Genomic DNA, 54355 nt, shown 5'->3' on the forward strand with positions numbered 1-54355 from the left:
GTCACACGTACATCGTCTTCTGGGCGGTGTGCGGGCTCACGCTGACCGCGCTGCTGCCGCTGTACTCGCCCGACGGGCGGCTGCCCTCGCCGCGCTGGCGCTGGGCGCTCGCGCTGAGCGCGGTCTCGCTCGGCACCGAGATGCTGCGCAACATCACCCGCCCGGACCCGTCGCCGATCGGCTACCGGTTCCCCGAGGTCGTCCCGAACCCGCTGCAGATCCGCGCGCTCGCCCCGTACCAGGAGATCATCTCGGAGACCGCCTGGGCCGGCATCTACCTCTCGCTGGCGCTGGCCGCGCTGTCGATGGCGCTGCGGCTGCGCCGGGCCGACCCGGTGGGCCGGCGGCAGATCGGGTGGCCGCTCTTCGCGTTCACCGGATACATCGTCTTCCTGGTCGTCGGGACGGCCGTGCCCGGCCTGGTGTGGGTGGCGGTGCTGTGGTCCGCGCTCATCCCGGTCGCGGTCGCGTTCTCTGTCATGCGCTACCGGCTGTACGGGATCGACACCGTCATCAGCCGCACCTTCGTGGCCGCTGGGCTGCTCGTCGTCATCAGCGCGGTCTACTTCGGCGCCGGCGCCGTGGCCAGCCTGGGCGTCTCCGGGTACGACAGGGTCGCCGGGCTGGCGTCCGCCCTGTTCGCCGGGGCGTTCTTCCAGCCGCTGCGGCGCGTGCTGCAGCGGGCCGTCGACCAGATGCTCTACGGCAAGGTCGGCGACCCCCGGCTGCTGGCCGCCCGGCTCACCCAGGCGATCCGGCGCGGGGACCCGGCCGAGGCGCTGACCGCGGTCGTCGGCGTGCTGCGCGACGGGCTCGCGGTCGAGGGGGTGGCCGTGGAGGTGGCCGACGGCGAGCCCCGGTACGTGGAGAACGGCCGGGTCGGCGACCGGCCGCGCGAGGTGCCGCTGGTCTGGCACGGCGAGCGGGTCGGCCGCCTGCTGGTGGGCGCTCCCGGGCCGCGCCGCTTCCCGGCCGCGCACAACGAGCGGGTGCTCGCCACCCTCACCCCGTACGCGGCCGACGTCGCGCACGCCGTGCGCATGGCGGCGGACTTGCAACGTTCCAGGGAACGCATCCTGACCACGCGCGAGGAGGAACGGCGCCGGCTCCGCCGCGACCTGCACGACGGGCTGGGACAGAGCCTGGCGGGCATGGCCATGCTCATCAACATCGCCCGCGGCCGCCTGAAGGAGGCGCCGGACTCGGCCGACGCCCTGCTGCGCGAGCTGCGTACCGGGATGGACGCCGTCGCCGGCGACATCCGCGAACTGGTGTACGGGCTGCGCCCGCCGGCCCTGGACGACCTGGGGCTGGCGCGGGCGGTGCGCGAGCTGGCCGAGCAGGCCTCGCCGGAGATCGAGATCGAGGTGTCGGCCGAGGGCGACCTGTCGGAGCTCCCTGCGGCCGTGGAGGTGGCCGTCTACCGCATCGTCCAGGAGGCCCTGACCAACGTCCGGCGGCACGCGCGCGCCGAGCGGGCGCGCATCCACCTCCAGCGGGAACGCGAGGTGCTGCGGGTGACCGTCGCCGACGACGGCCGCGGCCTGCCGGAGAGCCGCCGGGCGGGGGTCGGCCTCAGCTCGATGCGCGAGCGCGCGGCCGAGCTGGGCGGGATCTGCGTGATCAGCGGCGGGCCCGGCGAGGGCACCCGGGTGGAGGTCATGCTCCCTCTCCTGCCCCAGCCGGCCCCGTCACAGAACAGCGTCTCCTGACGCGGGCGCCTGGCGACTCCGGGCCGCGAGGCCGCTGCGGCAACGGCGCTCAGCGCCTCCGGCCCCGCGCCGACCGCCTCCGGCCGAGCGGACTCCGCCTCCGCTCCTGCTCTTCCTTGCGTCTGCTGCGTCGCCGTCCGAGGAACCAGCCGGCGCCCAGGATGGCGAGTCCGATGGGGGTACGCGCGAGCCACCGCGCCAGCGCGACTTTGAAAAGACCCTTCATGACGGGACCCCCTGCCCCACAGGAGCCGTGCCACACGACGGCTTTCAGCGAGCTGAAACCGGAGTGTCAGCGGGGCTGCCTAAGATCCGCATCATGACATCCAGCGAGGGGACTCCCGGCAACGGCCGGCAGGGCACCGCGCACTTCGTCCATGTCGATCTCCACGTCCACTATCGCCAGGCCTACCTCGTCGACGACGAGGCGACGGGGCCCCACGGCCTGCCGGCGGACGACCCGGCCCATCCGGTCGGCATCATCAGGGTCGAGGAGGGAGCCGCGTTCCTGATCACCGGGGTCGACACCGGGACGGTCGGGTTCACGGTGGCGGTGGCCGACCGCGATCCCGGGCCCGAGCTGGAGGAGTTCGAAGACATCGTGGAGGTGGGGTTCAGGTCCGCGGTGGGGCGGGTGGCGCTGCACGAATGGGGCGGCCCCGCTTATGAGCTGCCGCCGCTGCCCGCCGGGCCCGGGTGGTACCGGTTGCGTTACCACGCCCGGGGGATGGACGGCCCGGTCGACGACGACTACCTGCTGCAGATCTGGCCCCAGGAGTCGGCCGAGCCCCGCGTCGTCAAGAGCAGCAGCGCCACGCTGCAGTACTGGCTGCACCCCGGCTGACACGCCCGCAGGGGTGGGAGTCCGCGGCAGGCCGAACGCAGCCGGACTCGCGCCGGGCGGGACCGGACGGTCGACGTGAACATGCGCGGCCTGCCGCACGGCATCCCCGCCGCGCTGCCGCATTTCCGGCAACGCGGCGGCGGGCTCACACCATGGCTCATGACGCGCGACCCACCGCGTCCGCTCCACCTCGTCCGCCGCCGTCGCGTACACGATCGGCCGGCCCCCGGACGCCGACGTCCTCCCGTCCACCCGGCCCTACGGAACCGACCCTCCCGATCAGAACGGCCGGCCCGCCCTGGCGGGGGCTGAGTTGGGAGCCAGCCCGCCCTCCCCGAGCGGGCGGCTCCGTCCTGGTGGGGCTGAGCTGGAAACCGGCCCGCTCTCCCTGGATGGCCGGGGCGGTTGTCAGAGCCAGCTGGCGCGGACGCTGGGGCCGGCTTCGGCGGGGGCGGTGCCGAGGTCGCCCGCGCGTACGGCGGCGAGGGTGCGTTCGACGCAGGCGATGATCTCGGGGGCGCGCTCGCGGAGGGCGAGGGCGTCCTGGGGGTACGACTCCTCCACGTTCCCCTGCTTGAGCACCACGTCCAGGTCGCCCAGCCGGTCGGCCAGCCAGCCGAGCGGGTCGGCCGACAGTTCCCTGGCGAAGACCCGGGGGCCCGGGTCCCAGCCGGTGAAGATCGGGTGGTGGTGGGTCCGGTCGAAGCTGCCCGGCCGCCCGTCGACGGACTCCAGCAGGTCCACTCGCCAGATCGGCCGGCCGAGGCTGATCGGGCGGGCCGAGTAGACCGTGCCCCGCAGCTCGCCCTCGTCGAGCATCCGCACTTCGAGCCGGACGCCGTGCTCGGCGCCCTCCTGGCCCTTGTTGGGTTGCGGGTCGACGAAGTAGATGTCGCTGACGGCCACGCCGATCCGCTCGAAGCCGAAGACGTACAGCACGAGGTACCCCTCTCCGTTCGGTTCCTCCTCCTCGGAGTATGAGCAGTGCTCGCCCAGGAGAAAAGCGTTGGGAAACTGTCGGTGGCGGCTGGTAGAAAACAGGGTCGAAACGTCGACGGGGTCAGGGGGCCGTTCCCGTGAGCAGCAGTTCGGAGTTCTCTGTTTCCGGGCCGGTCTACGACCGGCGCGGCCCGCTGCGCTGGCTCTGGTCCCATGTGCGCCGCCATCCGCTCCACCTGACCGGGTTCCTCGGCGGGTCGCTGGTCATGGTGGTGCTCAACGCCATGGTCCCGCAGCTCACCGGCTCGGCCTTCGACGCGGTGCTGGGCGACGGGTCCGCGCTCGGCGCGATCGTGCTGGTCATGCTGGCGGTCGTGGTGGCCCGCGGCATCATCGACCTGGTGGCGCGGCTGTCGTCCGAGGTGCTGGCCAAGCGGCTGGAGCGCGACGCCCGCGACGAGCTCTACGTGAGCCTGCTCGGCAAGAGCCAGACCTTCCACAACCGCCAGCGGGTCGGCGATCTGATGGCCAGGGCCGCCAACGACATCCGGCAGCTCTCCATCATGATCTCCCCGGGCTTCGACCTGATCGTCGACTCCGGGCTGTCCGGCCTGGTGCCGCTGTTCTTCATCGCCACCATCGACCCGCGGCTGCTGCTCGTGCCCGGCGTGTTCGCGGTCGTCTTCGTGATCGCGCTCTGGCACTACATGCGCCAGCTCAACCCGGTCGCGACCCGGATGCGCGAGCAGTTCGGCGATCTCAACGCCGGGCTCAACGAGGCCGTGCGCGGCATCGAGGTCATCAAGGTGACCGCCCAGGAGGCGCAGGAGCGCCGCCGGTTCCGCGCCCGCGCCCGGCTCTACCGCGACTCCTTCGTGCGCAACGGCCTGGTGCAGGCCCGCTACCTGCCCACGCTGCTCTTCGCGGCCGCGATGGCGGGCGCGCTCTGGCACGCGCTCGCGCTGCAGGCGGCGGGCCAGATCACGATCGGCGACGTGGTGGCCTTCATGGGGCTCATGGGTATGCTCGGCTTCCCCACCCAGATGTCGATCTTCACGTTCTCGCTGGTCCAGCTCGGCGTCGTGGCCTCCCGCCGGATCCTCGCCATCGTCAACGCCGAGACCGAGCTCGACCAGCCGGCCGACGGCCATGCCGCCGCCGTCACCGGCGAGATCGTCTTCGACGACGTGACGTTCGGCTACGAGGGCGGCGACCCGGTGCTGCGCGGCGTGTCCTTCACCGTGCGGCCGGGCGAGACGGTCGCCGTCGTCGGCGAGACCGGCTCGGGCAAGAGCACGCTGACCAAGCTCGTGCCGCGCATCTACGACGTCACCTCCGGCCGCGTCCTCGTCGACGGCGTCGACGTGCGCGCCTGGGACCTCGACTCGCTGCGCTCCCAGATCTCCACCATCGAGCAGGACATCGTGCTGTTCTCCCGCTCCGTCGCGGAGAACATCGCCTTCGGCCTGGGCCAGAAGGCCGGCCGCGACGACGTGGTGCGGGCGGCCGAGGACGCGCAGGCGGCCGAGTTCATCGGCGAGCTCGACGACGGCTACGACACGGTCATCGGCGAGCGCGGCATCACTCTCTCCGGCGGCCAGCGGCAGCGGCTGGCCATCGCGCGGGCCCTGCTGACCGACCCGGCGATCCTCGTGCTCGACGACTCGACCAGCGCCGTCGACTCGGCCACCGAAGACCTGATCCAGCAGGCGATCGGCCGCGTGCTCGAAGGCCGCACCACGCTGCTGATCACCCACCGGCTGTCCCAGATCCGGTGGGCCGACAAGGTGCTGCTGCTCAAACGGGGCGAGCTGGTCGACTTCGGCACCCACGACGAGCTGCTCGGGCGCAGCCGTCTCTACCGCCGCATCTTCGCCCACTACGACGAGGTCCTGCCGGCCGGGGGCGACGCGCCCGTGCTGGCCGGCGAGCAGGGAAGGGCCGGCTGATGGGCTTCCTGATGGACGGCCTGGAGGCCGAAGACTACGACCGCACCTACAGCGACCGCGAGCTGCTGCGCCGGATCCTGTCCTACTTCCGGCCCAAGCTCGGGGCGATGGTGCTGGTCGCCGCCATGATCGTGCTCGTTTCGCTGGGGCAGGCGGCGGTGCCGCTGCTGGTCAGCTGGGGCGTCGACGCGGTCCAGGCGGGCACGATCGGCGACGTCGCCTGGCCGCTGACCGGCGCGCTGCTGCTCACCGGCGTCCTCGGCTGGGTGTTCAACTTCTTCCGGCAGTGGTACAGCGCGCGGGTGACCGGCGACGTCGTGCTCCACCTGCGCGAAGACGCCTTCGACGCGGTGCTCCAGCGCGACCTGTCCTTCTACGACGAGACGCCGTCCGGCCGCATCGTCAGCCGGGTGACGTCCGACACCGACGACTTCGCCACCGTGTCCACGCTCACCATGGACCTGATCAGCCAGGTGCTGATGGTCGGGTTCGTCACCGTGCTGCTGTTCCTGCGCAGCGTCGAGCTGGCCCTGCTGACACTTCTGGTGGTGCCCGTCGTCGTGGGCCTGGCCCTGCTGTTCCGGCGGCTCGCCCGCGCCACCACCCGCAAGGCCCAGCGCTCGCTCAGCCGGGTCAACGCCAACCTGCAGGAGACCATGGGCGGCATCGCCGTGGCCAAGAGCTTCCGCCAGGAGCGGCAGGTCTACGACGAGTTCCTGCCGATCAACCGGCAGAGCTACCAAGTGACGCTGCGGCAGGGGTTCGTCTTCTCGGCGATCTTCCCGGTCCTGTTCCTGGTGGCCGGGCTCGCCACGGTCGCCCTGGTGCAGTTCGGCGGCACGGCCGTGCTCGGCGGGCGGCTGACGGCCGGTGACTGGTACCTGTTCCTCCAGGGTGTGGCGCTGTTCTGGTTCCCGCTGACGTCGATCGCCGCGTTCTGGTCGCAGTTCCAGCAGGGCCTGTCGGCGTCGGAGCGGGTCTTCGCGCTGATCGACGCGCCGCCGCGGGTGGTGCAGACCGGCGCGCAGCCGGTCGGCAGGCTGGCCGGGCGCATCGAGTTCCAGGGCGTCACCTTCGGCTACGACCCCGCGAGCCCGGTGCTGCGCGACTTCGACCTGCGCATCGAGGCCGGCGAGACGGTCGCGCTGGTCGGCCACACCGGTGCGGGCAAGTCCACGCTGAGCAAGCTGATCACCCGGTTCTACGAGTTCCAGGAAGGCCGGCTGCTCATCGACGGCCGCGACATCCGCGAGCTCGACCTGGGCGAGTACCGCCGCCAGATCGGCGCGGTGCCGCAGGCGCCGTTCCTGTTCAGCGGCACCGTCGCCGACAACATCCGCTACCCCAGGCCGGATGCGACCGACGACGAGGTGCGGGCCGCGGCCGAGGCGGTCGGCGGCGGCGACTGGATCGACGCCCTGCCCCACGGCCTCGACACCGACGTGGGCGAGCACGGCCGGGCCCTGTCGATGGGGCAGCGCCAGCTCGTCGCGCTGGCCCGCCTGCTCGTCCAGGACCCGGCGATCGTGGTGCTCGACGAGGCCACGGCCAGCGTCGATCCGCTCACCGAGGCGCAGATCCAGGAGGGTCTCGACGTGGTGCTGGCCGAGCGCACCTCGATCGTCATCGCCCACCGGCTGTCCACCATCGAGCACGTCGACCGCATCATCGTGCTCGACCACGGCCGCATCGTGGAGGAGGGCGACCACCCGACGCTGCTGGCGCGGGGCGGCCGCTACTGCCAGGTCTACAACACCTACTTCCGCCACCAGTCGCCCAACTACCGGGCGGGCAGCGGGTTCGTGCCCATCGGCTCGTCCTGACCGCAACATCCGAGCCGGGGTCACAGCGTGGTGAGGACCTCCTGCATCCTGGTCTTGCCCGTGCCGAACCGGCCGGCCTCCCGGCGGGGCTCGCCCTCGGCCGGGCGGCCTCGGAGCGCGTCCAGCTCGCGCTGCCGGGCGTCCTGGAACGCCGCACCCAGCTCGGCCAGCTCTTCGCCGCTCATGCCGCGGGCCAGCATCGGGAGGATCGTCGTCTCCTCGTCGCAGAAGTGCGCCATCACCGACACGACGAGCTGGTGCAGCGCCTCGGTGAGCTCGGGCGTCCCGGCGTCGGCCCGCCGCAGCGTGTCCAGGTGGACCTCGGCCTCCTTGTGCTGGGCGAAGCCGTGGTGGGCGTCCAGGAGCGGGTAGACCACGTCCTCCTCGGCGCGGGTGTGCGCGGTCAGCAGGGCGTGCAGCGCGCTGACGGCGGGCCCAGGGTCCTTCTGGTTCAGCAGCAGACGCTTGAACAGGACTTCGATCCGGCGATGGTCGGCCTGGACGAGGGCGATGACGTCGTTCCGCACGGTCATGGGATCGTGGCTACCCGGGCGGCGGGCCCCCAACCGTGCCGCCCGGTGCGGGCCCCTTCCCATGCCCGGCGCGCCGGAGTATGAACGAATCACCCGCACCCCCCGATCAGCCTGCCCGGAGGTGACGGCTGATGCGCCGTCCGAGCCTGGTTCTCTGCGCCCTCACCCTGGCCGCCGCGTTACTCGTGCCCGGCACGGGCGCCGCTGCGGACGCGCGCACCGTCGTGCCCGGTGACCAGCCGCTGCCCGGCTACACCGTCGACAACCCGCCGCTCCCGCCCGCGCTCGTGGACGGCAGGCCGGCCAGGGTGCTGCAGGGTGTGCACGAGCACGCGGCGTACGTGATCGAGGTGCCGCCGCGCTGGAACGGCGGCCTGGCGATGTGGGCCCACGGCTTCCGCGGCGCCACGCGGGTGCTCTCCGTGGACCCGCCGGGCTACGGGCTCCGGCAGCGGCTCCTGGACCAGGGGTACGCGTGGGCGGCGTCCTCGTACTACGCCAACGACTACGACGTGCGGGCCGGCGTGGTCAGCACCCGCGCGCTGGCCGGTCACTTCGCGCGGGTGGTCGGCAAGCCGAAGCGCACGTTCATCGCCGGGGTGTCGATGGGCGGGCACATCACGGCCCGCTCCATCGAGCAGTACCCGGGCTTCTACGACGCCGCGATGCCGATGTGCGGGGTGCTCGGCGACCACGAGCTGTTCGACTTCTTCCTCGACTTCCACCTCGTCGCCCAGGACCTGGCGGACGTGCCCGCGTACCCGTTCCCGGCCGACTACGCCACCTCGGCCGTACCGAAGATGCAGGAGCGGCTGGATCCGGGCAGCGCGGTCGGCGCGCAGTTCCGCGACATCGTGATCAACCAGGGCGGCGGCGAGCGGCCGGGCGCGGACGCCGCGTTCGCGTACTGGAAGGACTTCCTGTTCGGGCTGGCCGGGCCGGACGAAGGCGGCTCGCTGGCGCAGCAGCCCGGCCGGGTGGGCACGAACGTCGGCACCCGCTACACGCCCTCCTCGCCGGTGAACGTCAACGCGACCGTCCGGCGGGTGGCCCCCGAGGACCCGGTGGCCCGGTTCACCCGCGGGCTGACGGCCGTGGCGAGCGTGTCGGGCCGGATCGACGTGCCCGTGCTGTCGCTGCACGACCTGGGCGACAACTTCGTGCCGTTCTCGATGGAGCAGCACTACTTCAAGGACGTGGCCCGGCACGGCAGGACGAAGCACCTGGTGCAGCGGGCGATCAGGGCCGTGGGCCACTGCGAGTTCAGCGACGCCGAGGCCGGCGCCGCCTGGGACGACCTCGTCCGGTGGCAGCGCGGCGGCCCCCGGCCCGCGGGCGACGACGTGGTCACCCGCTCGGTGGTGGCCGACCCGCGCTACGGGTGCCGGTTCACCGACCCGTCGGTCTACTCGACCGGCACCCGCCCGCTGTTCCCCGCCTGCCCCTGACGGATCAGTCGGCGACCAGGCGGGCCCGCGGGCCTTCCTGCTCGCGCTGCCGGCGGATCACGTACGTGCCCGGAGCGCAGCCCGTCGCCCCGTGCTCCGGGTGCAGCAGGTAGGCCGGGGCGGTGGTCTCGAACACGCCGATGGCCAGCCGTTCGGAGTCGTGGAGCCGCCGCGTCCACCGGCACGTGTACGGTTCGGCGACGAGGGTGTGCGTGTTGCCGCCGGCCTCGCCGCGCAGCAGGTCGACGCCTTCCACCGGCACGTCGATCCACTCCCACGCCACGGCGGCCGGCGGGATCCGGACGGACGCGGCGATCATGGCCAGCGGGATGACGATCAGGTCGCCCTGGGCCTGGGGCCCGTCGACGACGGGGATGCGCACCGACCGCTCCAGGTGGTCGAGCGCGGTCAGTCCGGTCTGCTCTTCGAGGGTGGCGAGAGTCACTTTCATGGCATTCACCTCAGGTTCGGCGGAGAAGGCTCGCGTACTGGCCGGCGGACAGCCCGTAGGTCCAGCCGGCGGCGGCGATCGGGTCGTCGAAGTACCACGGCACGGTCAGCCCGTAGCGGCGGCGGCGCCCGTCGCGCTCGACGGACCCGTTGACGGCGAGCAGCACCCTGGTGCCCGCGCGCACGTCGTACAGCCGCAGCTCGAAGCCGGGATTGCCGGGGTCGGGGGCGGCGGCGACCAGCCGGAGGCCGGCCTGCTCGATGTAGGCGGCCCAGCCGAGGCGCTCGATCGCGCACCGCCTGACCTCGACGTTGCGCTCCCGCCCGATGCGCTCGGCGGACGGATCGGTGGTCACCCAGGACGGCACCCGGGTGCCGTGCCAGGCGTGCACGTCCCAGCCGTCGGCGAACCGCACGGCAGGGCCGCCGTCGTGGTGCAGCCGCACCTCGCCGTGCTCGCCGCACACCTCGGTGCGCAGCTCGGCCGGGCGTTCCGAGAGCACGCACACATCCCGGCGCGGCCACCACCAGCCGCACGAGCGGGCCACCACGGACCACAGGTGGGCCTGCCGTTTCTGCGCCCGGCTGAACACCTCGACGCCGCCCAGCCGGCGCAGCGCGTCGTGCCGCGCCTGCCACGCGACGGCCGTGACGTCCTCGTACCAGCTCGTGCGCCGGAGCGGGCGGTCGTGCGCGGCCTCCAGCACCGGGACGAGCCGGCGCGCCGTCCAGGAGAGCGGGTCGTGCACCTCGCGGCGGACCAGCTGGTCGAGCTCCAAGTGGGCGCCCCTGACCGCGGCGTCGACCCGCCCGCGCAGCTCGCCGGCCATGCGGGTCAGGCTCTTCACCACCGGCCAGTCCTGCACCCGCTCCGGGGGTTCGTCGGGGCGCGGCCGGACGCCGGGCGGCACGGTGGCGAGGGCGGTCACGGGCGAGGAGGCCCAGTGGAAACGCGGCGGGGCGAACCCGGCCAGGAGGTAGAGCTCCGAGATGGCGGCTTCGGCCGCCTGACGGTGACAGAGCCGCGTCGACAGCGCCAGGCCCAGCCATTCTTCGCGGATGGTCGCAGCTTCCCGCTGCGCGCGTGCGCTCACCGGCTCAGGGTGGCGCCGTCCTTCCTCACGATCATGTCTGCGATGGTGACATGTCGGAACCTCATCTGTCTACCGCCGACAGGGCCTGCCAGAAGGCGGCGGTCAAGCGTCCGGCAAGCACGGGGTCGTATCAAGGAAGCATCCGACCCCCAAGGAGCGCCGCGATGAACCGTCGCCTGTCCCTCACGCTCGTCGCGGCGCTCGCCGCCGCCGGAACGCTGACCACCGTGCCCGCGCACGCCGCGACCGGCACCGCGTGCAAGATCCAGCCGTACGGGCTCATCGGCGCCCGCTGGCAGCAGCTCGGCGGCGCGGACGGCAAGCTCGGCTGCCCCACCACGGGCGAGCGCGACATCCACCAGAACGGGGTCGGCTGGGCCGGCCGCCGTCAGACGTTCGAACGGGGCCAGCTGGCCTGGTCGCCCAAGCTGGGCGGGAACTTCGTGGTGGCGGCCTGGTCGGCCGGAGGGAACGCTTACGTCGACTGGCACCGGACGGCCAAGGAGTTCGACACCTTCCTCGTCCGCTACACCAGCGCCGCCGACCCGCACGGGGTGCAGAAGGACACCGCGGGCGGCTTCCGCGGCCGCTACATCGTCAGGGCGCGGACGAACGGCGGCTACCGGTGGAACATCAAGGGCTGCGACACCAACCTCATCGGCCCGTCCAGCTGCCAGAAGCACTGGTCCGTCTCGGTGACCGGCTGATCAGCGAACGATCGCCGCCCGCGCGGGGACGGGCCGTCGGACGCTGATCCCGGGAATGCGACGATCGGATACGTCGACCCTCCGAGCGATTGGCGCGAGCATGGCGAACCGTAAGGCACTGGTGGTGCGCGGCGGCTGGGAAGGACATGCCCCGGTGGCCGCCACCGACCTCTTCGTCCCCTTCCTCGAAGCGCACGGCTTCGAGGTGCACCTGGCCGGCTCCCCGGAGCCGTACGCGGACGCCGCGTTCATGGCCGGGGTCGACCTGGTCGTGCAGTGCTACACCATGGGGACGATCGAGCCCGGCGAGCTCGCGGGCCTGCGCGCCGCCATCGAGTCGGGCACCGGGATGGCGGGCTGGCACGGCGGCATCGCCGACTCCTTCCGCAACTCCTCCGACTACCTCCACCTGATCGGCGGGCAGTTCGCCTGCCACCCCGGCAAAGACCCGGCCGAGCCGCACGAGAGCGCCGAGGCGCACAACTTCGTGCCGTACACCGTGAACCTGCTCCCCGAGGCCGCCGCCCACCCCATCACCGAGGGCCTGACGGACTTCGACCTGGTGACCGAGCAGTACTGGGTGCTGACCGACGACTACATCGACGTGCTGGCCACGACCACCCAGAAGGTCCGCCCGTGGGACCCCTGGCACCGTGAGGTCACCTCGCCGGCCATCTGGACCCGGAGCTGGGGCGCCGGCCGCATCTTCGTCACCACCCCCGGTCACAGCCTCGACGTGCTGCGGAACGACACCGTACGCACGATCATCGAACGCGGCATGCTCTGGGCGGCCCGGTAGCCGGAAGACCCCTCGAACAGTCCCGTACCGCTCACCGTGACGGCGTTCCATGACCGCCGCGTCCAGGTGAGCTGAGGTCGAGGGCTGGATTTCCTGCGGAACAATGTTTCAAGTTGGAGCGAAAAACCCTTCCATCTCGGCTTGTGGCGTGGCTAGTATTCCGCTCACCGTAATGACAGTCCGCCACGCGAAACAGCGTCGAGCACAAAGGGGCCCGCGATGCTCCGGTACGTCGGGCGCAGGGTCGCCGGTCTCGCACTGGTCCTGCTGATCGTCCTGACGCTCGTCTTCTTCATGCTCAGGGCGGCTCCCGGCGGTCCCGCCGAGGCCTACCTCGGCATGAACCCCACCCCGGAGAAGGTCGCCGAGGTCGAGCGCAGGCTCGGCCTCGACCAGCCGATCTGGGTCCAGTACGGCACCTTCGTCGGCAACCTGCTGGCCGGCGACTTCGGCCGCTCACTGTTCAGCGACCGCCCGGTCATCGAGATCATCGCCGAGCGGCTCCCCGTCACCCTGGAGCTCAGCCTGATCGCGTTCGTGTTCTGGGTCGCCGCCGGCCTCCTGGCCGGAGCCGTGGCGGCCAGGAAGCGCGACTCGTTCCTGGACGGCTGCGTACGGGTGATCAGCGTGATCGCGCTGTCGATCCCGAGCTTCTGGCTCGGCCTGGTGCTCGTCGTGGTGTTCGGCCTCTACGTCCAGGGCGTGCTGCCCTCCAGCGGATGGGTGCGCTTCGGCGACGATCCGATGGAGAACCTGCGCGGCGTGATCCTGCCCGCGTTCGCCCTCGGCCTCGGCTCGGGCGCCATCATCGCCCGTACGCTGCGCGCCTCGATGATCGACACCGCGCAGGCCGACTACGTGTCGTTCGCCCGCGCGATGGGCATGCCCGAGCGGCGCATCCTGCGCCGGATCACCGCGCGTAACGCGATCATCCCGACAGCCACCGTGATCGGGCTCATGCTCGGCGTCTTCATCAGCGGCACCGTGCTGGTGGAGAACGTGTTCAACCTGCCGGGGATCGGCCAGACCATCGTCGCCGCCTTCAAGCAGCACGACTACCCGCTGGCCATCGCCTGCACCCTGATCACCGCCACCGTCTTCCTGGTCACGAACCTGATCGTGGACCTCCTCTACTTCGTGCTCAACCCCCGGATCCGCGCCGGGTTCCTGAACGGGACGGCCCGCTGACCATGAACCGAGTGCTTCCCCGGATGTCCGCGCTGACCTGGGCCGGGTTGGCCCTGCTCGGGCTGTTCCTGCTGCTGGCCGTGGCCGGGCCGCTGCTGGCCGGCTCGCCGGACGCGCGCACCGGCCTGACCCTGGCCGCCCCCGGCGCCGACCACCTGTTCGGCACCGACCACCTGCAGCGCGACCTGTTCGCCCGCACCGCCGAAGGCGCCCGCGTCTCGCTGCTCGTGGCGGCGGCCGGCGTCGCCTTCGGCCTGGTCGTCGCCGTGCCCGCCGGGCTGGTGGCCGGGTACTTCGGCGGACGCTGGCCCGACGACCTGATCATGCGCGTGCTGGAGGCGCTGCAGGCGCTGCCGCTCTTCGTCTTCGCGCTGTTCGTCATCGGCATCACCGGCACCGGCGACTCGCACTGGGGCCCGCTGACGGTGACCGCGACCACCAAGGTCGTGCTGCTGCTCGGCGTCGGCTTCATCCCGTACTTCGCCCGTGTGACCCGCTCGGCCACCCTGGTCGAGGTCCAGGAGGACTATGTCGACGCGCTCCGGGCGATCGGCGTGCCGCGCTGGCGCATCATCGGCGGCGAGGTGCTGGTCAACGTGCTGCCGCCGGTGCTCGTGCAGGCGTTCCTGTGGCTCGGCGTGGCGATCTTCGCCGAGAGCGCGCTCAGCTTCCTCGGCCTCGGCATCCAGCCGCCGCGGCCCAGCCTCGGCAACATCCTCGGCGACGCGACCAGCTACATGCTGCTCGGCGCGTGGTGGTACTCCATCATCCCCGGCCTGGTCATCCTCGTCGCCACCGTCGGATTCAACCTCGCGGGCGACGGCCTCGGCGACGCGCTCGACGCGCAGGGCCGGCGCTGAGCCTCACCACCCCCACCTCTGAAGGAAACATCGTGATGAATGAAGCGATCATCGGCCGCCGCCGCTTCCTGGCGATGGCCGGCCTGCTCACCGCGGGCTCGCTGGCCGTGACGGCATGCGGCACGTCCGGGACGCCGGCCCCGGCCGCCTCCCAGGGCCCGAAGCCGACCAAGCTGGCGTTCGGCGTCACCTCCATCTCCGACTACCTGAACCCGCTCTACACCACCTCCAGCCGGGTCCACTGGATCACCGACCCCGTGGTGGAGTCGCTCTACACCCACGACGCGTCGCTGAAGTCCGTGCCGCTGCTCGCCGACGGCGAGCCGGAGATCTCCGACGACGGCCTCACCTGGACCATCAAGCTCAAGGAGGGCGTGACCTTCGCCAACGGCGACCCGTTCACCGCGGCGGACGTCGTGGCCGCGCTGAAGTTCGTCTCCGACCCCAAGTCCACCAGCGACTGGACGGTCTTCTTCGCCGGCTACGTCAAGGACGCCGAGGCGGACGGCGACCACACCGTGAAGATCACCCTGACCGCCCGCTACGGCGTGCTCCGCGCCCACCTCACCAACCTGCCGATCATCCACAAGGACTTCGTCGCCAAGACCGACACCACCATGGGCACCGGCCCCTTCACGATCGAGAAGGTGACCCAGGGCCAGTCGGTCGAGCTGAGCCGCAACGACTCCTACCACGGCGAAAAGCCCGCGCTCGCGAGCGTCGTCTTCCAGGCGGTGCCCGACCCCGCCACCCGCCTGGTCAACCTGCGCGAAGGCAAGATCCACATCATGACCGACGTCACGCCCGAGAGCGTGGCCCTGCTCAAGCAGGACGCGCAGGTCAAGGTGCACGAGGTCGACGCGCCCAGCGACATCATCACCTACTTCACGGCCAACAAGGCACCCTTCGACGACGTCAAGGTGCGGCAGGCGCTCGCATACGCGATGGACCGCAAGGGCGTGCGCGACGTCGCGTACGCGGGCACCGCCACCATCGCGCAGGGCCCCATCGGCCCCGCCGTCGAGGGCCACGACCCGTCCCTGCAGATCTACGGCGAGGCCCCCGACCACGAGAAGGCCAAGGCGCTGCTGACCGAGGCCGGCGCGAGCGACCTGAAGTTCACCCTGACGATCACCAGCGACGCCATGATGAAGAACATCGGCCAGGTGCTCGTCGAAGGCTGGAAGCAGGCCGGCATCACCTGCACGCTGGAGACCCTCGACGTCGGCCCCTGGGTGCAGAAGTGGGCGTCGGGCAAGTTCGACCTGGTGATGAACAGCTTCGAGACCGGCTTCGGCGCCGGGCGCACCGCCTTCTCCCTCCTGAACGTGACCAACTCGGCGTATCCGCTGAACTTCGGTTACAAGAACGAGGAAGTGGACAAGCTGCTCGGCCAGGCCTGGGCCACCGACGACGAGGCGGAGCGGGCCGAGCTGTGCAAGCGGATCAACGGCCTGCTGGCGGCGGACGCGATCATCATCCCGCCCGTCTACCCGAAGATGCTCGTGGCGCAGCGCACCGACGTCTCGCCGCTCGACGAGCCGGGCATGAGCGTCAGCCGCATCAGCGTCCCCGCCGTGCAGTTCACCTGATGAGCGCGCTGCTGTCGGTCAGGGACCTGGGGGTTGCCTTCCGTACCAGGGAGGGCGACGTGCCCGCCGTGCGCGAGGTCTCCTTCGACCTCGCCCGCGGCGAGATCCTCGGGCTGGTCGGCGAGTCGGGGTCGGGCAAGAGCACGCTGCTCACCGCGCTGACGCGGATGCTGCCGCGCAACGCGCGCCTCGACGCCGGGCGCCTCGCCTTCGACGGCGCCGACCTCGTCAAGCTGCGCGAGGACGGCATGCGCAGGCTGCGGGGCGACCGCATCGGGCTGATCCCGCAACGGCCCATGACCTCGCTCTCGCCGGTCACGCCCGTCGGCCGGCAGCTGCGCTGGCACCTCGACGGGCTCGACGACGGGCGGCTCAAGGAGCTGCTCGCCGGCGTCGGGCTCGGCGCGGTGCTCGACCGGCTCGACGGCTACCCGCACGAGTTCTCCGGCGGACAGCTGCAACGCCTGCTCATCGCCGTGGCGGCCATCGGCAAGCGGCCCGACCTGCTGCTCGCCGACGAGCCCACCACCACGCTGGACGCCACCGTGCAGGCCCAGGTGCTGCGGCTGCTGCTGGACCTGCGCGACGAGATCGGCTGCTCGATGATCTTCGTCAGCCACGATCTCGGCGTGATCTCGCAGGTCAGCGACCGCATCGGGGTGATGTACGCGGGCCGCCTGGTCGAGCTGGCCCCCGCCGCCGAACTGTTCGCGACGCCGCGCCACCCGTACACGCGGGCCCTGCTGGACGCGATGCCGAGCCGGCACCGCAGGGGCGAGCCGCTGCGCACCATCCCCGGCACCGTCACCGGCGCCAACCGGCTCGCAGGGTGCCCGTTCGCGCCGCGCTGCGCGTCCGTCGCCGAGCGCTGCCACGAGGAGAACCCGGAGGTCCGTACGGTGGGAGAGTCGCTGGTGCGCTGCCACGTGGCGGAGGAGTCCGCATGATCGCGGTCCGCGCCGAAGGTCTCGTCAAGCACTACCGCACCGGCGGAGGCAGGACGCTGCGCGCCGTCGACGGCGTCACCTTCGAGGTGCCGCAGGGCCGGACGCTCGCCGTCATCGGCGAGTCCGGCTGCGGCAAGTCGACCATCGCCCGCATGCTCGTCCGGCTCGCCGAACCCACCGAAGGCCGCATCCAGGTGCAGGGCAGCGAGAAGGCCGACCGCCGCGCCATCCAGCTCGTGTCGCAGAACCCCTGGTCGGCGCTGAACCGGCGCAAGAGCATCGGGCACGCGCTGCGCCAGCCGCTCGCCGTGCACGGCCTGCACCCCGGCCGCGCGGCCCGCGACGCCCGCGTCCGCGAGCTGCTCGACCTGGTCGGCCTCACCGAGGAGTACCTCGGCCGCAGGCCCGGCGGCGTCAGCGGCGGCGAGCTGCAGCGCGTCACCGTCGCCCGCGCGCTCGCCGTCGAGCCGAAGGTCCTCGTGCTCGACGAGCCCACCGCCAGCCTCGACGTCAGCGTCAAGGCGCTGCTCGTGAACCTGCTCCAGGACCTGAGGCAACGCCTCGGGCTCAGCTACGTGCTCATCACCCACGAGATCGACATCGCCCGGCACCTCGCCGACGACGTCGCCGTCATGTATCTCGGCCGCTTCGTCGAGACCGGCACCGCCGACCAGGTCTTCGACGACCCCCGCCACCCCTACACCAGGGCGCTGCTCGCCGCCGTGCCCGACCCCGGCCGCCCACCGGCGGCGCCGCTCACGGGTGAGGTGCCCTCCGCGCTGGCCCCGCCGCCCGGCTGCCGCTTCCACACCCGCTGCCCGCTGGCCACCGCCGCCTGCGAGGCCACCGATCCCGCGCTCGGACCCGCGCCCGACGGCCGCCTGATCGCCTGCATCCACGAGGAGACCGCATGACCCAGCACACCGACGGCCTCTATCCCACCGCCGACCTGGCCAAGGACGTCTGGACCCTCGGCGTCGTCCAGTCGACCGTGAACCCGACGCCCGACCCGTCGGGCATGCGGGCCAACCTCGACCACATGCTCCACCTGATCGACAACTGCTTCCACACCCCCTTCGGCTACCGGCCCGACCTGCTGTTCTTCCACGAGTTCCCGATCAGCGGCTGGGACAACTGGACCAAGGCCGAAGCCGAGCGGCGCTGCATCGAGCTGCCCGGTCCCGAGTCGGAGGCCATCTCCGCCAAGGCCCGGGAGCACAACTGTTACATCGCCTTCGGCGCCTACGTCCGCGACCCCGACTGGCCCGGCCACGTGCTCAGCGTCACCACGCTCATCGGCCCCGACGGCGAGATCGTCGCCAAGCACTGGAAGGCCCGCAACGTCAAGGGCGTCTTCGGCGGCGTCGAACTGTTCACCACCACCGTCTACGACGTGCTGGACGAGTACATCGAGAAGTACGGCATCGACCAGGTCGTGCCCGTCGCCCGCACCCCGCTGGGCAACATCTCCATGTCGTCCACCCAGCTGGAGCCCGAGCTCTTCCGCGCCGCCGCCGTCAAGGGCGCCGAGGTCTTCCTCCGCACCGCCAGCGGCAGCTTCAACGAGATCGACGTGCGTGCCTCCGCCCTGCACAACCGCGTCTACACCGCGATCGTCAACAACTCGCTCCTGCCGCGCGACACCCCGTACTTCGAGGACACGGGCGCGGGCGGCTCGGCCGTCTACGGCCCGGACGGCAACGTCATCGCGGCGGCGGACAGCAAGTTCGAGAAGCTCGTCGTCGCCCAGATCCCCATCGCCGCCCACCGCGCCCGCCACCGCCAGCCGGACATCCACTGGGACATGTACCGGCACATCTTCGACGCGTACCGGAGCCGCTTCGCCCCCAACCTCTTCACCCCGTACCAGCCGGAGAGCCTGGAGGACGCCGGCCGCTACCTCGACGGCAAGTCCCGCTGGCGCTAGAGCTGGGCCAGGCCGACGCCCACCAGGGCGAGGCCGGCCAGGGACGCCGCGGCCCGGACCGTGTTCCAGGCGGTCCACCGCGGCGAGTACTCCTTCCACGGCATCGTGCCCGCGTCGACGGCGTTGTTCATCGGCACGTTGATCGCCACGGTGACCACGAAGGAGCCGACGAAGTTCACCCCGGCGGCGGCGAAGAACCAGACCGCGGCCGGCCCGTCGGCGAACAGCCCGGCGACCAGCGCCGCGACCGGCGCCCCGAGGAACGCGACGTAGAGCCAGGGGTTGAGGATCTTCTTGTTGACGCTCCGCATCACCGTCTCGGCCTGAGCGGGCTCGACGGCGTTGAGCGCCGGCATGACGGACATGGAGAAGGCGTAGAAGAGGCCCGCGAGGGCGCCGTGCAGCACGAGGGCGATGAGCGGCAGAACCAGCATGCCCTCATCGTGTGCGTACGGGCCGGGACCGTCCATGCACCGCCCTCTCAACCGCATACGCGAGCGTCTCTCTTGTGGTGGGATATGGCGAATGGAGCGAGCGGGCCAATTAATCGGCGACACGTTGATCTTCATCTTCCTGTTCGCCGTCGTCACCGGAGCCTTCCTGGCATACCACTTCACACCCGGTGACCACACGATCGTCTACGACGGCTCGTACGCGCCGTTGCAGGGCGTCCCCATGAGCGAGGCCTACAGCTCGTCCCTGCGGATCAGCTTCGACGTGCCCGGCGGGCTGCTCCTGCGGCAGGTGCACCTCCAGTCCTGGCCTGTCCTCGCCTTCGGCACCTTCGTCTGGCTCCTGGTCGCCCGGCACCGGTACGCGCTCGCGGCGTTCGGCCTGGCCATGGCCGCCACCCTGTCCGGCTACGCGACCGTCGACGACCTGCTCAGCAGGACCTTGCTGGGCGAGGTGTCCACCATCTGGTGGTACGGGGTGCACCTGGTGGTGGCGCTGGCCCTGATCGTCGTGCTGGTGATCTCCTCCCGCCGCGAAGCCGCCCGTCAGCCGAGAACCGTCCCCTTCATCGCCCTGGCCTTCGCCATCGCCCTGCTGGCGGTCTACTGGCTCTGACTTGCATCCCGTTCCCAGCCGGTTCCAAGAGCGTCACAAGAGCGGCCCGATGTAATCCTCACCATGACCGACAACAACAAGAACGGCGCCTTCGGGCGCGCGGTTCGCCGGATCGCCGCCGTGGCGGTGATCTCCGCGGCCGCACTGTCCCTCGCCGCCGGATCGGCCCAGGCCAGGCCGCCGGACATCTGGTACCCCTGCACCATCGACGGCAAGCCGATGTGGTGCATGGACGTCACCTGACGACGTCACATCCCAGCGGCCGGCGCAGTCACCGTCAGAAAACTTCGTTCCATGGGGGGAGCGTCACGGTGACGCCCCAGGCGCCGGGCTGACGAACGGGCACGACCCTTGCCAAGGGGGGTCGTGCCCGTTCTGTTTCCGGGGTCATCCGATGTGCAGCGCTTCCTTCACGAGCATGCGGTAAAGGTTCGGGGTGCCTTCGGTGGTGATGACCTCGACGACGGCGCGTGGGTTGCGGTCTTCGACGGCTTCCCGGATGAGCGCGTCCGCCAGGTCACGGCGGGAGGTGAACCGGCCGACCAACTGCGGGAGGCCGACGGTGTAATCGGTGACGCCGGTGCGGTCGAACAAGCCCGCGGGACGGATGACGGTCCAGTCGAGGTCGCTGCGCGCCACGATCTCCTCCGCGCGCCCCGCGTCCTCGTACAGCGGACGTCCCAGCCTGAGCAGCCACGGCATGATCACCTTTCGGTAGAAGAGCGTCTCGCCGGGCGGGGGTTTCATCGGCACGCCGGTCGAGGTGACCATGACCAGCCGCCGGAGCCCGTGGGCGGTCATGGCCGCGACGATGGCCGCAACGGCCTCGGAGGCCGTCGTGGTGTCCGCCGAGCCGTACGGGACTCCGAGTGTCGAGATCACCGCGTCGTGCCCGGCCACGACCCGGTCCACCGCGGCGCCGTCCCGCGCGTCCGCCTTCACCACCGCCAGCCCGGGATCGTCCAGGGGGAACTCCTCCGGATGCCGGGTCACCGCGGTGACGGCATGGCCTTCGGCGAGCGCCTGGGCGGTGGCGATCCGGCCGGTCTGGCCGTTGGCCCCGAAGATCACAAGTCTCACGTACGCACCTCCGCTAGCTTGGCCGTCGTGGCACCTGCGATTCGACGCCACTTATATTGATTATAGGCACCGTAAAGCCAAATGGGGGATCATGAGCGAGGAGCAGGAGCGGCGTCGCTACGAGTCGTTGCGCCGCACCACCCAGGCGCTGGAAACCCGGGCGGAGATCGCCCGGGCCGCCCGTACGCTCTTCCTCACCCGGGGGTGGGCCCAGACCACGGTGCGCGACGTGGCACGCGAGGCGGGCGTCTCCGTGCCGACCGTCTACGCGACGTACGGCAACAAGACCGGCCTGGCACGGGCACTGGCCGACGCCGCCGACCTGAGCGGCGACGTGCCGCACCTGCTGGCCGAGCTCGAAGACCCCGCCGCGGACCCGGCACGGCAGCTCGGCGCGATGGCCGGCTTCGACCGCCGGCTGTACGAGCGCTCGGGCGACATCATCATGCTCGTACGGGAAGCGGCACGCACGGAGCCGGACCTGGCCACCCTCTACAGCGACGGCCGCCGCCGCGCCGACGAGACCCGCGTCCACGTGTTCTCGTCGTGGCCGGACGGGGTCCTGCGGGCCGGCCTGGACGTGGCGACGGCCGTCGACGTCTACGCCGCCATCTGCAACATCGACGTCTACGCCGTGCTCACCGGCGAGCGCGGCTGGTCACCCGACCGCGTCGAGAACTGGTGGGGCGACGTCCTGGCCCGCGAACTGCTGGCGAAGAGCGGGCCGTGAGTCACTCCATGTCGCGGTAACGGAGCGCCGCGGCCAGCGCGGTGCGCAGCTCGTCGGCCCCGGCGGGGGAGCCCGGGTCGTCCGCGGAGATCCCGGCGCCCTGCGGCGCGTGCGCGTACGGCACCACGTACGCGGCGGTGTCCCGCTGGAACCGCCACCCCTCCGCCAGCGGCCCCGCGTCGACCACGTCGAACCCGAGCGTGTCCAGCAGTTCGGTCGCGGCGGCCTTGGCCCCGGCGTCGTCCCCCGCGATCGGCAGCGCCGTCCGGTCGGGGGCGCCCGCCGGGCGGGGGAGCGAGGCCAGATGCTTGAAGTAGATGTTGTTGAAGGCCTTGACCACCTTGGCCCCGGGCAACTGCCGCTGGAGCAGCTCGCTGGTCGTGGTCTCCTCCGCGTCGAGCTCCGGGATCCGCCCGTCGCGCTGCGGATAATAGTTGCCGGTGTCCAGCACGACCTTCCCGGCCAGCGGCTCCGCCGGCACCTGGCCGATGCCGCGCAGCGGGATCGTCACCACCACCCAGTCGCCGGCGGCCGCGGCCTCGGCCGGCGTGGCGGCGCGGGCGCGCGGGCCGAGCTCCTCGACGAGCGAGGCCAGGGTCTCCGGGCCGCGCGAGTTGCTCAGGACGACGTCGAGACCGGCATCGACGGCGAGACGGGCGAGCGTGCCACCGATGTTGCCACTGCCGATCAATCCAAGAGTTGCCATGCCCGCGACAACCCCGCCCGCGCGGGGCCTATTCCCTACCATGCAGGAGGGTTACTGGTCGTTTACCTATCGCATGAGGAGGCCGGCGAGCGTGCTCCGGTTGCGCTGGAGGTCGTCGATGCGCTCGTCCATGGCCGCCAGCTCCCCGTTGAGTATGTCCCACAGCTCCGCGCACCAGTCGAACTCCGGCCGCTCGCCCCGCGCGCACGGCAGCACCGTACGGATCACCTCGGTGGACAGACCCGCCTTCAACAGCGCGCGCACCTGCCGCACGGTGACGACGGCATCCTCGCCGTAACGGCGGTAGCCGTTGGCGGCGCGGCTGACGTCGAGCAGTCCCTGCTCCTCGTAGTAGCGCAGCATCCTCGGGCGTACCCCGGTCAGCCGGGACAGCTCCCCGATCAGCATGAGTTGACCTTTCCATCGGTGTGAAGCCATAACGTCGCCTCGTCGAACGGGCATTCCGGCCCGCGTCATCACCCCTGGAGCAAGCCATGTCCTCTTTCGTCGTCCACCGCGACGGCCACCCGGCGACCGCCGCGGAGCTGGCGCCGCTCGCCTTCGCGGGCTACGCCCACTTCACCGCCATGCAGGTCAGGGGAGGTCGCGTACGAGGTCTCGACCTCCACCTGGAGAGGCTGCGATCCGCCTCCATGGAGCTGTTCGGCCGGGCACTCCCCGACGATCAGGTTCGGGCCCGGCTGCGGTCGGCCCTCCTGGCAGGCCCGGCCGACCTCTCCCTGACGGCCACCGTGTACTCCCCGGCGGGCGAGTTCACCGCGACCGACCTGGAGCCTTCGCTCTTGGTGCGCACCGGCCCGCCCGCGTCCGGCCCCCGAGGGCCGCTCTCGCTGGCGGCGGTCGAGCACGAACGGGTCCTCCCCGCCGTGAAACACGTCGGCGAGGTGGCCAAGACGTACTTCCTGCGCCAGGCCGTCGCCCGCGGCTTCGACGACGCCGCCTTCCTCGACCGCCGCGGCCGGCTCAGCGAAGGGTCCATCTGGAACCTGGCCTTCTGGGACGGGACCGCGGTGGTGTGGCCGGAGGCCGAGATGCTGGGCGGCACCACGATGGCCATCGTCCGCCGCCAACTGGACCGGCTCGGCGTCCCCCAGCGGGTCCAGGAGATCAGGCTCACCGACCTGCCTGAGCTGGCCGGGGCCGTGGTCATGAACTCGTGGACGCCGGGGGTGCCCGTACAGCGGATCGCCTCGAGCTCCCTGCCTGAGGCGCCGTCTTTCGTACGAATGCTGCACGAGGCGTACGAGGGCGAACCCCTCAGTGCCCCTTAGGCAGCTCGTCCTCAGGCTGGGTCTTCCAACTCGTCGAACAGGTCGTCGAGGGTGTGGGCGGTGACCGCGCGGGTGGCCCAGGTTTCGAGCTGGTCGAGGTCAGTGCAGGCGGTGATGCGGGCCCGGATGTCGTCGGGAAGCGCGAAACCGCGCGTCTCCAACAGGAGCAGCACCACTCGAGCGGTTCCTTCGGCTCTGCCTTCTGCTTTACCCTCGGCTCTGCCTTCTGCTTTGCCTTGGGTTTGGCCGTCTTGGAGGCCGCGGCCGTAGTGTTCGCGGGCGAAGGGACTGTAGACCGGCCAGGCGGTGGATTTCATGATCTCCTCCAGGAGGCGCCGGATGTCGGGCGCGGCCATGCTGTAAGCGTATTCATAGTACTTCGGAGCGTGTTCGTCGCGCAGCTCTGCCAGCGCCATGGCGAACGCCTCGATCACCTTGCGGATACGGCCGTGGGCCATCACCGCCAGGGCCGAGAGGGCGGGCTGGGCTGAGGCCTCGTGGGGGTCGGTGATGATCGGGATGTCGTCCGGTCCCAGCACGTGGGGGCGCAGGCGGTAGCCGGTCAGCCCGGAATCGACCGGCGCGGCGTAGTGGGTGGCGACCCCTTGGTCGGGGCAGACGACCAGGACGGTGACGTCGCAGCGCAGCAGCAGCCACAGGGCGGCGGCATAGCGGGCGAGCTGTTTCGGGTCCTTGGACTTGTCGTGCTGGATCTCCACGACGATGGCGTGCGCGGGCTCGTTGGGTGGTCCCAGGACGACGACCACGTCAGCTTCGAGATCTCCCGAGGGGCGGGTGTTGAACGTGCTGTCCTCGACGCGGATCAACGGAGTGGTCGGGATCTCCACTCCCTTGAGGTCGCGCAAGATCTCCACTGCCAGCTCGGGCCGGTCTTTGAACAGCTGAATGAGAGCGTCATGTCGGGGGGACGGCATGACACTCATTGTGACATGTCAACTACCTTAAGTGGTCATCAGGTCACGCCCTTAACCACCCCGGTTGCCCCATTCACGCGGGTGCCGGCTCCGACGCCCGCCCGTGGCTGATCGACCCGAACGAACCCCCGGCCCGACCCGTCATATCCATATGAAGCGATTCGCTGTGGCGAGTGCGTGGCTGGCAGCGTTCCTCCTGGTCATCCCGACGGCTGGTCTGGCCGTGGCGGCCTCGTCGCTGCACGAGCCCGCGGCTTTCCTGGGCTGGTACCTGGTACTGCTGGCACTGGCCTACATCCTGGGCTTGATCCCCCTCGCACTGATCGGGCTCTCGCCCGACTGGCTGCGGGCACTGGTTACGGCGATCGCGATGTACGTGATCGCGCTCGCAACGCCGCTCACCACCGCCATGGCGAGCTTCCCGATCCACGTGATCAGGTGCGGCGGGCTGCCGCTCGTCGCCACGAACTTCGCCGCCGCCTACAGCTACCGGATGCCCGGCAGCGACTTCTACGTAGTGACCCCGCTGGACAGCCGCTTCTTCTGCACCGAGAACGAGGCCCGCGCCGCCCGCTACCACCGGTGGCCAGAGCCTTAGCTGCCCTGGGTGAAGATTGTCTTCGCCTTCGAGCACGACCCGGTGGGCTGCTTGGCGGTGCCCCGGCACACCTGGACCTTGATCTGCAGCACGTACCCGTAGCTCTGGCGGAAGGTGCCGACGCCGGGCTTGCAGTAGTAGAAGCCGTGGGTCTTCCAGCGTCCGTTCTTCGCACTCTGGGCGCGGACGATCACCCAGGAGCAGGCCTTGCCGGGGACGTCCCGCACGTTGCCGGAGACGACGAACCCGGACTGGCCCACCGTCACCTTGCCCCAGGCGCTGGCCTTGGCGTCAGCGGAGTACACGGTCCCCCATTTCCAGGACGTGCGGTCGGCGGCGGCCGGGGAGGCCAAGGTGAGGGGGAGGGCCAGGGCGGCGAGGAAGGCGAGCAGGCGCATGAGGGAACTCCGGGATGGTACGTGACGTGATCACTTCTAGAGATAGGCCGTCCGCCTTGCGATCCGCTTGAAGCCGACTGTGATCAACCCACCAGCCCGGCGAGCAGATCTGCTGACCTCCAACAACCGGAAGATCGCCCTACACTGACGATCGTGGACTGGATCGAGCGGGTCGCCGAGATCCGGCGCTGGACCAGAGGCGGCGAACGCGCGCCGCACAAACCGCTCCTCCTCCTGTACGCCCTGGGCCGGTTCCAACGCCACGGCAACCGGCCGATCCCCTTCAGCGCCGCGGAGGCCGAGCTCAAGACCCTGCTCAAGGAGTACGGCCCGCCCCGCGACACCAGCCCCGGCTACCCGTTCCACCACCTGACCAGCGACGGCCTCTGGCTGGTCGAGACCCTGCACGGCCCGGGCAGCCCCGGCCCCGAACTGGGCAGATTGCGCGACAGCCAGGCCAGCGGCCGCCTCCACCCCGACCTGGCCCGCGCCCTGTCGGAGGAACCCGGCCTGCTGGGACGGATCGCCCGCTACCTCCTCGACGCCAACTTCGCCCCGTCCCTGCACACCGACCTCTGCATGCTGGCCGGCCTGGACCTGGAGACGGCGGAGACCACCGCCGAGGCCAGGAAGCCACCGCCGGTCCGCCGCGGCCCCGGGTTCCGCGATCAGGTGCTGATGGCGTACGAGTACTGCTGCGCGTTCTGCGCGTACGACGGCTGGCTGGACGGCACGGCGGTGGGCCTGGACGCGGCGCACGTCCGCTGGTGGGCCTTCGACGGCCCGGACGACCTGACCAACGGGCTGTGCCTGTGCGCGATCCACCACAAACTGTTCGACAAGGGCGTCCTCGGACTGACGCAGGACCGCACCATCACCGTCTCGGCCAGATACGTGGGCCGGTCGCAGGCATCCCGCGACATGGTCCTCTCCCTGGCCGGACGCCCGGCCCGCGAACCCCAGCCGGGCCTGGACACGGTCAAGCCGGACCACATCGGCTGGCACGCCCGCCAGGTCTTCCGCACGCCCGCCCGCGGCTGACCGAGCTACTGCTGCTCATCGAACAGGTCGTCAACGGTCTGGGCGTGGATTTTCGTGCAGCACTTCGGCCAGGCAGGGACGTTCTCGAGGGTTGCTGAAAGTTTGCCGCCCTGTACGTGGCAGCAGAGACAGCACGAGGGACGCTCAAAGACGAGGTCCACAAGCGACTCAGGCCAGGAAGCCGTCCTGTCCTGCACCAGCAGCCACGAGGCCAAGGGCACCTCGCAGGGAAAGGTCAGGAATGAAGATCGTCGTAGTAGGCGGTACCGGTCTGATCGGTTCGAAGCTCGTGGCCAAGCTGGACGAGCGTGGCCACGAGGCAGTGGCGGCATCCCCGAGCACCGGGGTGAACGCCGTCACCGGCGAAGGCCTGGCCGAAGCGCTGGAGGGCGCGTCCGTGGTGGTCGACGTGTCAAAGTCCTCCTCCTTCGAGGAGTCCGCCGTGCGGGAGTTCTTCGACACCTCCACCCGCAACCTGCTCGCCACGGAGGCAGAAGCCGGCGTCGGCCACCACGTCGTCCTGTCGATAGTAGGCGCGGATCGCCCGCCCGCGCGCCCGTACTTCCAGGCAAAGGCAGCCCAGGAGAAGCTGATCGAGGAGTCGCCGATCCCGTTCTCGCTCGTACGCGCCACCCAGTTCTTCGAGTTCGTCCCGAGCATCGCCGACGAGGCGACGGACGGTGGCAAGGTGCGGATGGCGCCCGTGCTCTTCCAGCCCATCGCGGGTGACGACGTCGCGCGGGCGGTCGGCCGGGTCTCGGTGGGGGAGCCGTCGAACGGCAGGGTCGACGTGGCGGGGCCCGAGCAGGTCCGGATGGACGAGTTCTTCCGGGAGGTGCTCGCCTCCTGGGGTGATCCGCGTGAGGTGGTCACCGACCCGCACGCGCACTACTTCGGAGCCGAGCTGCGCGAGCGGTCGCTGGTGCCGGATGACGGCGCCACTCTCGGCGAGATCCGCTACAGAGACTGGAGATAGGTCCCATGTCCGAGGCCAAACCCGCCTGGCAGACGGCGCTCACCTTGCTGCAGGAGGTCGAGCCGCCCTTCATCCCCGAGGGGGCGCACGTGATGACCGTGGTCATCGAGTTCCCGCCCGGTGACCCCGGCACGCCGCCGCACCGGCACTCCGGCCCGGCGTTCGGCTACGTGTTGGAAGGCGAGATGCTGTTCGAGCTGGAAGGCCAGCCGGAGCGGGTCCTGCGGGCCGGTGAGGTCTTCTGGGAGCCAGGCGGCGATGTCATCCACTACCAGGACGGCAACCACCGCGACGACATCCGGCTCCGCTTCACCGTCACCATGCTGTGTGAGCCCGGCAAGCCGATGCTCACCCTGGTGGACGACGAAGAGCTCGCCCAGCGTCAGGACCGCCGCGCCCCTCGCCCGTCCTAGGAGCGGCCCGGCGGCACGAATTCGGGCTGGTCGAGCACCCGCAGCCAGCTCCCGTCAGCCTGACGCCGGACCACCTGCGCGCGAGCACCGGAACCGTCCTTGGGCGGAGTCGAGGTCAGGGCGATGTCGCCGCTGATCAACGTGGGCAGCGGCTCCTCCGGCGAGAACCGGGGACGCCCGGCCAGCACTTTCGACCACAGCTCGCGGATCGCCTCCCGCCCCACGGTCTGGCTCCCCGGCGGGTAGGCCAGCACCGCGTCCTCCTCGTACAGATCAGCGACCCCGGCCGCGTCCCCGGCGTTGGACCGCTCGACGAACAGCCGGGTGATGTCTTCAGGTCGCATGGCCTTCTCGTATGCGCTCATGCCTCCAGCATCCCCATCCAACCCGTCAGAAGTCCAACAGCTGGTTCCGCTTGAAGCCAAAACCAGCACTTATGAAACGCGGCTCATGTCCCCTGTCTCGGGTGTGCCCTCGGCGAGCCCGTAGCGCAGGTAGACGGTTCCCTTCGGGCCGGCTGCCGGTGGTTCGAGGAGTGTGACGTTCGTGGGCACCGCGCCGCCGTCGAAGACCTTCTTGCCGACGCCGAGCACGATGGGGTGCACCCAGAGGTCGAGACGGTCGAAAAGCTTCTCGCGCAGGAGGGTCTGCACCAGGTTCAGGCTCCCGACGACCTTCACGTGCTCGTGCCGGTCGCGGATCTCGCGCACCGCGCCGGCCAGGTCCGGGCCGAGCCGCGTGGAACCGGCCCACGAGAGGTCGGGCGTGCCGCGGGAGGCCACGTACTTCGGGACGCTGTTGAACAGCGTGGCGATCTCGCCCTCCTGGTGCGGCCAGTAGGCGGCGAAGATGTCGTAGGTCCGTCGGCCGAGCAGGAGTGCGTCCGTGCCCTCGTACGCGGCGGAGACCTGCGCGCCTGAGGCCTCGTCCAGCAGGGGCGCCTGCCACCCGCCGAACGGGAACCCCACCGGGTCCTCGTCGGGGCTGCCGGGCGACTGCCCGACGAGGTCGAGGGTGGCGAACAGCTCGATGTGGATGAGGCCCATGCCCTTACTCCCGATGCGTTGGTTGTCTGGGTCGAGAAGTAGACCTCTGGGCGCCGGCGGACTCATCGCTGCGCATCGCGTCCGATGTCCTCCTCGACGGGGGCGGTGAGCAGGAAGTCGGGCGCCCAGCGTCGAGGGTCACGACGGCCTTGACCGTTTCGCACGGCCCAGTGGTTTCCAAGTGAGTCGCAAACCCATCACTCCACAGTGACACCATGCCCTCTCGTTCCGAAGCCTCCGGCGAGTCGATGTTCACCATGGTCGTCCTGGTCGTCGCCACGATGGTCGCGGCGGTGGGATGGACCCTGACGGCCACTGTCCCCGCACTGGTCGACATCGGATTGGCGACCGGTCTCACCGGCGCTCCGGGCACCTTGACCGTTCAGGAGTGCCATGACCTGGAGTCCAGCAGGTACGGCAGGCAGGTGTGCACGGGCGACTTCGTGTACGCGGCCACCGGCGACAAGGTGACGGCGGTCGGCGCCTTCTCCTGGGGCGAGCCTGGCCGCGTCTATCCGGCTCAGATCACCAGCGGGCGTGACCGGGCCGGATTCCGGGGAGTGCAGGGCGCTCTGGCAGCGCTTCCCCACGTCTCCATCGACTTGATCTTCATCACCGCGGCGGGGATGGCCCTGAGGCTTCGGGCCTTCCGCTTGCGCAACGCGGCAGCGGTCGCCGCAGTGGGACTCGTGGGGATCATCGTCGGCGTCGTCGCGAGATGGTTCTGAGGGCACGGGTGCCGTCTTCGGGGCGCTGTTGAACAGGCATGCTAGAAGCCCAACGGATAGACCTCGTCAAAACTAGAATCAACCCTTATGGAACTCCGGCAGCTCGAGTACTTCATCGCCGTCGCCGAAGAGCGCAACTTCACCAGAGCCGCCGAGCGCGTCCACATCAGCCAGTCCGGCGTCAGCGCCCAGATCCGCCAGCTCGAACGCGAGCTCGGCGCCGAGCTCTTCGAAAGGCACACCCGCACCGTCACCCTCACCGTCGCCGGCAAGGCCGCGCTCGAACACGCCCGCGCCGCCCTCGCCGCCTCCAACGCCGTCAAGCAGGCAGTGGGGGAGGTGACCGACCTGATCCGGGGCAGGCTCACCGTCGGCATGGTCATCGGCTGTACGGTCACGCCGCTGTTCGACGCCCTCGCCGCCTTCCACCGGGCGCACCCGGGAGTGGAGATCTCGCTGCTGGAGGGCAACTCCGACCGGCTCGCCGAGAGCGTACGAACCGGGACGATCGACCTGGCCCTCATCGGGACGGAGACCGGCGAGCACGACGGGCTCCACACGATGACGATCATCAGCGAACGCCTCGTCGCGGCGGTGCCTCCCGGCCATCCCCTCGCGGGCCGGGAACGGGTCACCCTGGACGAGCTGACCGCGTACCCGATCGTCTGCATGCCGGAGGGCACCGGGCTGCGGGCCGTGTTCGACCGGGCCTGCGCCGCGAGAGACCGCCGGCCGGTGATCGCGTTCCAGGCCAGTGCCGGGGACGCCGTCGCCGACCTGGCCGCGCGGGGGCTCGGCGTCGGCATCCTCAGCGAGTCGATGGCCGCGCACCACCGCGACCGGCTCGCCGCCCGCGTCATCGACGACGTCGAGGCTCCCGCCCGGCTCGCCCTCGTCTGGAAGAACACCCACAGCCCGGCCGTACGGGAGGCGCTGGCGCACAGCCGGAAGGCCTTCGCCGTTAAGCCGGACGATAACGCCGGTCATTAGCGTGCTGGCGAAACCGGGGAACGGCCCCGGCGCGAGCAAGGAGCACCGAACGCATGCGAAGAAAGATCGGCATGATCGTCCTGTCGTCCGCCCTCACGATGGCGGTGACCCCCGCCCAGGCGCACGCCGCCGCGGGCTGGCAGTGCTGGGCGAACTCCTACCAGAACGACGGCGACGCCGGCGGGAGGTCGGCCTACACCCAGTTCCTCTACGACAACAGCACGACCAACCAGGTGAAGGGCAACTTCTACGCCCTGGACGAGCGCATGACGCTCAAGAACGGCACCTCGTACCGCGTGATCCTCCGCCTCTTCAACGCCCGGACGGGAGCCCAGATCGGATACCTGAGCGCCGCGGCGAACTCGCCGAACAAGATCAAGGACCTCGACCTGGCCGAAGACATCCCCGTCAAGCTCGAACTAACCATGAACCGCTTCCACGTCTGCACCGCCACCGGCGCCATCACCTGAGCAGGGACGGTCCAGACCGGCGGCGAGTTCGGCGATCACCAGGTCGACCTGCCGCCCCAGCACCTCGGCGGACGGTTCCCGCCCCGCCTCCAGCCACTGGTTGACCACGATCCGCAGCGCCGCGTGCACCGCCGCCGCGCACACCATCGGATAGACGGAGTCCTCAGGGACATCGACACGTTCGGCGATCGCTGAAGCCAGCGCCTTCTCCTGGGCGGCGAGCATGGCGAGCTGCTGCGGTACGAGCGACGGCGTCCGGTGGATCAGCCTGACCACCGCCAGGTAGTCGCGGTTGGCCGCGTCACTCTCGTTCAGGATCACCAGCACCGCCTCACGGAAGGCCCGCAGAACGGACTCCGTACGGGGCCGGGCCCGGAACTCGGCGATGAGCGCCTCCGCGGCCGAGGACACGGTGGCCACCACCGCCTCCTCCTTGCTGGAGAAGTAGTTGAAGAAGGTGCGCAGCGCGATGTCGGCCTCGTCGGCGATCCGCTCGACGGTGACGTTCTCGACCCCGTCGCGGATCGCCAGCCGCAGCGCGGCCTCCTTCAGGGCGGCGCGGGTGGCCTGTTTCTTCCGCTCACGCCGCCCCGGAAGCGTCGTCATGACCAGGTCACAGGTAGCGAGTGGACGCCGAAGATCAGCATCTCGTTGCGTACCGGGATCTTCTCGGCCGGCACGGCCAGGCGCAGGCCCGGCAGGCGGGTGATCAGCTCGCGCAGGCCGATCTGCATCTCGACGCGGGCGAGCTGCTGGCCGAGGCACTGGTGGACGCCGTGACCGAAGGCGAGGTGCGGGGTGCGGGGGCGCCGCACGTCGAGCCGGTCGGGGTCGGGCCAGTGCTGGGCGTCGCGGTTGACCTCGGGGGTGGCGATCACGACCGTGGCGCCGGCGGGGATGTCGACGCCGCCCAGCGTGACGGGCTCGGTCGTGACCCGGTTGACGCCGAGCTGGATGATCGACAGGTGGCGGAGCAGCTCCTCGACCGCGTTGTCGATCAGGGAGGGGTCGGCGCGCAGCGCGGCGAGCTGGTCGGGGTTCTCCAGCAGAGCGAACGCGCTCAGGCTCAGCTGGTTGGCGGTCGTCTCGTGGCCCGCGCCGAGCAGGACGAGCGCGACGTCGACGAGCTGGGCGTCGGTGAGCGGCGGGTCGGCGTCGTGGACGAGCCCGGACAGCAGGTCGTCGGCCGGGTGGGCGCGCTTGTGGGCGACCAGGCGCTGCATGAACCCGTACAGCTCGGCCCCGGACAGCGCCCGCCGCTCGGGGTCGGCGCTGCTGTCGAGCGCCACGGAGGTGTGCTCCTGGAACTCGGCCCGGTCGGCGTAGTCGACGCCGAGCAGCTCGCAGATCACCAGCGACGGCAGCGGCAGCGCGAACGCCGGCACCAGGTCGGCCTCGTCGCCGGCCGCCTTCATCGCCTCGATGTGCTCGACGGCGATCTCGGTGACCCGCGACTCCAGCGCCTTCATCCGCCGCACGGTGAACTGGCCGGTCAGCAGCCGCCGCAGCCGGGTGTGCTCGGGCGGGTCCATGAAGACGAAGAACCCGTCCTCGCGGGTCGCGGGCGGTTCGGGGGTGGTGGGCGCGTCCACCTCGTGCGGCTGCATCGACGTGGCGTCGCGGTGGCGCATCTTGTCGGCGCTGAACCGCGGATCGGACAGTACGGTGCGCGCCTCCTCGAAGCCGGTCACCAGCCACGCCTGCGCGCCGTTGCGCAGCGGCAGCGGCTGCACCGCCCCCTGACCGCGCCGCTCGCGCAGACCGGGCGGCGGGTCGAACGGGCACTGCCCGCGCTCCAGCATGTCCGGGGGGATGATCTGGCGCATCGCCGTGGGGCTGGAGCTCGGCGACTCTTCGGGCGTCGCGGTCTGCGCGGTGTCGGCGCTCATGTACGCATCCTGTCTAGAGGGGACAGGTCAAACATACACAACGCGCATCAATGCGTGTCATGCAAGATTTTGCGAACCTCCGCCAGCAGCTCGACCTGCGTCCGCCAGTCCCCGCCCGCTATCCCGACCACCGCGTGCCGCGCCCCCGCCTCCCGGTAGGCGGCCAGCCTCTCGGCGGCCTCCTCCGGACGGCCGGTCAGCGGGATGTCGATCACCTCCTCCACGGGACGCCCGTAGGCGCCGCCGATGCCTGACGCGATCTCCTCACGGGAAGGGACCCCCGTGCCCAGGGCGCAGGTCCCCCCGATCGCGACGACCGGCGCGGGCCTGCCGTGCTCCGCTGCCAGCTCGGCGAGCCGCGCCGCGCCCTCGGCCAGCTGAGCGGGGGAGATCAGGGAGGGGAACCAGCCGTCCCCCAGCCGCGCGGCCCGCCGGATCGCCGTCATGGACGCGTTCCCGACCCAGACCGGGGGCATCGGCACGGACGGCGCCAGCTCGACGGCCGCGCCCTCGACCTCGGTCCGCTCACCCGCCAGCAGGCGCGGGAGGAGCCGCAGCGCGCTGTCGGTACGGGGCCCGCGCTCGGCATAGGGCACCCCGGCGGCGGCCCACTGCCCGAGGCCGCCACCCGAACCGACCCCGAGCACCAGCCGGCCGCCCGACACGTACTGGAGCGTCGCGACCTGCTTGGCGGCCCAGGCGAGGTGGTCACCGTGCCACACGCCGTCCAGCCCGGCGTCCTCGGCGTGCCGCGCCGCCTCCCGCAGGTCGATGCCCACACTGACTCCGGGCAGGATGACGCCGATCTCGAAGCTGTTCATCCTCGTACGGTGCAACCTCAAGTTCGGTTGACGTCAAGTATCGTCGCCCTTGTGGCGCGTTTCCTCTGCTTCGCCTGCCGTCGCCCGATCACCCTGCCGGTCCGCAGGATCCCCCTGCCGCCGGCGCACTACACCGCCATCGCCGGCGCGACCGTGCCCACCGACCGCATCCAGCCCCCGCGGATGCCGCGCGGCACGTACGCGGCCAACCACCGGCCCGAGGAGTTCTCCGGCGAACCGCCCGGCCTGGTGATCCACCCGGACGACGCGGTCGGCATGCTCCTGCACCCGGACCGGTCCCGGGTCGGCGGCTGCTGCGGGATCAGCGAGATCGACGGCCCCAACCTCGTCTGCGCGGGCTGCGGCACGGACCTCGCCACCCACCAGGCCGACTGCTACGGGCAGAACCAGATCACCCTGGTGGCGGACGCCGTCATCCTGTCGCACGTGGACGACTGACCATCAGCGCTCACAGGCCCGTGAGTCGTGATCTCCCGCCTTCTCCAGGGCCTGCGACGAGCTCGCTCGCGGTTCGCCTTCCCAGCCACAGACACAGACACAGACCGGAACGTACCCCTCGCGGCTCCGCTCCTCCGCCCAGCCGAGAGCGCCGCCACACCGCCGAAAGCCACGGCCGCCACACCCCACACCATGTGGACGGTCCGCGGAACGAGCTCCAGGACGGTGGGAACGATCACGATGACAGCCGTGATCACACGCTCGCGAGGACGCGGGGCGTGAACACCTGATGCCGCAGCGGCCGGGTGACGAGCATGACCGCGATGCCGGTCACGAGCAGACCGCCCGCGGCCAGAGCGAGCCGGGGACGCCTGTCCAGGATCATCGCTCCTCCTCCCCCCGATCTTCACCGGTCCCCGCCACCGTGTCCACTTTCAACCCTGGGCGGGCGATCTGTAGAGGTCCTCGGCCCCCACCAGGACGTGAAAGATTTCTTCATCGATAAACCACGAGATGGCTATGGATTCCAACGCGATGAGTGTGGATCATGTGAGGAGCCCCCGACAGCCCGGAGTCAAGCCGTGCCGCATCTGTCTCGCCGCCAGGCCCTCTCCCTCCTCCCCGCCGCCGGCCTCCTCGCCGTAGCCTCTCCCGTGCGCGCCGCCGCGTCCGGCGCCGACCACGCCCGGCTGCTCGCCAACACCGTGGCCATGCTCGCCGGCACCTCCGACAGCAACACCCGACCCGAGGTCGCCGCCAAGCTCGCCGCCATCCTCAGGACCGCCAGGCAGCGCCTCACCGCCATGGACCAGGCAGGCGACGGCGAGCTGTTCGCCGGCCTCACGCTCGGCGCCGACGACGCCGCACTCCGCCAGGCCTTCCAGTTCCTGTACGAGATCGCGCTCGCCACCCGCACCCCCGGCGGCGAACTCGACGGCGACGCCACCGTCCAGCGGCGCGTCGTCGAGGGACTCCAATGGCTGCACGAGCGCCACTTCGGCGACCAGGCGGCGGGCTACTACGGCAACTGGCACAACTGGGAGATCGGCATCCCCACCCACGTCAGCCGGACCCTGGTCCTGCTCGCCGACCTCTTACGTGACGAACGCCCCGCTCTGACGTCCACGTACCTCGCCACGATGGACGCCTACCTCCGCAACGGCAAGGACGGCGACGTCGACCTCGACTCCCGCTTCCACACCGGCGCCAACCTCGCCGACATCACCGCCAACCGCATCCTCCAGGGCGCCCTCACCGCCGACGACGCCCGCGTCGCCAAGGCCATCGCCGACCAGGCCACCGTCTTCGCCACCATCGACCCGTACGATCTGCGGCACGGCGTCACCGACGGCTACTACGAGGACGGCTCCTTCATCCAGCACCACTCGGTCGCCTACACCGGCTCGTACGGGCGCATCCTGCTGACCCGCGTCGTCCAGACCCTCAAGACGCTCGAAGGCGCGACCACCGGGTCAGGGCTGGGGGAGGTGGTCTACAGGTGGATCACCGACGGCTTCGCCCCGCTCATCTTCGAGGGCTGGATGATGGAGATCGTCAAGGGGCGCGCGGTCTCCCGTACCAACACCGGGTACGCGGACGTCGGGATCATCGTGGAGGCCATCGCCGACCTGGCGGACCACGTCGGCGGGGACAGCGCGCTGGCGTTGAAGAAGTACGTCAAGCACCTGCCTGCCGCCGACACGGGGTCGTTCGTCTCTCCGGTCAGCATCGCCCGTTACTCGGCCATCCGCTCTGACGACGCCATCCCGGCCGCCGACCTGAACCCGCCTTCGCGGTCCGTGGCCTTCAACGCCATGGACCGGGCCGTGCACCGGCGGCCCGGGTACGCGTTCGCGCTGGCGCGGAGTTCGGAGCGGATCAGCAAGTACGAGTACATGAACGGGGAGAACCTCATGCCCTGGTTTCAGGGGGATGGGGCTTACTACCTCTATCTGGCGGGCGAGGACCAGCGGGAGGTGTTCGGGGTCGACTACTTCACGGCCGTCTCCCCGTACCGGCTGGCCGGCGTCACCGCGCCGGTGGAGGAGCGGCGGACGGTGCCGGAGCTGTACGGGCGGTTCTGGTACGAGAACCCGGGGCATCCGCTGAACTTCACCTCGTCGTCGGAGTCGCAGAACACGTACGTGTACTTCCCGCGTGGCGAGAACGCGTTCTCCGGCGGGGTGACGTCCGGGGTGTACGGGGCGGCCGGTTTCGTGCAGTCCGATGACGTGGCCTATACGGCCAAGCAGGAGGGGGTTCTGCCCGAGGATTTCGTGGCTTATCGGAATGCCCGGGCCACCAAGTCGTGGTTCATGCTCGACGACGAGATCGTGGTGCTGGTGGCGGGGGTCGCCGGGCAGGGCGGGCGTGCCGCGGTGACGACGGTGGACAGCCGCATCGCCGCTCCCGGTGACGCGGTCGCGGTCACCGGCGAACGCTGGCAGGGGGGAGCCTGGCAGGCGGGTGACACCACGCCGCCCCGCTGGCTGCGCTACGCCAACGGCACCCGCGGCACCGCCGTCGGCTACGCCTTCCTCACCAGGCAGCCCGTCACCGCCGGGCTGGAGACGGTGACCCGCAGCCGCAGAGTCGTCCGTACGAGCAATCCAGACACCAGCGTTACCAAGAACGTCTTCACCGCGTCGGTCACCCATCCCGCGGGCGGTCAGGTTCCCGAGCTCGCCTACGCTCTGGTGCCCGGCGCGACCGAGGCCGGGTTGCGCGGGTACGCGCGTGGGACGGTGCGCGTGCTGGCCAACGACCGGCACGTCCAGGCGATCGAGCACAAGGGGCTCGGGATCGTGGCGGCCAACGTCTTCTCGGACGGGCCGCGTCTCGCCGGGCGGATGCTGGTCGACGGGCCCGCTTCGGTGATCGTGCAATCGGGTGAGCGTACGGTGGTCGCGCTGTCGGACCCGACGATGCGGCGGGACCGGGTCAGCGTCGTGCTCCACGGGCCGCGTCTCCGGGTCGACTCGGCGGACGAGGGGGTGAAGGTGCGGCGGGTGCCGGGCGGGATGCTGATCCAGGCGACGACCCGCCACGCCCACGGCCGCGGTTTCACGGCGACGTTGCGCTGACGATCTGTCGGTCCTCTCGCTCACACTTGCCTTCGGGACCACTCATCGAGGAGGCACCGTGACTCCTCCGCTCCCTGAAGGGAGCGGCTTCTCGCTAAGCCGCTTCCGCAGCCTGGCGAAGGGCAAGCCCTGCCCTCACGATGTTGACCGCCGCGTTCACGTCGGCGTGCGCGGCATGCCCGCACGACACGCACCGGAACTCGGCCTGGGTGACGCGGTTCGCCTTCGCGCAGTGCCCGCAACGTGAGCATGTGCGGGAGGTGCCGGCGGGGTTCACCGCGATCAGCTCTCGACCGGCGCTTTCAGCCTTGTGCGACAGGATCGTCAGGAACACCCCCCAGCCCGCGTCCAGAATCGAACGGTTGAGGCCCGACTTCTGGGCGACGTTCCGGCCGGGAGCCTCGATCGTGCCGGACGCGCCGCAGGTCATGTTCGTGATCCGCAGGTCTTCGTGCACGATCACGTCGTAGGCGCGGACCAGGGCGAGCGCGGCCTTGTGCGCGTGGTCCAGGCGCTGACGGCGGACCTTGCCGTGCAGGGCGGCGACGCGGGCCACCGCCTTGCGCCGCCGCCGGGAGCCGCGCTGCTTGCGGGCCAAGTCGCGCTGCGCGTCCGCGAGGCGGCCGGCGGTGGCGGCCAGGTGACGTGGGTTCGCCACGTGCACGCCGTCGGAGGTGGTGAGGAGCGAGGCGATGCCCATGTCGATCCCGGCCATCGCGCCTGTCGCAGGCAGTGAGCCGACGGGCACGTTGTCGCACGACAGGACCACGTACCAGCGGGAGCCCTCGCGCTTGACGGCGATCGTCTTGACCCGGCCGCGTACGGGCCGGTGCTGGTGGACGCGGACGTGGCCGATTCCTTGGAGCCGGACGAAGGTCGCTTTTGGGTGTTCGGGCTGGGAGTCCCACCGGCAGCCGTCGCCGTCCTTGGGCCACTCGACGGTGTCGAACCAGCCGCGCCCTTTGAAACGCGGGAAGCCCGGGGTGTGCCCGGCCTTGACCCGGCGGAAGAACGCGGCGAACGCCTTGTCGAGGCGTCGCAGGGTGGCCTGCTGGGAGGAGAAGGACCAGCGGCCCTGCCCGCCGGTGTCGTCGGCGCGGATGTGTTTCAGCTCGGCGGACTGGTCGCCGTACCGGACGCTCACGCGCGCCTTGGCGTAGGCGGTGCGGCGGTGTTCCAGGGCGGCGTTGTAGAGCTGCCGGTGGTCCTCCAGACACGCGGTGAGAGCGATCTCCTGGTGGCGGGTGGGGCGCAGCAGGAACTTCGACGACCTGCGCACACCCCACCTCCTGTCACGTTCGGTAACGACAGCACCACAGTATCGGCTGGCGCCGACAAAACCCCGGAAGGACATCCCTATGCGCGGACCTGACAAGTCAGGGCACGCTCGGCCCTGGCGGCTCTGGCGGCCCTCCCGCTCCCGATTCCCCGTCGCCTGAAGGCGACGGTCCCCTCGGGAGAATCTGATGGCGAGGTGCTCCAGGAGAGGGAAGAGGGCACGAAGGAGGCAGCGGGCAGCCGCGGTAGTCTGCGTCGCGGGCGTCGCGGGCGTGTGGTTCGCCGCCGAACACCCCGGCTGGGCCCTGGGGATCACCTGCCTGCTCGGCGTATTACGCCGGCGGACTCGTTCTCCGGCAGCGCATGATCCGGGCAGAGAGACGGTGCTTTCTGGCCGCCAACGTCGAGCTGGAGAAGGTCGATCGGATGTCGGGGCCCGAGTTCGAGCACCTTGTCGCCGAACGGATGATCGCCGACGGGTTCCGCCAGGTCCGTCAGCGCGGCGGTGCCGGTGACCGAGGGGTGGACATCACAGCCTCTCGCTCCGGGCCACGGCCGCTACGCCATCCAGTGCAAGCGCTACGGCAAGCCGGTCGGCGCCCGCGACGTACGCGACTTTCTCGGTGCGCTGGCCAACACCTTCGCGGGCCACACCGGCGTCCTGGTCACTCCGCCCGTCTCACCAAGCAGGCCAGGCCGAAGCCCTGGGCGCGCGGGAGCCGCTCATCCTGGTCGAACGCGACCGGCTCGCGGACTGGCTGCTGGGCACGGTCTCGCTCTTGCCGGCGAGATCCGCCAGGATGCTGACGGAGGGAAGCCACATGAGCACGCCCGCAGATCCTCCGGGCCACCTTGATGGGTACGTTGTCGCTGGCCGAGGTGGAGCGCGGGCATGTTGCTAACACGGATGTTACTAACATTGATGTTAGTAACTTGCCAGTCCGGTGCTCTGGGGTCACTCAGCGATCCGGTGTCGGCGGAGCGCTCGCTCGCTGCGGAGTTCCCCCAGCAGGTGCAGGCCCGCGCTGTCCTCTCAGCGATCGGCAGCGGTGAGCGGAACTTCACCAACATCGCCCGCGCCGCCGGGGGGATCGGGGCGGCCCGCTCCATCGGGCGCTGGAGATTCTCACGGACAAGCGGATCATCGCGGCAGCTTCCTGTCTCCACCCGGCCCTCGAAGGATCGTCGTTACCGGGTCAAGGATTCCTACCTCCGCTTCTGGCTGAAGCTCCTGGGCCCGGCGATGGAGGAGATCGAGCGGGGCCGAGGAGACCTGACGCTGCGGCGTATCCGCGAGAACTGGACCAGCTGGCGCGGCAGGGCCGTCGAGCCTCTGGTGCGCGAGGCGTTGGCACGGCTGCTGCCCGACGCGAACCTGCCCGCTGCCCCCGTCGTCGGCGGTTACTGGACCTGTACCAACGACGTGGAGATCGACATCGTGGGAGCGGACCGCGCGCCGATCGCCAAGGAACTGCTGTTCGTCGGCTCCGTGAAGTGGCTGGAGAACTCCCCGTTCGACCGGCACGACCTCGCGGCGCTGCACCGACACCGCGCCTCTCTCACGTCCGATCCCATCCCGGTGATCGCCGCCCTGCGCAGCGGGACCGACTGCGCAGGGCTCGACGCCGCGTACGGCCCGGCGGAGCTCCTCGTGGCGTGGTCCGCCTGACGACCCGCTACGTGCACGGTCCCACCTGCACCGCTACGCCCGCTATCCGGGATGCGCGATCGCGGCAGTCGGGTTCGGGCATCGAGGATGCGTCATGGGCCTGGCCGCCGGCACCTTGGTCGAGGTCGCGGCCGTGGCGCCGCGCGGAGTCCGGAGCACCGCCGGGGCCGGAGACTCGGTCGTCGACCGCTGGGACCGCTGACCATGAAGGTCGCGTCGAATCGTGAAAGTCGTGACCCGTGACCGGAACGTGGAGGATCATGAAGCATCGCGCTGATCCCTCCGTCCCTGCCCATGAAGGAGCCGTCGTGCTGGTTCGCGAGTTGACCTGTTTATTCGTGCTCGCCTGTTCGCTGTTCCCGGCGTCCGCCCATGCCGCCGCCGGATGGAAGCCGGGGTCGGTCCAGCAGGTCTACGATCCGAAGGGCAAGCTCTACGCGTACGCTCCCGCCGCGATCGAACAGGGCGCCACCGAGCACTATTGGACCTGTCACAACACCACCGACGGCAAGATCAAGGACGACATCTGGCACACTCGCCGGTCCGGCGGGAAGATCGTCGGCGACCGGCGGGTCATCGCCTCCGGTGGCACCGGCTGGGACAAGTACCACAACTGCGACCCCGCCGTCGTCGCGGTCACCGCTCGATATCAGGGCGTCACGTACGGCTACGCGATGTTCTACCTGGGCAACGACGTGAACGCCAGCGCCCACAACCAGGTCGGCGTGGCCTTCGCCAAGACCCTCGACGGGCCGTGGGTGAAGTATCCGAAGCCGCTCGTGGGCTTCCCCTTCGACGACCCCGCCGCGTGGGGCGTCGGCCAGCCCGCTGTCACCGCCGTCAATCCCGCCGCCGGCCGGCTGCTGCTGTTCTACACCGCGGGCGGTCCCGGCGGGACGCGGGCGTACCGGCGCGACATCACCCTGGCCGACATGTCCGCCCCCGTGGTCGGCCCCGCCGTCGAGGTGACCAGGGCCGGGCTGACCGGGACCGACGGGAAGCCCGACGTGCTCAACAACTTCGACGTCGCCTACGACCCCTCCCGTGACCGCTTCTACGCCGTACGTGAGCAGCACCCGTACCCGACCGTCCCCCCGAAGCAGATCGGCGCCTCGCTCCAGGTAGCCAGCATCGACGGCGCGTCCATCTGGAACGGCGGCGGCTCCTGGCGCGTCGAGGGCGTCATCGACCCCGCGCTCACCGGCCTGCCCCGCAACCACAACGCCGGCATCTTGCGTACCGTCTACGGCACGCTGCCCGACACCGGATCGCTCACGGTCATCTTCACCGAGAGCTGCGCTGGGACGTGCGCCTCGCTGTGGAGCTACGACCTGTGGCGCATAACCGGCACGCTGACCTGACGTCCGGCGCGGAATCCGAGCCGAAATCAACCGGGCGGTGTCCAAGCACCGACACGACGTGGTGCATGACCACAGTGCCCATCGTCTCGCTCGACGCTCAGCAGAGGACCCGCAGTGGTCATCCAGGGCGACCGAGGGCCGCACCTGGCCTACCGGGTGCGCCGGTAGGTGGATCGACAGCGTCACGACCACGAGAGACGATGACTCTGCGGCACCCGGGCCCGAGAAGGGTGGGGGATGACAGAGCCAGAGGCACGGCGGATCGCTGCGGAATTGCTGCGGAAGTTGCCCTTGCCGGGTGAGGCCGCGCTTCCCGCGGCCTCCATCTGCGACGGGATGGGCCTGGATCCCGAGCAGGCCGAGACGGTCGGTCAGGTTCTGATCACGTTGCTGAACGCCTTCGGCGTGCTCGCGGTCAAGGACTGTCAGGTCAGGGCCGATCACGTGACGTCGTCACTGTTCCTCCGCAGCCTGGCCGAGTACGTCGCCACGGGCACTCCGATCCTGGGCAACTGGGCCCGCGCGCGGGTGGGCGAGCCGCCGTACCTGGATCAGGAGGCTCTCGCGGGGCCGCAGTTCCTGTACCTGATGGAACGTCAGCGTGGTCGCCTGAGCCCCCGGGCGCGTCCGCTGCGACGCGTGAAAGTCGCGCAAGTGGTGGTCAAAGCGCGGTTGCGCGGTCAGGGAGTCAACTACCTGATCATGTACGACAGTGCCGCCGATCAGTACCAGCTTCCCGGCGGGCGGATGCGTCCCGCCGATCCCGGCATGCGCGAGGTCGCGGTGCGCGAGCTGGAGGAGGAGCTTCCCCGATTCGTCTTCGACTCCCGTACGGACCAGCTCGTTGAGCTGGGAACAGCCGAGATCACTCAGCCGTCGCGCACCTTGGGCGCACTGACCGCGTATGAGATCGCGTTCTTCCAGCTGCGGTCCTCCCGCGCCCAGTTGCTCGCCGGGCCGGATGCCCGATGGGTGAAACCGGAGATCCTTCTCGAAGAAGGCGCCCAGGTGAACCGGGCCGGCCTCAACATGGAGGGGTTGCGCTGGCTCCACGACTCTCTTCCGCACGGGATCGGCGCCTTGCCGCTGAGCCTGATGGGCGTTCAGCGACGTACGTTGCGAGCTATCGTCAGGGACAGGCCATGGGAGTTCTACGGCCTTGTCCTCGGGGTGCTCGGGATCATCATCTCCATCATCTTGTTCTTCCTGGAATAGGGCGGGCGACGTGGGCGAGCTGTCGGGCGAGAAATGGAATGAGCTGCCTTCCGACCTGCTCGCCGTCTACAGGCGGTGGCACGAGTCCACCACATATGACTCCGAGCTGACGGGTTGGATGGCGGGAGGGATGAGCGACGCGCTGGTCGCCGTCGCCTCACAGTTCGAGGCCGACGTCCTCGCCCGGCAGGCCGTGCTCAAATTCCTGAAAGGCGATGGCGCCAGAGAAGCGCGACGAATGCGCCGGGCTCTGAACCGTTCACCACGCGAGTTCCGTGAGGCGCACCTGGTGGAGCTGATCGGCGACCCCATCATGCTGGGCTCGTGGTGGATGATCCAGATGAGGATCGCCGGCGGCGACCGATCCACCGTGCGGCCCCTGGTGGAGCTGCGGCATTCCGATGGGCTGCCCAAAGCCTGTGGAACCGTGTTCGAGTCCGTACTCGGCGCATGGAACCCGACGCTCCTTCACCGGCCGGAGTCCATGACAGCAGGCGCATACCTGCGCCTGCTGCTCGGTGACCGCCTGGATCACGGCGAACCACTGGACAGGTGGGCCGTCGAGCACGGTGTGACGGCGACGGTCGAATGGGTGCCTGACGGCGATGGCGGTCTGGCGCGCAACCCGCTGGCCCTGGCCAACGGTGATGGCTCGCATCAGTTGCTCGTCCACCGCGGACGTGGTCATGGTGACCTGAACGTCCGCAACGTGTTGCTGCGCGCCGAGGATCCGCGGGGCTTCAAGCTCATCGACTTCGGTGACTTCGCCGAAGATGCGCCACTGGCCCGTGATCCCGCGCATCTGCTGCTGAGCCTGGCACGCGAATGGCTGAGGGCTCTCGCCGACGACCCCGAGGCGCGGCACCACCTCAAGGCTGCGATCGTCACTCCGCACAATCCTGACGTCCCCTCAGTCTTCGGCTTCAAAGCGGTCAGCGCGGCGTTCCATGAGGCGGGCCAGAGTTGGGCCGACAGCAACGATCACGGCGAGCATTGGCGGCCCCAGGCACTGTTGTCCCTGATCGGCTGCGCCCTCGTCTTCGTCGGTCGCAAGCGGCTGCCCGACGACGTCCGGCAGTGGTTCTTCGATATGAGCGTGTACGCGGCGCGTGAATACTCCCGGCTGACCAGGGACGTCGACGTACCTCCTTTCCGGCCGGCGGCGAAGGCTCCTGTCGTCGGGGTGCCCCGCTCGCGGGGCGAGATAGACGCCGTGCTCAGCAGGCAACTGCACTTCATGCAGCGGACGATGGGCAATCAGGACGGTCTGGTCGGCGCGGCTCTCCAACTGCTGGACGAAGAGGAGCGTTTCGTGCGCCTCGCCCCCTGCCGCGTGCGCGCCAGCACACCTGGCTCGGCGGTGATCGTGGTCAGCGACCGGTACGTACGCACGGCCGAGCTGGACACCAAGTTCCGGGCCTCCGGCGTCACACGCATCGCCCACGGCGACATCAGGCAGTTGCACCTCTCTCTGGACCGCAGGCTCGGCCTCATCGACACGGCCGACGTGCGCATCGCTACGGACTCCATCGAGCTCCTGGTCCGTGGGCTGCTCAAGGACCAGGCGCAGAGTCTGGTCTCCGCTCTGGAAGAGCTGACCGGCGTGCGACGGCGACAGCTGGCAGAGAATCCAGCGGCAGCCTGGCGAGATCTTGTCGAGGCGCTGCGCGCCACCAGATTCACAGCTCGAACGAGCGGTGATCTCGCGGCCGACACCGAGTTCCTCCGAATGGCGCTGCGCGAAGAACGTCCACCGTACCCGAAGGAACCGACGAGGGTTGAAGAGCTGGTGGGCCGCCTGGAGGAGATCTTGTCGGAGGCTGCCATGTACGCCACCGCGGACCAGGTGCGCAGGGCATGCGCATCCGCCGAGCTTTTCCGAAGGTGGTTGCTCGACCTGCTGTCTGAGGCACGACCGTGAGAAATGGCCGCCTCCCAGGGCGCTCACGCCCTTGACCAGGCCATCAGCACACTTGAGACGCTTCACCGTCAGAGCCGGAACCTCAAATGGCTGGAGCAGAACCGCGTCGCCTTCACCGCCGAGTTGCGGACGCTGGACGCCTCTGTCGCCGAGGCGAGCAAGCACGTGAGCGCTGAGCTCGGAAACAAGATGGAAGACGCGTGTGTATTCGTCGGGAACAAGGCCCAGGACTTCTACGACTTCGTCGAGGAGCGTTACGGTAGCGACACCTACTACGAGCAGCGCGGCCAGGTCGCCCGAGGACTTCAGCAGAGCCTGCGCCAGGCCAAAGAGTATTTCCTGCGCATAAGAGGTTCGGTTCCCCGCAGCTCCGACCTGAAGTCCGACGCGCACGACGTGGTCACCCTGCCGATCACCGAAGCCGGATAGCCCCACGCCCTGCGCTGGATCGGGTGAAGGCCTTGCGCCAGGCCCGATGTCGCGAGCGCAGTAGACCATGCTCATTCCGCCTCTGCCGGAGGAGCGGGTTGAGCGGCTGCCTGGCCCTCCGCCTCCACCAGCGCCGGGCCGGCGCGGGCCTGGAGAGGAGGTCGATGATCCGCCCGAGGTCATGCTCGCCGCCGCTGCCCGAACAGACGAGGTAGGAAGCCTCCACGGCCGGCGATCTCGTGTGAATCGACCGTACAGGCGCGCCGGGCGTCATGGGCAGGGCAGTGAGCGGCGCCCTGCCCATGCGGGTGTCGAGGATCGGTGCGGCCCTACGTGATGCTGCCGGTCCAGGAGCTCGCGGCGTGCTTGTAGACCGGGATCGTCTCGCCGTCGAAGTACGACGAGATGCCGGTGTCGTACCGGCCGTCGCCGTCGGTGTCGGAAACGCTGATCGTGATGCCGTTGAGATAGCCGGTACGGGTTCCGTCCGAGTAGCCGATCAGCCATGCGGATCCGAGAGAGCCAACACCGGTGAGACTTTGGCCACCACCTCGATGGCGGGTTCGACCCCGAGCAGCGCGATCAGAGCGCCGCGGACCATGTGCATGTCCTCCGCGAGCAGAACCCGGATCAACGATCGCCCTCACCGTCAGGACCCCCGCTTCCGCCCTACTTCTACCATCTCGTGAGGTCGTCACTGTGGATCATGAAACTTTCATGGTCGGTGAGGGGGAGTCGTGTAGTTGAAATTTTCATCTTCTACGAGGTCGCGGTTGTGGTGTTCCGCCTTGTGGGGCGCGTGGCAGCCGACGGCGCGATCTCCCGCGGGAGGCGCGGCGTTGACGGACGGGTTCCGTGCAGAGACCCTTTGGGAGCGCTCCCAAAAGCGTCCCGGAGAACGGCACCAGCAACCCTTCGTCGAAAGGACACCTCTGTGGAATCGCTGGTCAAGGACCAAGGGCTGTTCCTGGCCCTGTACCGGATCGTGATAGGCCTGCTGTTCGCCTGTCACGGTGTGGCGACGCTCTTCGACGTGCTGGGCGGGCCCCACGGCCAGGTGCCAGGCGTCGGGCAGTGGCCGGACTGGTGGGCGGCCGTCATCCAGTTGATCGGCGGCGTCCTCGTCCTCCTCGGGCTGGCCACCCGTGCCGCCGCCGTCGTCTGCTCGGGCACCATGGCCTACGCCTACTTCGTCGTCCACCAGCCGCAGGCGCTGTTCCCGATCGAGAACGGCGGCGAGAAGGCCGCGCTCTTCTGCTGGGGCTTCCTGCTCGTCGCCGCACTCGGGCCCGGCCGCTGGGCGCTGTCCTCGGCGCTCGGTTCCGCACGCCCTCTCGCGCACGACAGGGCGTAGCGTACGGTCGCGGTCGAGATTCTTTCCGGGTCGTGTCTGTTCCGGCGGTATACGTTCGACGCATGGGTGAAAGGACGAACTCGTCAGACACCCAGGGAGATCTCATGAGCACCGTGGTCATGCACAACGTCGTGTCGGTGGACGGTTTCATCGCCGACGCCGCCGATGAGGTAGGCCCGCTGTTCGAGTGGTACGGCAACGGCGACGTCCCGCTCGTCGAAGGCGGCGCGATGAAGGTCTCGCGGGCCTCGGCCGCGTACGTCAGGCCGATCTGGGCCGGCATCGGGGCGATGGTGATCGGCCGTCACCTGTTCGACATCACGAACGGCTGGGAGGGACGCCCGCCGGCCGGCGAGCACGTCGTCGTGGTGTCGCACCGGCCCAAGCCCGAGGGCTGGCACCCGGAGGCGTCGTACCACTTCGTCGACGACGTGGCGCGGGCGGTCGCCAAGGCGAGGGCACTCGCGGGGGAGCGCACGGTCGCCGTGGCGGCGGGCGACGTCGGCGGGCAGGCGCTGGCCCTCGGGCTGGTGGACGAGGTGGCGATGGACGTCGTGCCGGTGGTCTTCGGCTCGGGCAAGCGCTACTTCGGCTCGGTCGACGCTCAGCACCTGCTGGAGGACCCGCACGTGGTGATCCAGGGCGACCGGGTGCTCCACCTGGCTTACCAGGTCCGCCGGTGACGGCGGTCAGGAGTCGCGGCCGCGATAGGTGATCGTCGCCCGGCCGGCCAGGCGGAGTGTCATCCCCGGATGCAGGTCCACGACGGCTCCGGGCGGGAGTCCGTGGAACTCGTCGCCCTCGGCGTAGGAGATCTCCGTCCCGCTCGTCGTGTCCAGGTTGTGGACGCAGACCGTCCAGCCGTCCAGCCGGATGGACAGATGGTTGTCACCGGCGTCGGCGAGGCTCACCGTACGGGTGCCCAGGTGTGATGGCGGGGCGGCGCCGATGAGATAGGAACCGTCGAGAGGGAGCTCGCGGCCGTCGTCGAACACGAGATCGCCCAGCTTGGGGCGGGCCGCCTGGTAGCGCGTCAGATGAGGGCCCAGTTGCGCGCCGCAGACCATGCAGGACAGCCGGTTGCCGTCGGTGAAGTGGCCTTTCGGGCAGGAGACGCCCTCGATCAGGAACACCGTGCCCCCCAGCGGCGGTCTGGCGCCCTGGTGGTTCCGCGAGGCCTCCTGCCCGGGCAGCGCGGCCCGCAGTTCGTCCGGGTGCTGGAAGCGCTCGTCCGGTGCGCGCCGGGTGGCGCGCACGACCACGTCGAGCAGGGGTGGCTCGATGCCGTCGAAGTTCAGGTGCCCCTGGATGATGCGGTAGAGCACCTTCGGCACGCTCTCGCTGCCCGCGGGGGATCGGCCGGTGGCGGCGAAGCCCAGCACCAGGCCGAGCGAGTAGATGTCCGATCGGATGTCCTGCTTCGCCCCGTGCGCCCCTTCGGGTGACATGTACGACGGGGTGCCCACCAGGATGTCGGGCGAGGTCGTCTCGACGTCGTGGGTCGTCTTCGCGATGCCGATGTCGATGATCACCGGATCGACGCCGTCGATGAGGATGATGTTGGACGGCTTGAGATCCAGCCGGAAGGCTCCTAGCCCGTGCATGTAGGACAGCGCCTCCGCCAGCCGCGCCCCGAGCCCGGCCACCTCCGCCGGCGGTAGCGGCCCTTCCTCGTCCACCTTCTGCTGCAGCGTGGGACCCGTTATCAGCTCCATCACCAGGGCGAGCACCTGATCGTCCGCCACGACGTCCAGCGTGCGCACGATCCCGGGATGGTCGAGCCGCCGGGCCAGCCCGATCTCCCGCTCGAAGCGCCAGCGCAGCTCGTCGCCGACGACGTCGGTCCTGATCAGCTTGACCGCCACGTACTTCTGGTCCGTACGCGACCACGCCTTGTACACCGAGCTCATCCCGCCCTGCCCGATCACCTCGACGAGGTCGTACCGGCCGCCGATCACCCGGATCACGCCCTGGACGGACCTGCCCGCCGCCTCGGGAGGTGAGGGCACCAGCAGCGACACGTCCAGCGAGGCCCGCTCGGACTCGCTGTGCAGGGCCAGGCCGAGCAGCCGCCGCCGGAGTTCGTCGGTCAGCGTGTAGCTGGTGAGCTGGGCGGCCGGCGTGTTGCCGATCAGGGTCGACCCGGCCCCCGCCTGCCGGACGATCTGGATGACCTGCCGCTGGACCAGGTGGTCCAGCAGCTGTTCCAGCTCCGTGTGCGCCACGTGCAGCATCGGGTCGAGCTCGCCGGCGCGCAGGATGTCCTCGATCGAGAACGCCTCGCCGTCGGTCCTGAGCACCCAGTCGAGCACGTAGTAGCCGGCCATCCGCCAGCGATCTTTGTCGATGGGCACGGCGAGCAGCCGCTCCCGCCCGCTGGCCTGGTGATACTCGTGAAGGATGTCCTCCATGCCCGCGTAGAAGTCCACGCGCTCCCGGTCCGCGCCCTCCACCCGCAGGTACGGCTGGTCGCCGTCCCAGCTGACCAGCTCGCTGAACTCCTGCAGCAGCCGCCGGGGCACGCCACGCGCCTTGAACCGGAAATAGCACGTCAGCCGGCGCAGCTCCTCCTCGTCCGGCGTGTCGTCCAGCAGGGCGGTGAGCAGCCGCTCGGGCGCCTCCCACATGCACGGCACGTAGATGCGCCAGGCGAACACGCTCTCGTACACGCTGTTCCCGCGGCTGACGTCGCGGATGGCGTGATCGTGCAGGTCGGGCCCGGCCACGATGAGGAAGTGCACGCCCCGCATGGTCAGCGCGTTCTTCAGCGTGTTGAGCATCAGCTCGAAGGCCCGCAGCCCCTCCGGCGTCCCGGTGAGCTTGTCGGCCTCGTCCAGCACGATCACCAGGTGGACGCGCGGGCGCCTGCGCCACCATCCGCGCGAGGCCGGGACGCCGATCAGGGAGACGACCCGGTTCAGATCATGTTCGACGTCGGTGTCGGAGTAGGTCAGGAACGACGCCTCGGTGGCCATCGACCGGGTCCGCTTGCGCGACACCCCGAGCCCGGGGGCGATGAACCCCAGCGGCCCGGTCGTCTTCTTGGCCGCCTCGCCCATGCCGAGCGTCAGGTTGGCGGCGTTCTCGGTGGCGTCGGACGAGGTCTGCTTGAGCCCGTACGAGGTGCGGATGTGCGCGAGCATGAGCGCCTGCTGCACGGCGGGGGTCAACCGGCTCAGGATGCGGCGATCGGCCAGCTCCTCGTAGGTGCGGCGGACCACGGCGAACAGCAGCCGCTCCGGCGAGATCGGCCGCGCCACGTTGACGGTGATCGGGACGACGATCTCTCCCTGCTCGCCGTCCTTCTCGATCGCGTGCAGCGCCCTGGCCACCACGGTGCTCTTGCCCACCCCGCGGAACCCGGTGAGGAGGAACGTCCCGCCCCTGGATCTGCGTAACCGCTGCCTGAGCTCGTCCACGAACGACTGGTTGCCGAGCATCGGAAAGGCGTCCTCGTCCGCCGGCAGCGGTTCGTGGATGTAGCGGAAGGTCCTGCGCAGCCGTACATCGGACACGTACCAGGTGTACCACCGAGGCGGGAAGGCGTCCTCGGATCCGGGCCCGTCAGTGGCCCCCGCTCGCCAGGTTGAGGCCGACGACGCCGGCGATGATGAGGGTGATCGAGGCGAGCTTCAGGAGGGACACGCTCTCTCCCAGCAGGATCATGCCCAGCGCGGCGGTCCCGACCGCGCCGATGCCTGTCCAGACGGCATAGGCCGTACCGACGTCGAGGGTCTTGAGCGCGAGCGCGAGCAGACCGAAGCTGAGCACGGCGAAGACGACGAAACCGATGCTCGGCAGCAAGTGCGAGAACCCGTTGCTCTGCTTGAGCGCGTAGGCCATGGCGATCTCGAAGAGACCCGCGGCGACCAGCATGATCCAAGCCATGACGGCTCCTTCCATGAAAGGAGCGTCGTCTTTGCAGGCCGGGTACGGCGCGTCTCGTCCGGGCGGACCCATGGTCGGGCTCGCACTTCCGACAACGGCGGCGACCGCGCCCGCATTCCATCGGCCGCGCGTGTCAGGCATGTGGTGGCGCTTCGTGGTGGAATAGGTACGGAGTGTGACGTCGGGTGTGGGGAGGGTGCGATGCGGGACGGTCGTGGGCTCGTGACGCGCCGCTGATGGGGCGCGAGCGGCTGGACCTTCCGCTCACCGCCATGGCCGTGGTCCTCACCATCGGCACCGGAGCGGTCGACGCGGCCAGTTTCATCCGGCTCGGCGGGGTGTTCAGCAGTGTCATGACCGGCAACCTGGTGGTGTCCGGCTACGCGATCGGCACCGCCGACCTCGCGCACCTGCTCACCACCGTCACCGCGGTCATCGGGTACGTGCTGGGGGTCGCCGCCGGCACCGGCGTCGCGGGCCGCGGCGGGATGATCGCCGTGCTCGGTGCGGAGCTGCTCGCGCTGGTGGCGTTCGCGGTGGGCTGGGAGGTGACCGGTGGCCGCCCGTCCGCCGTGGCGCTGCACGTCCTGCTGGTTCTGACGGCGATGGCCATGGGGTTGCAGAGCGCGGCGATGCGCGCCCTGGGCGGCCGCCGGGTGGTGTCGACGACGTACCTGACGGGGACGCTGACCGGCGTCATCGCCGCCCTGCTCACCTCCGGCGGCCTGGCGGGGGCCATGGTGCGTGACATCGCCATCCTGACGGCGGTCGTGGTCGGGGCGGCGGCGGGGACCCTGGTGGTCACGCTGGTCCCCGCCGCGCTGCCGGCCATCCCGCTCGTCACCGTGCTCGCCGCCCTCACGATGGCCGGGCTCACTCGTCCTCGGTGAACACCTGCTCGCGGCGCTTGCGGATCGCCGGGAGGACGGAGAGGGCGAGCGCCGCCACCGACAGGGCCAGGAGCGCCGCGGAGATCGGCCGGGTCAGGAAGACCGACGCGTCGCCGCGGGAGATGATCAGCGCCCGCCGCAGGTTCTCCTCCAGCAGGGGGCCGAGGACGAAGCCGAGCAGCAGCGGGGCCGGCTCGCAGCCGCACTTGATCAGGATGTAGCCCAGGAGCCCGAAGAGCACGATCGCGTAGACGTCGTAGGCGTTGAACCCCAGGGAGTACGTGCCGATCGAGGCGAACAGGATGATCATCGGGAACAGCACCTGGTACGGGATGCGCAGCATGCGCACCCACATGCCGATCAGCGGCAGGTTCAGCAGGACGAGCAGCACGTTGCCGATCCACATCGACGCGATCAGGCCCCAGAACAGCGCGGGCTCGTCGGTGATGACGTTCGGGCCGGGGGTGATGCCGTGCACGATGAACGCGCCGATCATCAGCGCCATCACCGGGTGGGCCGGCAGGCCCAGGGTGAGCAGCGGGATGAACGACGTCTGCGCCGCGGCGTTGTTCGCCGACTCGGGGCCGGCGACGCCCTCGATCGCGCCGTGCCCGAACTCCTGCGGCCGCTTCGAGATCCGCTTCTCGACGGCGTACGAGGTGAACGAGGCCAGCACGTGGCCGCCGCCGGGCAGGACCCCGAGCGCCGCGCCGAGACCGGTGCCGCGCAGGATGGGGGCGACGATGCGGCGCCGGTCCTCGCGGGTCGGCCAGAGGTTCCGCACCTTGTCGACGATCGCCGTGCGCGTCTGCTCGTTCTCCAGGTTGCGCAGGATCTCGGCCACGCCGAACATGCCGACGGCGACCGACACGAAGTCGATCCCGCCGTACAGCTCGCGCTGGTCGAAGGTGAACCGGGGGGTGCCGGTGTAGATGTCCTGGCCGACCGTGCCGAGCAGGACGCCCAGGAAGATCATCGCGAGGGCCTTGAGCGCGGTGCCGCGCGCCAGCGCGATCGACACGATCAGGCCGAACAGCACCAGCGCGAAGTACTCGGCGGGGCCGAACTGCAACGCGACGCGGGCCAGCGGCGGGGCCGCGACGGCCAGCACGACCGTCGCGACCGTGCCCGCGATGAAGGACCCGATCGCCGCGGTGGCCAGGGCGGCGCCGGCCCTGCCCTGGCGGGCCATCTCGTGCCCGTCCAGCGCGGTGACGGCCGCGGACGACTCACCGGGCAGGTTGATCAGGATGGCGGTGGTCGAGCCGCCGTACTGCGCGCCGTAGTAGATGCCGGCCAGCATGATCAGCGCCGTCACCGGCTCGAAGCTGAAGGTGATCGGCAGCAGCATCGCCACCGTCGCCGTCGGCCCGATGCCGGGCAGCACACCGACCATCGTCCCGAGCAGCACTCCCACGAAGCACCAGAGGACGTTCTGGAGCAGGAGAGCGGTCGAGAGGCCGAGCGCGAGGTTTTCGAGTAGGTCCATGCCTCAATCCGGATGCCGCGTCAGAATCCGAGCCACGGGCCCCAGAGCGGGATCCGCAGCTGGAGGCCGACGACGAAGATGAGCGTGCTGGCCACGGTGAGCCCGGCCGCGACGACCACGGCGGTGAGCGGCCGTACGTGCTTGCTGGCCAGCGTGGTGAGCAGGGCGGTGACGGCCGACGTCGGCACGAACCCGAGGCCCCGTACGGTGAATCCGAAGAACATCAGCGCGAGCGTGATGACGGCGACCGCGCGCCAGGGGATCGTGCCGAAGGCGATCATCTCGCCGGCGACCAGCCCCTTGACCACGATCGCCAGGCCCAGGGCGGCCACGAGCGCGCCGACGAGCAGCGGGAAGGCGCCGGGGCCCATCCGCAGCGGGGTGCCCAGCTCGTAGCCGAGCGACCCCACCACGAACGCGCCACCGATCAGGACGAAGATCCCCCCGGCGAGGACGTCGGGGAATGATCGGCGGTGCTCCACGTCAGGAAGCCTTGATCCCGGCGTCGGCGATGACCTTCGCCCAGGTGCCGAGCTGCTCCTGGAGCTTGGTCCGGTGCGCCTCGGGGGTGGCGCTCTCGGCCGGGACCGGCGCGGTGCCGAGCTTGGCCATCTGGTCGACGACCTTCTGGTCGGCCAGCGCCGTCTTCAGCGCCTCGGACAGCTTCTGGACGACGTCCTGCGGGGTGCCCTTCGGTACGTAGAGGCCGTGCCACACGCTGACCTCCAGGCCGGGCAGCCCCGCCTCGGCGGTGGTCGGCAGGTCGGGCAGGCTCTTGACCCGCTCCGGCGTGGTGACCGCGTACGCCTTGACCTCGCCCGCGGAGATCTGGCCGCTGGTGTTGGTCGTCTGGTCGCACATGAAGTCGACCTGGCCGCCGACGAGGTCGGTCAGCGCGGGGCCGGTGCCCTCGTACGGGACCTCCTGCAGCTTGACGCCCGCGGCGGTCTGGAACAGCAGCCCGCACAGGTGGGACGCGGCGCCGATGCCGGCGTTGGCCAGCGTGACCTTGTCGGCGTTCGCCTTCACGTGGGTCACGAGGTCCTGGAGCGTCGCGGGCGCGAAGTCCTTTCGGGCGACGACCGTCATCGGCACCTCGGTGACGAGCCCGACCGTCTCGAAGCTCTCCAGCGGCTGGTAGCCGAGGTTCTGGTAGAGGGCGGGCGCCGTCGACATGCCGATGTGGTGCATGAGCACGGTGTAGCCGTCGGGTTCGGCCCGCGCGACCTCGCCGGCCCCGACCGTGCCGCCCGCGCCCTCGACGTTCTGTACGACGATCTTGGCGCTGAGCTTGGCCGCCATCGGCTCGGCGATCATGCGGGTGAC

Annotated in this window: 57 protein-coding genes, 2 pseudogenes and 1 riboswitch (2 of these 60 cut by a window edge); of the genes and pseudogenes, 35 read left to right on the plus strand and 24 right to left on the minus strand. The window is 70.3% G+C overall.

The window, feature by feature from the left end; translation table 11 throughout:
• Positions 1-1712, plus strand: the 3' portion of a protein-coding gene (locus ACIBF7_RS39615; RefSeq protein WP_397199390.1) for a sensor histidine kinase. 349 nt of this gene lie to the left of the window's left edge; only the last 1712 of its 2061 coding nucleotides appear in the window; its start codon lies off the left edge, out of view; the stop codon is at positions 1710-1712.
• A gap of 49 nt (positions 1713-1761) precedes the next feature.
• Here ACIBF7_RS39615 and ACIBF7_RS39620 read toward each other — a convergent pair whose 3' ends face one another.
• Positions 1762-1938, minus strand: coding sequence for a DUF6203 family protein (locus ACIBF7_RS39620; protein ID WP_397199391.1), 177 nt, complete (start codon positions 1936-1938; stop codon positions 1762-1764).
• A gap of 93 nt (positions 1939-2031) precedes the next feature.
• Between ACIBF7_RS39620 and ACIBF7_RS39625 the strand changes: the two genes are divergently transcribed.
• Positions 2032-2556 carry a hypothetical protein gene (locus ACIBF7_RS39625; RefSeq protein ID WP_148035056.1) on the plus strand — a complete coding sequence of 175 codons (525 nt, stop codon included), beginning with the start codon at positions 2032-2034 and terminating at the stop codon, positions 2554-2556.
• A gap of 408 nt (positions 2557-2964) precedes the next feature.
• Here ACIBF7_RS39625 and ACIBF7_RS39630 read toward each other — a convergent pair whose 3' ends face one another.
• Positions 2965-3495, minus strand: a complete 531-nt coding sequence (locus ACIBF7_RS39630; RefSeq protein WP_397199392.1) for a hypothetical protein — start codon at positions 3493-3495, stop codon at positions 2965-2967.
• Positions 3496-3632: 137 nt separating this feature from the next.
• Between ACIBF7_RS39630 and ACIBF7_RS39635 the strand changes: the two genes are divergently transcribed.
• A complete protein-coding gene (locus ACIBF7_RS39635) occupies positions 3633-5444 on the plus strand; it encodes an ABC transporter ATP-binding protein (protein ID WP_261808908.1) in 1812 nt (603 codons plus the stop codon).
• Entirely contained in the window at positions 5444-7267 is a 1824-nt protein-coding gene (locus ACIBF7_RS39640) for an ABC transporter ATP-binding protein (protein WP_219546030.1), read from the plus strand. The genes ACIBF7_RS39635 and ACIBF7_RS39640 overlap by 1 nt, the downstream gene beginning before the upstream one ends.
• A 20-nt stretch (positions 7268-7287) precedes the next feature.
• On the opposite strand, the gene ACIBF7_RS39645 is transcribed toward ACIBF7_RS39640, so the two are convergent.
• The gene (locus ACIBF7_RS39645; RefSeq protein ID WP_397199393.1) at positions 7288-7800 is read right to left on the minus strand and encodes a hypothetical protein; all 513 of its coding nucleotides are present in this window, start codon (positions 7798-7800) and stop codon (positions 7288-7290) included.
• A 131-nt stretch (positions 7801-7931) separates the two neighbouring features.
• Between ACIBF7_RS39645 and ACIBF7_RS39650 the strand changes: the two genes are divergently transcribed.
• Entirely contained in the window at positions 7932-9248 is a 1317-nt protein-coding gene (locus ACIBF7_RS39650) for an alpha/beta hydrolase family protein (protein ID WP_397199394.1), read from the plus strand.
• Between the two features lie 4 nt (positions 9249-9252).
• Here ACIBF7_RS39650 and ACIBF7_RS39655 read toward each other — a convergent pair whose 3' ends face one another.
• Both ACIBF7_RS39655 and ACIBF7_RS39660 read right to left on the minus strand, forming a co-directional pair.
• Entirely contained in the window at positions 9253-9699 is a 447-nt protein-coding gene (locus tag ACIBF7_RS39655) for a hypothetical protein (protein WP_271276171.1), read from the minus strand.
• Positions 9700-9709: 10 nt separating this feature from the next.
• On the minus strand, positions 9710-10792 hold the full coding sequence (locus ACIBF7_RS39660) for a DUF6745 domain-containing protein (RefSeq protein ID WP_397199395.1): 1083 nt from the start codon (positions 10790-10792) through the stop codon (positions 9710-9712).
• A gap of 164 nt (positions 10793-10956) precedes the next feature.
• Between ACIBF7_RS39660 and ACIBF7_RS39665 the strand changes: the two genes are divergently transcribed.
• From ACIBF7_RS39665 to ACIBF7_RS39700, 8 genes are all read left to right on the plus strand, one after another.
• A complete protein-coding gene (locus ACIBF7_RS39665; protein WP_397199396.1) occupies positions 10957-11499 on the plus strand; it encodes an LGFP repeat-containing protein in 543 nt (180 codons plus the stop codon).
• 100 nt (positions 11500-11599) lie between these two features.
• Positions 11600-12298 (plus strand): ThuA domain-containing protein, encoded by a 699-nt coding sequence (locus ACIBF7_RS39670; RefSeq protein WP_397199397.1) that lies wholly within the window; start codon positions 11600-11602, stop codon positions 12296-12298.
• A gap of 219 nt (positions 12299-12517) precedes the next feature.
• Positions 12518-13486: an ABC transporter permease gene (locus ACIBF7_RS39675; protein WP_397199398.1), complete on the plus strand. Its 969-nt coding sequence runs from the start codon at positions 12518-12520 to the stop codon at positions 13484-13486.
• Between the two features lie 11 nt (positions 13487-13497).
• Positions 13498-14346 carry an ABC transporter permease gene (locus tag ACIBF7_RS39680; RefSeq protein WP_271276166.1) on the plus strand — a complete coding sequence of 283 codons (849 nt, stop codon included), beginning with the start codon at positions 13498-13500 and terminating at the stop codon, positions 14344-14346.
• 35 nt (positions 14347-14381) lie between these two features.
• Entirely contained in the window at positions 14382-15938 is a 1557-nt protein-coding gene (locus ACIBF7_RS39685) for an ABC transporter substrate-binding protein (RefSeq protein WP_397199399.1), read from the plus strand.
• The gene (locus ACIBF7_RS39690; protein ID WP_397199400.1) at positions 15938-16885 is read left to right on the plus strand and encodes an ABC transporter ATP-binding protein; all 948 of its coding nucleotides are present in this window, start codon (positions 15938-15940) and stop codon (positions 16883-16885) included. The genes ACIBF7_RS39685 and ACIBF7_RS39690 overlap by 1 nt, the downstream gene beginning before the upstream one ends.
• Positions 16882-17799 carry an oligopeptide/dipeptide ABC transporter ATP-binding protein gene (locus ACIBF7_RS39695; protein WP_397199401.1) on the plus strand — a complete coding sequence of 306 codons (918 nt, stop codon included), beginning with the start codon at positions 16882-16884 and terminating at the stop codon, positions 17797-17799. The genes ACIBF7_RS39690 and ACIBF7_RS39695 overlap by 4 nt, the downstream gene beginning before the upstream one ends.
• Complete coding sequence (locus tag ACIBF7_RS39700; protein WP_397199402.1) at positions 17796-18812, plus strand: nitrilase-related carbon-nitrogen hydrolase; 1017 nt, start codon at positions 17796-17798, stop codon at positions 18810-18812. The genes ACIBF7_RS39695 and ACIBF7_RS39700 overlap by 4 nt, the downstream gene beginning before the upstream one ends.
• Here the strand turns inward: ACIBF7_RS39700 and ACIBF7_RS39705 are convergent.
• A complete protein-coding gene (locus ACIBF7_RS39705) occupies positions 18809-19246 on the minus strand; it encodes a DUF1772 domain-containing protein (RefSeq protein WP_397199403.1) in 438 nt (145 codons plus the stop codon). The two genes, ACIBF7_RS39700 and ACIBF7_RS39705, sit on opposite strands and share 4 nt — an antisense overlap.
• Before the next feature lie 91 nt (positions 19247-19337).
• On the opposite strand from ACIBF7_RS39705, the gene ACIBF7_RS39710 reads away from it, so the two are divergent.
• Together ACIBF7_RS39710 and ACIBF7_RS39715 are read left to right on the plus strand one after the other, a co-directional pair.
• Positions 19338-19880 carry a hypothetical protein gene (locus ACIBF7_RS39710; RefSeq protein WP_271276160.1) on the plus strand — a complete coding sequence of 181 codons (543 nt, stop codon included), beginning with the start codon at positions 19338-19340 and terminating at the stop codon, positions 19878-19880.
• A gap of 63 nt (positions 19881-19943) precedes the next feature.
• Positions 19944-20123: a hypothetical protein gene (locus tag ACIBF7_RS39715; protein ID WP_148035039.1), complete on the plus strand. Its 180-nt coding sequence runs from the start codon at positions 19944-19946 to the stop codon at positions 20121-20123.
• Between the two features lie 144 nt (positions 20124-20267).
• On the opposite strand, the gene ACIBF7_RS39720 is transcribed toward ACIBF7_RS39715, so the two are convergent.
• Positions 20268-20960, minus strand: a complete 693-nt coding sequence (locus ACIBF7_RS39720) for an NAD(P)-dependent oxidoreductase (RefSeq protein WP_271276159.1) — start codon at positions 20958-20960, stop codon at positions 20268-20270.
• 91 nt (positions 20961-21051) lie between these two features.
• Between ACIBF7_RS39720 and ACIBF7_RS39725 the strand changes: the two genes are divergently transcribed.
• Positions 21052-21690 carry a helix-turn-helix domain-containing protein gene (locus ACIBF7_RS39725; RefSeq protein ID WP_364233534.1) on the plus strand — a complete coding sequence of 213 codons (639 nt, stop codon included), beginning with the start codon at positions 21052-21054 and terminating at the stop codon, positions 21688-21690.
• 1 nt (position 21691) lies between these two features.
• Here ACIBF7_RS39725 and ACIBF7_RS39730 read toward each other — a convergent pair whose 3' ends face one another.
• Both ACIBF7_RS39730 and ACIBF7_RS39735 read right to left on the minus strand, forming a co-directional pair.
• The gene (locus tag ACIBF7_RS39730) at positions 21692-22396 is read right to left on the minus strand and encodes an NADPH-dependent F420 reductase (protein ID WP_148035036.1); all 705 of its coding nucleotides are present in this window, start codon (positions 22394-22396) and stop codon (positions 21692-21694) included.
• A 66-nt stretch (positions 22397-22462) separates the two neighbouring features.
• Positions 22463-22804 (minus strand): MerR family transcriptional regulator, encoded by a 342-nt coding sequence (locus tag ACIBF7_RS39735; RefSeq protein WP_148035035.1) that lies wholly within the window; start codon positions 22802-22804, stop codon positions 22463-22465.
• 86 nt (positions 22805-22890) lie between these two features.
• Here ACIBF7_RS39735 and ACIBF7_RS39740 point away from each other — a divergent pair, with 86 nt between their 5' ends.
• Positions 22891-23688 (plus strand): aminotransferase class IV family protein, encoded by a 798-nt coding sequence (locus ACIBF7_RS39740; RefSeq protein ID WP_397199404.1) that lies wholly within the window; start codon positions 22891-22893, stop codon positions 23686-23688.
• Between the two features lie 11 nt (positions 23689-23699).
• Here the strand turns inward: ACIBF7_RS39740 and ACIBF7_RS39745 are convergent, their stop codons facing one another.
• Entirely contained in the window at positions 23700-24623 is a 924-nt protein-coding gene (locus tag ACIBF7_RS39745; RefSeq protein ID WP_397199405.1) for a hypothetical protein, read from the minus strand.
• A 151-nt stretch (positions 24624-24774) separates the two neighbouring features.
• Between ACIBF7_RS39745 and ACIBF7_RS39750 the strand changes: the two genes are divergently transcribed.
• Positions 24775-25221, plus strand: a complete 447-nt coding sequence (locus ACIBF7_RS39750; protein WP_148035033.1) for a hypothetical protein — start codon at positions 24775-24777, stop codon at positions 25219-25221.
• Here the strand turns inward: ACIBF7_RS39750 and ACIBF7_RS39755 are convergent.
• Positions 25218-25619: a hypothetical protein gene (locus ACIBF7_RS39755; protein WP_397199406.1), complete on the minus strand. Its 402-nt coding sequence runs from the start codon at positions 25617-25619 to the stop codon at positions 25218-25220. The two genes, ACIBF7_RS39750 and ACIBF7_RS39755, sit on opposite strands and share 4 nt — an antisense overlap.
• A 153-nt stretch (positions 25620-25772) precedes the next feature.
• Between ACIBF7_RS39755 and ACIBF7_RS39760 the strand changes: the two genes are divergently transcribed.
• From ACIBF7_RS39760 to ACIBF7_RS39770, 3 genes are all read left to right on the plus strand, one after another.
• Positions 25773-26660 carry a phosphorothioated DNA-binding restriction endonuclease gene (locus tag ACIBF7_RS39760; RefSeq protein ID WP_397199407.1) on the plus strand — a complete coding sequence of 296 codons (888 nt, stop codon included), beginning with the start codon at positions 25773-25775 and terminating at the stop codon, positions 26658-26660.
• 241 nt (positions 26661-26901) lie between these two features.
• A complete protein-coding gene (locus tag ACIBF7_RS39765) occupies positions 26902-27636 on the plus strand; it encodes an SDR family oxidoreductase (protein ID WP_397199408.1) in 735 nt (244 codons plus the stop codon).
• A 5-nt stretch (positions 27637-27641) separates the two neighbouring features.
• A complete protein-coding gene (locus tag ACIBF7_RS39770; protein WP_397199409.1) occupies positions 27642-28049 on the plus strand; it encodes a cupin domain-containing protein in 408 nt (135 codons plus the stop codon).
• Here the strand turns inward: ACIBF7_RS39770 and ACIBF7_RS39775 are convergent.
• Positions 28046-28414 (minus strand): SgcJ/EcaC family oxidoreductase, encoded by a 369-nt coding sequence (locus ACIBF7_RS39775; protein ID WP_148035025.1) that lies wholly within the window; start codon positions 28412-28414, stop codon positions 28046-28048. The two genes, ACIBF7_RS39770 and ACIBF7_RS39775, sit on opposite strands and share 4 nt — an antisense overlap.
• A 69-nt stretch (positions 28415-28483) precedes the next feature.
• Positions 28484-29095: a dihydrofolate reductase family protein gene (locus ACIBF7_RS39780; protein ID WP_271276146.1), complete on the minus strand. Its 612-nt coding sequence runs from the start codon at positions 29093-29095 to the stop codon at positions 28484-28486.
• A 215-nt stretch (positions 29096-29310) separates the two neighbouring features.
• Between ACIBF7_RS39780 and ACIBF7_RS39785 the strand changes: the two genes are divergently transcribed.
• The 3 genes from ACIBF7_RS39785 to ACIBF7_RS39795 all read left to right on the plus strand — a co-directional run bounded on the left by ACIBF7_RS39785 (position 29311) and on the right by ACIBF7_RS39795 (position 31283).
• Positions 29311-29823, plus strand: a complete 513-nt coding sequence (locus tag ACIBF7_RS39785) for a hypothetical protein (protein WP_397199410.1) — start codon at positions 29311-29313, stop codon at positions 29821-29823.
• A gap of 87 nt (positions 29824-29910) precedes the next feature.
• Positions 29911-30813, plus strand: a complete 903-nt coding sequence (locus ACIBF7_RS39790) for a LysR family transcriptional regulator (RefSeq protein WP_397199411.1) — start codon at positions 29911-29913, stop codon at positions 30811-30813.
• A gap of 53 nt (positions 30814-30866) precedes the next feature.
• The gene (locus ACIBF7_RS39795; protein WP_271276143.1) at positions 30867-31283 is read left to right on the plus strand and encodes a hypothetical protein; all 417 of its coding nucleotides are present in this window, start codon (positions 30867-30869) and stop codon (positions 31281-31283) included.
• On the opposite strand, the gene ACIBF7_RS39800 is transcribed toward ACIBF7_RS39795, so the two are convergent.
• Genes ACIBF7_RS39800 through ACIBF7_RS39810 form a run of 3 tightly spaced genes read right to left on the minus strand, consistent with a single transcriptional unit; the run spans position 31233 to position 33993 of the window.
• Positions 31233-31889 carry a TetR/AcrR family transcriptional regulator gene (locus ACIBF7_RS39800; protein WP_271276142.1) on the minus strand — a complete coding sequence of 219 codons (657 nt, stop codon included), beginning with the start codon at positions 31887-31889 and terminating at the stop codon, positions 31233-31235. The two genes, ACIBF7_RS39795 and ACIBF7_RS39800, sit on opposite strands and share 51 nt — an antisense overlap.
• A complete protein-coding gene (locus tag ACIBF7_RS39805) occupies positions 31886-33172 on the minus strand; it encodes a cytochrome P450 (RefSeq protein ID WP_364233494.1) in 1287 nt (428 codons plus the stop codon). The genes ACIBF7_RS39800 and ACIBF7_RS39805 overlap by 4 nt, the downstream gene beginning before the upstream one ends.
• A 47-nt stretch (positions 33173-33219) precedes the next feature.
• Entirely contained in the window at positions 33220-33993 is a 774-nt protein-coding gene (locus ACIBF7_RS39810) for an LLM class flavin-dependent oxidoreductase (RefSeq protein WP_364233492.1), read from the minus strand.
• A 51-nt stretch (positions 33994-34044) separates the two neighbouring features.
• On the opposite strand from ACIBF7_RS39810, the gene ACIBF7_RS39815 reads away from it, so the two are divergent.
• Positions 34045-34452 carry a hypothetical protein gene (locus tag ACIBF7_RS39815; RefSeq protein WP_397199412.1) on the plus strand — a complete coding sequence of 136 codons (408 nt, stop codon included), beginning with the start codon at positions 34045-34047 and terminating at the stop codon, positions 34450-34452.
• Between the two features lie 253 nt (positions 34453-34705).
• Here the strand turns inward: ACIBF7_RS39815 and ACIBF7_RS39820 are convergent, their stop codons facing one another.
• Positions 34706-34837 (minus strand): hypothetical protein, encoded by a 132-nt coding sequence (locus ACIBF7_RS39820; RefSeq protein ID WP_364233488.1) that lies wholly within the window; start codon positions 34835-34837, stop codon positions 34706-34708.
• Between the two features lie 196 nt (positions 34838-35033).
• Here ACIBF7_RS39820 and ACIBF7_RS39825 point away from each other — a divergent pair, with 196 nt between their 5' ends.
• Positions 35034-37535, plus strand: coding sequence for a polysaccharide lyase family 8 super-sandwich domain-containing protein (locus tag ACIBF7_RS39825; RefSeq protein WP_397199413.1), 2502 nt, complete (start codon positions 35034-35036; stop codon positions 37533-37535).
• 94 nt (positions 37536-37629) lie between these two features.
• Here the strand turns inward: ACIBF7_RS39825 and ACIBF7_RS39830 are convergent, their stop codons facing one another.
• Positions 37630-38814 (minus strand): RNA-guided endonuclease InsQ/TnpB family protein, encoded by a 1185-nt coding sequence (locus tag ACIBF7_RS39830; RefSeq protein WP_397199414.1) that lies wholly within the window; start codon positions 38812-38814, stop codon positions 37630-37632.
• Positions 38815-39239: 425 nt separating this feature from the next.
• On the opposite strand from ACIBF7_RS39830, the pseudogene ACIBF7_RS39835 reads away from it, so the two are divergent.
• The 6 genes and pseudogenes from ACIBF7_RS39835 (at position 39240) to ACIBF7_RS39860 (ending at position 45408) form a co-directional block, all read left to right on the plus strand.
• Positions 39240-39669, plus strand: a pseudogene (locus ACIBF7_RS39835) (restriction endonuclease).
• Positions 39670-39735: 66 nt separating this feature from the next.
• The gene (locus ACIBF7_RS39840; RefSeq protein WP_397199415.1) at positions 39736-40482 is read left to right on the plus strand and encodes a DUF234 domain-containing protein; all 747 of its coding nucleotides are present in this window, start codon (positions 39736-39738) and stop codon (positions 40480-40482) included.
• Between the two features lie 308 nt (positions 40483-40790).
• Positions 40791-41843 carry a hypothetical protein gene (locus ACIBF7_RS39845; RefSeq protein ID WP_397199416.1) on the plus strand — a complete coding sequence of 351 codons (1053 nt, stop codon included), beginning with the start codon at positions 40791-40793 and terminating at the stop codon, positions 41841-41843.
• 237 nt (positions 41844-42080) lie between these two features.
• Positions 42081-43058 carry an NUDIX domain-containing protein gene (locus tag ACIBF7_RS39850; RefSeq protein WP_397199417.1) on the plus strand — a complete coding sequence of 326 codons (978 nt, stop codon included), beginning with the start codon at positions 42081-42083 and terminating at the stop codon, positions 43056-43058.
• A gap of 10 nt (positions 43059-43068) precedes the next feature.
• On the plus strand, positions 43069-44979 hold the full coding sequence (locus ACIBF7_RS39855; protein WP_397199418.1) for a hypothetical protein: 1911 nt from the start codon (positions 43069-43071) through the stop codon (positions 44977-44979).
• Between the two features lie 3 nt (positions 44980-44982).
• On the plus strand, positions 44983-45408 hold the full coding sequence (locus ACIBF7_RS39860) for a hypothetical protein (protein ID WP_397199419.1): 426 nt from the start codon (positions 44983-44985) through the stop codon (positions 45406-45408).
• 532 nt (positions 45409-45940) lie between these two features.
• On the opposite strand, the pseudogene ACIBF7_RS39865 reads toward ACIBF7_RS39860, so the two are convergent.
• A pseudogene (locus ACIBF7_RS39865) lies at positions 45941-46042 on the minus strand (DNA-binding response regulator); the annotation flags it as partial.
• A 300-nt stretch (positions 46043-46342) separates the two neighbouring features.
• Here ACIBF7_RS39865 and ACIBF7_RS39870 point away from each other — a divergent pair.
• A complete protein-coding gene (locus ACIBF7_RS39870) occupies positions 46343-46762 on the plus strand; it encodes a DoxX family protein (protein ID WP_397199420.1) in 420 nt (139 codons plus the stop codon).
• Positions 46763-46866: 104 nt separating this feature from the next.
• On the plus strand, positions 46867-47445 hold the full coding sequence (locus ACIBF7_RS39875; RefSeq protein WP_397199421.1) for a dihydrofolate reductase family protein: 579 nt from the start codon (positions 46867-46869) through the stop codon (positions 47443-47445).
• A 6-nt stretch (positions 47446-47451) separates the two neighbouring features.
• Here the strand turns inward: ACIBF7_RS39875 and ACIBF7_RS39880 are convergent, their stop codons facing one another.
• The gene (locus tag ACIBF7_RS39880; protein WP_397199422.1) at positions 47452-50277 is read right to left on the minus strand and encodes a protein kinase; all 2826 of its coding nucleotides are present in this window, start codon (positions 50275-50277) and stop codon (positions 47452-47454) included.
• A 49-nt stretch (positions 50278-50326) separates the two neighbouring features.
• A complete protein-coding gene (locus ACIBF7_RS39885; RefSeq protein WP_364233470.1) occupies positions 50327-50650 on the minus strand; it encodes a multidrug efflux SMR transporter in 324 nt (107 codons plus the stop codon).
• A gap of 19 nt (positions 50651-50669) precedes the next feature.
• Positions 50670-50735: riboswitch (guanidine-III (ykkC-III) riboswitch) on the minus strand.
• Positions 50736-50886: 151 nt separating this feature from the next.
• Here ACIBF7_RS39885 and ACIBF7_RS39890 point away from each other — a divergent pair.
• The gene (locus tag ACIBF7_RS39890) at positions 50887-51540 is read left to right on the plus strand and encodes a DUF1275 family protein (RefSeq protein ID WP_345482974.1); all 654 of its coding nucleotides are present in this window, start codon (positions 50887-50889) and stop codon (positions 51538-51540) included.
• On the opposite strand, the gene ACIBF7_RS39895 is transcribed toward ACIBF7_RS39890, so the two are convergent.
• The 3 genes in view from ACIBF7_RS39895 to ACIBF7_RS39905 are tightly spaced (at most 20 nt apart) and all read right to left on the minus strand, a layout consistent with a single transcriptional unit that may run on beyond the window.
• Complete coding sequence (locus ACIBF7_RS39895; protein WP_148035006.1) at positions 51524-53029, minus strand: tripartite tricarboxylate transporter permease; 1506 nt, start codon at positions 53027-53029, stop codon at positions 51524-51526. The genes ACIBF7_RS39890 and ACIBF7_RS39895 overlap by 17 nt on opposite strands.
• 20 nt (positions 53030-53049) lie before the next feature.
• Positions 53050-53511: a tripartite tricarboxylate transporter TctB family protein gene (locus ACIBF7_RS39900; RefSeq protein WP_148035005.1), complete on the minus strand. Its 462-nt coding sequence runs from the start codon at positions 53509-53511 to the stop codon at positions 53050-53052.
• Position 53512: 1 nt separating this feature from the next.
• On the minus strand, positions 53513-54355 hold the 3' portion of the coding sequence (locus ACIBF7_RS39905; protein WP_397199423.1) for a tripartite tricarboxylate transporter substrate-binding protein. Its footprint extends 189 nt past the window's final position; only the last 843 of its 1032 coding nucleotides appear in the window; the start codon falls outside the window, past its right edge; it ends in the stop codon at positions 53513-53515.

Origin of the sequence: Nonomuraea sp. NPDC050478, from assembly GCF_044458265.1 — a bacterium.
Lineage (GTDB): Bacteria > Actinomycetota > Actinomycetes > Streptosporangiales > Streptosporangiaceae > Nonomuraea > Nonomuraea ferruginea.

Coding starts and splice junctions, on each gene's coding strand:
- ACIBF7_RS39770 (WP_397199409.1), top strand. CDS start 27,642: ATGTCCGAGGCCAAACCCGCCTGGCAGACGGCGCTCACCTTGCTGCAG.
- ACIBF7_RS39685 (WP_397199399.1), top strand. CDS start 14,382: ATGAATGAAGCGATCATCGGCCGCCGCCGCTTCCTGGCGATGGCCGGC.
- ACIBF7_RS39765 (WP_397199408.1), top strand. CDS start 26,902: ATGAAGATCGTCGTAGTAGGCGGTACCGGTCTGATCGGTTCGAAGCTC.
- ACIBF7_RS39620 (WP_397199391.1), bottom strand. CDS start 1,938: ATGAAGGGTCTTTTCAAAGTCGCGCTGGCGCGGTGGCTCGCGCGTACC.
- ACIBF7_RS39730 (WP_148035036.1), bottom strand. CDS start 22,396: ATGGCAACTCTTGGATTGATCGGCAGTGGCAACATCGGTGGCACGCTC.
- ACIBF7_RS39820 (WP_364233488.1), bottom strand. CDS start 34,837: ATGATCCTGGACAGGCGTCCCCGGCTCGCTCTGGCCGCGGGCGGTCTG.
- ACIBF7_RS39860 (WP_397199419.1), top strand. CDS start 44,983: ATGGCCGCCTCCCAGGGCGCTCACGCCCTTGACCAGGCCATCAGCACA.
- ACIBF7_RS39655 (WP_271276171.1), bottom strand. CDS start 9,699: ATGAAAGTGACTCTCGCCACCCTCGAAGAGCAGACCGGACTGACCGCG.
- ACIBF7_RS39800 (WP_271276142.1), bottom strand. CDS start 31,889: ATGACGACGCTTCCGGGGCGGCGTGAGCGGAAGAAACAGGCCACCCGC.
- ACIBF7_RS39735 (WP_148035035.1), bottom strand. CDS start 22,804: ATGCTGATCGGGGAGCTGTCCCGGCTGACCGGGGTACGCCCGAGGATG.
- ACIBF7_RS39780 (WP_271276146.1), bottom strand. CDS start 29,095: ATGGGCCTCATCCACATCGAGCTGTTCGCCACCCTCGACCTCGTCGGG.
- ACIBF7_RS39795 (WP_271276143.1), top strand. CDS start 30,867: ATGCGAAGAAAGATCGGCATGATCGTCCTGTCGTCCGCCCTCACGATG.
- ACIBF7_RS39895 (WP_148035006.1), bottom strand. CDS start 53,029: ATGGACCTACTCGAAAACCTCGCGCTCGGCCTCTCGACCGCTCTCCTG.
- ACIBF7_RS39775 (WP_148035025.1), bottom strand. CDS start 28,414: ATGAGCGCATACGAGAAGGCCATGCGACCTGAAGACATCACCCGGCTG.
- ACIBF7_RS39725 (WP_364233534.1), top strand. CDS start 21,052: ATGAGCGAGGAGCAGGAGCGGCGTCGCTACGAGTCGTTGCGCCGCACC.
- ACIBF7_RS39665 (WP_397199396.1), top strand. CDS start 10,957: ATGAACCGTCGCCTGTCCCTCACGCTCGTCGCGGCGCTCGCCGCCGCC.
- ACIBF7_RS39640 (WP_219546030.1), top strand. CDS start 5,444: ATGGGCTTCCTGATGGACGGCCTGGAGGCCGAAGACTACGACCGCACC.
- ACIBF7_RS39705 (WP_397199403.1), bottom strand. CDS start 19,246: ATGCTGGTTCTGCCGCTCATCGCCCTCGTGCTGCACGGCGCCCTCGCG.
- ACIBF7_RS39670 (WP_397199397.1), top strand. CDS start 11,600: ATGGCGAACCGTAAGGCACTGGTGGTGCGCGGCGGCTGGGAAGGACAT.
- ACIBF7_RS39755 (WP_397199406.1), bottom strand. CDS start 25,619: ATGCGCCTGCTCGCCTTCCTCGCCGCCCTGGCCCTCCCCCTCACCTTG.
- ACIBF7_RS39650 (WP_397199394.1), top strand. CDS start 7,932: ATGCGCCGTCCGAGCCTGGTTCTCTGCGCCCTCACCCTGGCCGCCGCG.
- ACIBF7_RS39740 (WP_397199404.1), top strand. CDS start 22,891: ATGTCCTCTTTCGTCGTCCACCGCGACGGCCACCCGGCGACCGCCGCG.
- ACIBF7_RS39645 (WP_397199393.1), bottom strand. CDS start 7,800: ATGACCGTGCGGAACGACGTCATCGCCCTCGTCCAGGCCGACCATCGC.
- ACIBF7_RS39810 (WP_364233492.1), bottom strand. CDS start 33,993: ATGAACAGCTTCGAGATCGGCGTCATCCTGCCCGGAGTCAGTGTGGGC.
- ACIBF7_RS39710 (WP_271276160.1), top strand. CDS start 19,338: ATGGAGCGAGCGGGCCAATTAATCGGCGACACGTTGATCTTCATCTTC.
- ACIBF7_RS39625 (WP_148035056.1), top strand. CDS start 2,032: ATGACATCCAGCGAGGGGACTCCCGGCAACGGCCGGCAGGGCACCGCG.
- ACIBF7_RS39690 (WP_397199400.1), top strand. CDS start 15,938: ATGAGCGCGCTGCTGTCGGTCAGGGACCTGGGGGTTGCCTTCCGTACC.
- ACIBF7_RS39805 (WP_364233494.1), bottom strand. CDS start 33,172: ATGAGCGCCGACACCGCGCAGACCGCGACGCCCGAAGAGTCGCCGAGC.
- ACIBF7_RS39850 (WP_397199417.1), top strand. CDS start 42,081: ATGACAGAGCCAGAGGCACGGCGGATCGCTGCGGAATTGCTGCGGAAG.
- ACIBF7_RS39695 (WP_397199401.1), top strand. CDS start 16,882: ATGATCGCGGTCCGCGCCGAAGGTCTCGTCAAGCACTACCGCACCGGC.
- ACIBF7_RS39745 (WP_397199405.1), bottom strand. CDS start 24,623: ATGCCGTCCCCCCGACATGACGCTCTCATTCAGCTGTTCAAAGACCGG.
- ACIBF7_RS39890 (WP_345482974.1), top strand. CDS start 50,887: ATGGGGCGCGAGCGGCTGGACCTTCCGCTCACCGCCATGGCCGTGGTC.
- ACIBF7_RS39790 (WP_397199411.1), top strand. CDS start 29,911: ATGGAACTCCGGCAGCTCGAGTACTTCATCGCCGTCGCCGAAGAGCGC.
- ACIBF7_RS39785 (WP_397199410.1), top strand. CDS start 29,311: ATGCCCTCTCGTTCCGAAGCCTCCGGCGAGTCGATGTTCACCATGGTC.
- ACIBF7_RS39875 (WP_397199421.1), top strand. CDS start 46,867: ATGAGCACCGTGGTCATGCACAACGTCGTGTCGGTGGACGGTTTCATC.
- ACIBF7_RS39840 (WP_397199415.1), top strand. CDS start 39,736: ATGTTAGTAACTTGCCAGTCCGGTGCTCTGGGGTCACTCAGCGATCCG.
- ACIBF7_RS39750 (WP_148035033.1), top strand. CDS start 24,775: ATGAAGCGATTCGCTGTGGCGAGTGCGTGGCTGGCAGCGTTCCTCCTG.
- ACIBF7_RS39885 (WP_364233470.1), bottom strand. CDS start 50,650: ATGGCTTGGATCATGCTGGTCGCCGCGGGTCTCTTCGAGATCGCCATG.
- ACIBF7_RS39675 (WP_397199398.1), top strand. CDS start 12,518: ATGCTCCGGTACGTCGGGCGCAGGGTCGCCGGTCTCGCACTGGTCCTG.
- ACIBF7_RS39700 (WP_397199402.1), top strand. CDS start 17,796: ATGACCCAGCACACCGACGGCCTCTATCCCACCGCCGACCTGGCCAAG.
- ACIBF7_RS39715 (WP_148035039.1), top strand. CDS start 19,944: ATGACCGACAACAACAAGAACGGCGCCTTCGGGCGCGCGGTTCGCCGG.